The sequence below is a fragment of the Clostridium sp. 'deep sea' genome (assembly GCF_014931565.1).
Lineage (GTDB): Bacteria > Bacillota > UBA994 > PWPR01 > PWPR01.
Genome location: NZ_CP063353.1, coordinates 3,402,616 through 3,460,286, shown reverse-complemented (window position 1 = coordinate 3,460,286; position 57,671 = coordinate 3,402,616). Strand labels below are relative to the sequence as shown.

The 57,671-nt window shown below is 28.9% G+C and carries 59 protein-coding genes (1 of these 59 running past the window's edge); 8 read left to right on the top strand and 51 right to left on the bottom strand.

The window, feature by feature from the left end; all coding sequences use genetic code 11:
- Positions 1-14: 14 nt before the first annotated feature.
- Complete coding sequence (locus IMX26_RS15970; protein WP_195159351.1) at positions 15-806, bottom strand: hypothetical protein; 792 nt, start codon at positions 804-806, stop codon at positions 15-17.
- Between the two features lies 1 nt (position 807).
- Positions 808-1,704: an ABC transporter ATP-binding protein gene (locus tag IMX26_RS15965; RefSeq protein ID WP_195159350.1), complete on the bottom strand. Its 897-nt coding sequence runs from the start codon at positions 1,702-1,704 to the stop codon at positions 808-810.
- A 154-nt stretch (positions 1,705-1,858) separates the two neighbouring features.
- On the opposite strand from IMX26_RS15965, the gene IMX26_RS15960 reads away from it, so the two are divergent.
- Together IMX26_RS15960 and IMX26_RS15955 are read left to right on the top strand one after the other, a co-directional pair.
- Entirely contained in the window at positions 1,859-2,596 is a 738-nt protein-coding gene (locus tag IMX26_RS15960) for a LytTR family DNA-binding domain-containing protein (RefSeq protein ID WP_195159349.1), read from the top strand.
- Complete coding sequence (locus tag IMX26_RS15955) at positions 2,589-3,878, top strand: ATP-binding protein (protein WP_195159348.1); 1,290 nt, start codon at positions 2,589-2,591, stop codon at positions 3,876-3,878. The genes IMX26_RS15960 and IMX26_RS15955 overlap by 8 nt, the downstream gene beginning before the upstream one ends.
- A gap of 36 nt (positions 3,879-3,914) precedes the next feature.
- Here the strand turns inward: IMX26_RS15955 and IMX26_RS15950 are convergent, their stop codons facing one another.
- The 14 genes from IMX26_RS15950 to IMX26_RS15885 all read right to left on the bottom strand — a co-directional run bounded on the left by IMX26_RS15950 (position 3,915) and on the right by IMX26_RS15885 (position 21,752).
- Positions 3,915-4,535, bottom strand: coding sequence for a hypothetical protein (locus IMX26_RS15950; RefSeq protein WP_195159347.1), 621 nt, complete (start codon positions 4,533-4,535; stop codon positions 3,915-3,917).
- Between the two features lie 54 nt (positions 4,536-4,589).
- Complete coding sequence (locus tag IMX26_RS15945) at positions 4,590-5,963, bottom strand: DUF6179 domain-containing protein (protein WP_195159346.1); 1,374 nt, start codon at positions 5,961-5,963, stop codon at positions 4,590-4,592.
- Complete coding sequence (locus IMX26_RS15940; protein WP_195159345.1) at positions 5,956-6,435, bottom strand: DUF6323 family protein; 480 nt, start codon at positions 6,433-6,435, stop codon at positions 5,956-5,958. The genes IMX26_RS15945 and IMX26_RS15940 overlap by 8 nt, the downstream gene beginning before the upstream one ends.
- Positions 6,436-6,716: 281 nt before the next feature.
- Complete coding sequence (locus IMX26_RS15935; RefSeq protein WP_195159344.1) at positions 6,717-8,282, bottom strand: HAMP domain-containing sensor histidine kinase; 1,566 nt, start codon at positions 8,280-8,282, stop codon at positions 6,717-6,719.
- Between the two features lies 1 nt (position 8,283).
- Complete coding sequence (locus IMX26_RS15930; RefSeq protein ID WP_195159343.1) at positions 8,284-8,982, bottom strand: response regulator transcription factor; 699 nt, start codon at positions 8,980-8,982, stop codon at positions 8,284-8,286.
- A 153-nt stretch (positions 8,983-9,135) separates the two neighbouring features.
- Complete coding sequence (locus tag IMX26_RS15925) at positions 9,136-9,729, bottom strand: hypothetical protein (protein WP_195159342.1); 594 nt, start codon at positions 9,727-9,729, stop codon at positions 9,136-9,138.
- 119 nt (positions 9,730-9,848) lie between these two features.
- Positions 9,849-11,216, bottom strand: coding sequence for a DUF2254 domain-containing protein (locus IMX26_RS15920; RefSeq protein ID WP_195159341.1), 1,368 nt, complete (start codon positions 11,214-11,216; stop codon positions 9,849-9,851).
- Positions 11,217-11,306: 90 nt separating this feature from the next.
- Positions 11,307-12,920, bottom strand: coding sequence for an ABC transporter permease subunit (locus tag IMX26_RS15915; RefSeq protein ID WP_195159340.1), 1,614 nt, complete (start codon positions 12,918-12,920; stop codon positions 11,307-11,309).
- Between the two features lie 13 nt (positions 12,921-12,933).
- The gene (locus IMX26_RS15910) at positions 12,934-14,319 is read right to left on the bottom strand and encodes an extracellular solute-binding protein (RefSeq protein WP_195159339.1); all 1,386 of its coding nucleotides are present in this window, start codon (positions 14,317-14,319) and stop codon (positions 12,934-12,936) included.
- 85 nt (positions 14,320-14,404) lie between these two features.
- Positions 14,405-15,745 carry a HAMP domain-containing sensor histidine kinase gene (locus IMX26_RS15905; protein ID WP_195159338.1) on the bottom strand — a complete coding sequence of 447 codons (1,341 nt, stop codon included), beginning with the start codon at positions 15,743-15,745 and terminating at the stop codon, positions 14,405-14,407.
- On the bottom strand, positions 15,745-16,401 hold the full coding sequence (locus tag IMX26_RS15900; protein ID WP_195159337.1) for a response regulator transcription factor: 657 nt from the start codon (positions 16,399-16,401) through the stop codon (positions 15,745-15,747). Before IMX26_RS15900 ends, IMX26_RS15905 begins: the two co-directional genes overlap by 1 nt.
- A gap of 770 nt (positions 16,402-17,171) precedes the next feature.
- Complete coding sequence (locus tag IMX26_RS15895) at positions 17,172-19,070, bottom strand: ABC transporter ATP-binding protein (RefSeq protein WP_195159336.1); 1,899 nt, start codon at positions 19,068-19,070, stop codon at positions 17,172-17,174.
- A complete protein-coding gene (locus IMX26_RS15890; RefSeq protein WP_195159335.1) occupies positions 19,067-21,292 on the bottom strand; it encodes an ABC transporter ATP-binding protein in 2,226 nt (741 codons plus the stop codon). The genes IMX26_RS15895 and IMX26_RS15890 overlap by 4 nt, the downstream gene beginning before the upstream one ends.
- Before the next feature lie 4 nt (positions 21,293-21,296).
- Positions 21,297-21,752, bottom strand: a complete 456-nt coding sequence (locus tag IMX26_RS15885) for a MarR family transcriptional regulator (protein ID WP_207729296.1) — start codon at positions 21,750-21,752, stop codon at positions 21,297-21,299.
- Positions 21,753-22,215: 463 nt separating this feature from the next.
- Here IMX26_RS15885 and IMX26_RS15880 point away from each other — a divergent pair, with 463 nt between their 5' ends.
- A complete protein-coding gene (locus tag IMX26_RS15880; protein WP_195159334.1) occupies positions 22,216-23,100 on the top strand; it encodes a serine hydrolase in 885 nt (294 codons plus the stop codon).
- A gap of 121 nt (positions 23,101-23,221) precedes the next feature.
- Here IMX26_RS15880 and IMX26_RS15875 read toward each other — a convergent pair whose 3' ends face one another.
- The 4 genes from IMX26_RS15875 to IMX26_RS15860 all read right to left on the bottom strand — a co-directional run bounded on the left by IMX26_RS15875 (position 23,222) and on the right by IMX26_RS15860 (position 27,605).
- Entirely contained in the window at positions 23,222-23,728 is a 507-nt protein-coding gene (locus IMX26_RS15875) for a SprT family zinc-dependent metalloprotease (RefSeq protein WP_195159333.1), read from the bottom strand.
- A gap of 24 nt (positions 23,729-23,752) precedes the next feature.
- Complete coding sequence (locus IMX26_RS15870) at positions 23,753-25,000, bottom strand: hypothetical protein (RefSeq protein ID WP_195159332.1); 1,248 nt, start codon at positions 24,998-25,000, stop codon at positions 23,753-23,755.
- A gap of 205 nt (positions 25,001-25,205) precedes the next feature.
- Entirely contained in the window at positions 25,206-27,221 is a 2,016-nt protein-coding gene (locus tag IMX26_RS15865) for a M56 family metallopeptidase (RefSeq protein WP_195159331.1), read from the bottom strand.
- Between the two features lie 3 nt (positions 27,222-27,224).
- Positions 27,225-27,605 (bottom strand): BlaI/MecI/CopY family transcriptional regulator, encoded by a 381-nt coding sequence (locus IMX26_RS15860; RefSeq protein WP_243259197.1) that lies wholly within the window; start codon positions 27,603-27,605, stop codon positions 27,225-27,227.
- Positions 27,606-27,764: 159 nt separating this feature from the next.
- Between IMX26_RS15860 and IMX26_RS15855 the strand changes: the two genes are divergently transcribed.
- Complete coding sequence (locus IMX26_RS15855; protein WP_347707914.1) at positions 27,765-28,628, top strand: effector binding domain-containing protein; 864 nt, start codon at positions 27,765-27,767, stop codon at positions 28,626-28,628.
- 90 nt (positions 28,629-28,718) lie between these two features.
- Here IMX26_RS15855 and IMX26_RS15850 read toward each other — a convergent pair whose 3' ends face one another.
- The 3 genes from IMX26_RS15850 to IMX26_RS15840 form a co-directional block, all read right to left on the bottom strand.
- Entirely contained in the window at positions 28,719-29,333 is a 615-nt protein-coding gene (locus IMX26_RS15850) for a hypothetical protein (RefSeq protein ID WP_195159330.1), read from the bottom strand.
- A 102-nt stretch (positions 29,334-29,435) separates the two neighbouring features.
- Positions 29,436-29,849, bottom strand: a complete 414-nt coding sequence (locus tag IMX26_RS15845) for a hypothetical protein (RefSeq protein WP_195159329.1) — start codon at positions 29,847-29,849, stop codon at positions 29,436-29,438.
- A 109-nt stretch (positions 29,850-29,958) separates the two neighbouring features.
- Complete coding sequence (locus IMX26_RS15840; protein WP_195159328.1) at positions 29,959-31,524, bottom strand: glycosyl hydrolase; 1,566 nt, start codon at positions 31,522-31,524, stop codon at positions 29,959-29,961.
- Positions 31,525-31,754: 230 nt separating this feature from the next.
- On the opposite strand from IMX26_RS15840, the gene IMX26_RS15835 reads away from it, so the two are divergent.
- Positions 31,755-33,005: a hypothetical protein gene (locus IMX26_RS15835; protein ID WP_195159327.1), complete on the top strand. Its 1,251-nt coding sequence runs from the start codon at positions 31,755-31,757 to the stop codon at positions 33,003-33,005.
- 49 nt (positions 33,006-33,054) lie between these two features.
- On the opposite strand, the gene IMX26_RS15830 is transcribed toward IMX26_RS15835, so the two are convergent.
- From IMX26_RS15830 to IMX26_RS15800, 7 genes are all read right to left on the bottom strand, one after another.
- Positions 33,055-34,782 (bottom strand): ABC transporter ATP-binding protein, encoded by a 1,728-nt coding sequence (locus IMX26_RS15830; protein ID WP_195159326.1) that lies wholly within the window; start codon positions 34,780-34,782, stop codon positions 33,055-33,057.
- Positions 34,783-36,516, bottom strand: a complete 1,734-nt coding sequence (locus IMX26_RS15825) for an ABC transporter ATP-binding protein (RefSeq protein WP_195159325.1) — start codon at positions 36,514-36,516, stop codon at positions 34,783-34,785. It lies immediately after the preceding gene.
- 76 nt (positions 36,517-36,592) lie between these two features.
- Complete coding sequence (locus tag IMX26_RS15820; protein WP_195159324.1) at positions 36,593-37,039, bottom strand: MarR family transcriptional regulator; 447 nt, start codon at positions 37,037-37,039, stop codon at positions 36,593-36,595.
- 397 nt (positions 37,040-37,436) lie between these two features.
- Complete coding sequence (locus tag IMX26_RS15815; protein WP_195159323.1) at positions 37,437-38,150, bottom strand: hypothetical protein; 714 nt, start codon at positions 38,148-38,150, stop codon at positions 37,437-37,439.
- 67 nt (positions 38,151-38,217) lie between these two features.
- On the bottom strand, positions 38,218-38,751 hold the full coding sequence (locus IMX26_RS15810; protein WP_195159322.1) for a hypothetical protein: 534 nt from the start codon (positions 38,749-38,751) through the stop codon (positions 38,218-38,220).
- A complete protein-coding gene (locus IMX26_RS15805; protein WP_195159321.1) occupies positions 38,744-39,457 on the bottom strand; it encodes a permease prefix domain 1-containing protein in 714 nt (237 codons plus the stop codon). Before IMX26_RS15805 ends, IMX26_RS15810 begins: the two co-directional genes overlap by 8 nt.
- Positions 39,444-39,788 (bottom strand): helix-turn-helix transcriptional regulator, encoded by a 345-nt coding sequence (locus tag IMX26_RS15800; protein ID WP_195159320.1) that lies wholly within the window; start codon positions 39,786-39,788, stop codon positions 39,444-39,446. The genes IMX26_RS15805 and IMX26_RS15800 overlap by 14 nt, the downstream gene beginning before the upstream one ends.
- A 326-nt stretch (positions 39,789-40,114) precedes the next feature.
- On the opposite strand from IMX26_RS15800, the gene IMX26_RS15795 reads away from it, so the two are divergent.
- Complete coding sequence (locus IMX26_RS15795) at positions 40,115-40,765, top strand: TVP38/TMEM64 family protein (protein WP_195159319.1); 651 nt, start codon at positions 40,115-40,117, stop codon at positions 40,763-40,765.
- Between the two features lie 111 nt (positions 40,766-40,876).
- On the opposite strand, the gene IMX26_RS15790 is transcribed toward IMX26_RS15795, so the two are convergent.
- From IMX26_RS15790 to IMX26_RS15720, 15 genes are all read right to left on the bottom strand, one after another.
- Positions 40,877-41,716, bottom strand: coding sequence for a DegV family protein (locus IMX26_RS15790; RefSeq protein WP_195159318.1), 840 nt, complete (start codon positions 41,714-41,716; stop codon positions 40,877-40,879).
- 336 nt (positions 41,717-42,052) lie between these two features.
- A complete protein-coding gene (locus tag IMX26_RS15785) occupies positions 42,053-42,496 on the bottom strand; it encodes a Fur family transcriptional regulator (protein ID WP_195159317.1) in 444 nt (147 codons plus the stop codon).
- Between the two features lie 5 nt (positions 42,497-42,501).
- On the bottom strand, positions 42,502-43,197 hold the full coding sequence (locus IMX26_RS15780; RefSeq protein WP_195159316.1) for a response regulator transcription factor: 696 nt from the start codon (positions 43,195-43,197) through the stop codon (positions 42,502-42,504).
- Positions 43,190-44,353, bottom strand: a complete 1,164-nt coding sequence (locus IMX26_RS15775) for a HAMP domain-containing sensor histidine kinase (protein WP_195159315.1) — start codon at positions 44,351-44,353, stop codon at positions 43,190-43,192. The genes IMX26_RS15780 and IMX26_RS15775 overlap by 8 nt, the downstream gene beginning before the upstream one ends.
- A 16-nt stretch (positions 44,354-44,369) precedes the next feature.
- Positions 44,370-45,038 (bottom strand): hypothetical protein, encoded by a 669-nt coding sequence (locus IMX26_RS15770; protein WP_195159314.1) that lies wholly within the window; start codon positions 45,036-45,038, stop codon positions 44,370-44,372.
- Between the two features lie 290 nt (positions 45,039-45,328).
- Positions 45,329-45,535 carry a hypothetical protein gene (locus IMX26_RS15765; protein ID WP_195159313.1) on the bottom strand — a complete coding sequence of 69 codons (207 nt, stop codon included), beginning with the start codon at positions 45,533-45,535 and terminating at the stop codon, positions 45,329-45,331.
- The gene (locus IMX26_RS15760; RefSeq protein WP_195159312.1) at positions 45,511-46,122 is read right to left on the bottom strand and encodes a hypothetical protein; all 612 of its coding nucleotides are present in this window, start codon (positions 46,120-46,122) and stop codon (positions 45,511-45,513) included. The genes IMX26_RS15765 and IMX26_RS15760 overlap by 25 nt, the downstream gene beginning before the upstream one ends.
- A gap of 36 nt (positions 46,123-46,158) precedes the next feature.
- Positions 46,159-46,494, bottom strand: a complete 336-nt coding sequence (locus IMX26_RS15755) for a hypothetical protein (protein WP_195159311.1) — start codon at positions 46,492-46,494, stop codon at positions 46,159-46,161.
- A gap of 166 nt (positions 46,495-46,660) precedes the next feature.
- Positions 46,661-47,761 carry a metallophosphoesterase gene (locus IMX26_RS15750; protein ID WP_195159310.1) on the bottom strand — a complete coding sequence of 367 codons (1,101 nt, stop codon included), beginning with the start codon at positions 47,759-47,761 and terminating at the stop codon, positions 46,661-46,663.
- 312 nt (positions 47,762-48,073) lie between these two features.
- On the bottom strand, positions 48,074-49,327 hold the full coding sequence (locus IMX26_RS15745; RefSeq protein WP_279324908.1) for an IS4 family transposase: 1,254 nt from the start codon (positions 49,325-49,327) through the stop codon (positions 48,074-48,076).
- Between the two features lie 297 nt (positions 49,328-49,624).
- Positions 49,625-49,942 (bottom strand): transposase, encoded by a 318-nt coding sequence (locus IMX26_RS15740; RefSeq protein WP_347707913.1) that lies wholly within the window; start codon positions 49,940-49,942, stop codon positions 49,625-49,627.
- Between the two features lie 220 nt (positions 49,943-50,162).
- Positions 50,163-50,693 carry a hypothetical protein gene (locus IMX26_RS15735; protein ID WP_195159307.1) on the bottom strand — a complete coding sequence of 177 codons (531 nt, stop codon included), beginning with the start codon at positions 50,691-50,693 and terminating at the stop codon, positions 50,163-50,165.
- Between the two features lie 170 nt (positions 50,694-50,863).
- Complete coding sequence (locus tag IMX26_RS15730; RefSeq protein WP_195159306.1) at positions 50,864-51,277, bottom strand: VOC family protein; 414 nt, start codon at positions 51,275-51,277, stop codon at positions 50,864-50,866.
- A gap of 57 nt (positions 51,278-51,334) precedes the next feature.
- Entirely contained in the window at positions 51,335-52,246 is a 912-nt protein-coding gene (locus tag IMX26_RS15725) for a YafY family protein (RefSeq protein WP_347707872.1), read from the bottom strand.
- The gene (locus tag IMX26_RS15720; protein ID WP_195159305.1) at positions 52,233-52,643 is read right to left on the bottom strand and encodes an SdpI family protein; all 411 of its coding nucleotides are present in this window, start codon (positions 52,641-52,643) and stop codon (positions 52,233-52,235) included. Before IMX26_RS15720 ends, IMX26_RS15725 begins: the two co-directional genes overlap by 14 nt.
- 130 nt (positions 52,644-52,773) lie before the next feature.
- Here IMX26_RS15720 and IMX26_RS15715 point away from each other — a divergent pair, with 130 nt between their 5' ends.
- Entirely contained in the window at positions 52,774-53,211 is a 438-nt protein-coding gene (locus IMX26_RS15715) for a hypothetical protein (RefSeq protein WP_195159304.1), read from the top strand.
- A 40-nt stretch (positions 53,212-53,251) separates the two neighbouring features.
- On the opposite strand, the gene IMX26_RS15710 is transcribed toward IMX26_RS15715, so the two are convergent.
- From IMX26_RS15710 to IMX26_RS15685, 6 genes are all read right to left on the bottom strand, one after another.
- Positions 53,252-53,461: a hypothetical protein gene (locus IMX26_RS15710; RefSeq protein ID WP_195159303.1), complete on the bottom strand. Its 210-nt coding sequence runs from the start codon at positions 53,459-53,461 to the stop codon at positions 53,252-53,254.
- A gap of 45 nt (positions 53,462-53,506) precedes the next feature.
- A complete protein-coding gene (locus IMX26_RS15705) occupies positions 53,507-53,857 on the bottom strand; it encodes a RidA family protein (protein ID WP_195159302.1) in 351 nt (116 codons plus the stop codon).
- Between the two features lie 128 nt (positions 53,858-53,985).
- Positions 53,986-54,693, bottom strand: coding sequence for a putative ABC transporter permease (locus IMX26_RS15700; protein ID WP_195159301.1), 708 nt, complete (start codon positions 54,691-54,693; stop codon positions 53,986-53,988).
- 59 nt (positions 54,694-54,752) lie between these two features.
- Positions 54,753-55,724: a phosphotransferase gene (locus IMX26_RS15695; RefSeq protein WP_195159300.1), complete on the bottom strand. Its 972-nt coding sequence runs from the start codon at positions 55,722-55,724 to the stop codon at positions 54,753-54,755.
- A complete protein-coding gene (locus IMX26_RS15690) occupies positions 55,725-56,258 on the bottom strand; it encodes a GNAT family N-acetyltransferase (RefSeq protein ID WP_195159299.1) in 534 nt (177 codons plus the stop codon).
- A gap of 94 nt (positions 56,259-56,352) precedes the next feature.
- Entirely contained in the window at positions 56,353-57,027 is a 675-nt protein-coding gene (locus IMX26_RS15685; RefSeq protein WP_195159298.1) for a class I SAM-dependent methyltransferase, read from the bottom strand.
- Positions 57,028-57,273: 246 nt separating this feature from the next.
- On the opposite strand from IMX26_RS15685, the gene IMX26_RS15680 reads away from it, so the two are divergent.
- Positions 57,274-57,671: the 5' portion of a pyridoxamine 5'-phosphate oxidase family protein gene (locus tag IMX26_RS15680; RefSeq protein ID WP_195159297.1), read on the top strand. It continues 76 nt past the right edge of the window; the window shows 398 of its 474 coding nt (coding positions 1-398); it begins with the start codon at positions 57,274-57,276; its stop codon lies beyond the right edge, outside the window.

Genomic DNA, 57,671 nt, shown 5'->3' with positions numbered 1-57,671 from the left:
ATTTTTTACCCCTTTTAGATGTCCTGTTTATTAAAACTATTTAAACCTATTATTAAACAAATAATAATAATGGCTATAGGTATTGCAAATGTTTTTAAATAGTCACTTACATTATTCAACAAAATAAGTTGAGAGTTTTTTACATACAGACCGTTAAACTTAAGTATTTGGGTCATTAAACAGTTATTTGATATTGTTTGTAAAAAAGGAGAAACAGCATCTTTTAAATAACCACAAATAAGAAAATCTCCAAATACTAAGCAAAAAGTAGTAACAACACTTGGGGCAGTTTTACGAATAAACATAACTAAGGTTAGAACAATTGAACTATAGGCTACTAAATATATAAAATTATAAATCACTGCCAATAATGACCTAATTAATTGATTGTATAATCCGATATTAGCTATGGGAGTTTTTTTAAGAAAACAGGCTGTGTAAAATACTATTAAGAAGACTAGGTAAAACTGTAGCAAGCTAAAAAATATTACTTTTACTTCTGTTATTAATTTACCAATATAATAGTTTGTTCTACTTATGCCCGCAGCTATAACATTTTTTATGGTACCAAATTCAAAACCCTCGCAGGCATAAAAACAGGTGTGCAAAGGTATTATAAAGTATAAAAACATTGACATTGAAACAATTAATTTTATTGGCTCAGCAAGATTTTTCATAGTATAATTACTTCCTGAAACGCTCCATAATGCTAGTAATACACTTGATATTAGCAAGATGAGTTTTATTATTACCATTGAACTATCATTCTTAATGTAGAATGTTTGAGATTGTAAAAAATGCTTCATATTATTGCTCCTGTATTAGATTTAAGTAATAGTTTTCCAAACTTTTTGCTCTTGTGTTAATACTCAATATTTGTAAGTTATTGTTTAGTAGGGTTGTTATCACACTCTCTAGTTGAACCACATTTTCATAAAAACAAATACTGTTTCTAGATTTAAAAACATGCGGTAGGTTAAGTATTTGTAATGCTAAATCTATATTATTTACAGTTAAACATATTTGCTTTGGGCTATTTTTACTTATTTCATTTGTAGATATTTCTTTTAATAACTTTCCTTTATGTATAAAACCATAATGTGTTGCTAAAAGCTCAAGCTCTCCTAAAATATGACTCGAAACTAAAATAGTCACTCCTTGCTCAGCTAATTGTTTTAGCACCTGTCTTACTTCAACAATACCTTGTGGATCTAAGCCATTAATAGGCTCGTCTAACACTAAAAAACAAGGATCATTAATTAAAGCCACAGCTAATGCTAAACGTTGTTTCATTCCTAACGAATAATTCTCAACTTTTTTATTACCAACATTACTCAAATTGACTTTTAGTAGTACTTTATTTATGACCTCTGTATTACTTATATTGTGTAATTTACAATGAAACATTAGGTTTTTATAGGCACTAAACTCTGGATATAATGCAGGTATTTCTATTAAATAGCCAATTTTTTTACGCACCTTATTTAGCTCTGCTTTGTTAGATTTACCAAATATCTCAAAGCTTCCACTTGTTGCATTAACTAAGTTAGCAATTATTTTCATTAACGTAGATTTTCCTGCCCCATTTTCACCTATTAATCCATATATCTGGGCTGGCTTTATAGCCATGTTAATGTTATTTAAGACAAGTTCATTATTGTATTGTTTGCAAAGATTAGTGGTCTTAAAAATATAATTAATCATTAATCTCCCCCCTTTCATAATTTTATATTATTAGTAGCTATGTAAAATTAGTATTGTTAAAATTAAGCACTTTATTGCTTTTTTTAAAGGATAGTAAGAAGTTAAGTAATGATATAATAGATATGATTAATGTAGATATTGAGAGGAATTTTTTATGATACATATAGCTATATGTGACGATAGTATCGCGGATATAGAAATAATAGAAAAATACTTAAAAAAACTAGAATTGAGCTTTAAAGTAAGCTTTAAAATCAGTGTTTTTTACTCTGGAATTAAGTTTTGTGATGCACTTAATAATAACTGTTATTTTGATATAGTTTTAATGGATATTGAAATGGATAATATTGACGGAATTAGGGCGGGTTACTGCTTGAGGTCTTTTGAAGATAATGATTTTGTACATTTATTATATATCTCTAACCATGAAACTTTTTTTCGAGAGTTGCTCGAGCTACAACCTACTGGCTTTATAAATAAACCACTAAATGAACAGGTTTTTAATAAAAAGCTTTGTAGTGTTATTAGTAGAGTAATAAAACGAAAAAATAGTGGTAAATCTAAGATGTTATCAATTAGTTTAAAAGCAAGAGAGCTATTAATACCCTTTAATGAGATAATTTATTTTGAAAGTAAAGTACGAACAATTAATTTAGTAACTACTACAAACAAAATTAGTTATTATGGAAAGTTAAAAGACCAGCTAAGTAAACTACCAACTACTGATTTTATAAGAACTCATCAATCATATATTATTAATTTTAGTTATGTGAGGGCAATTGAGAAGAACCAAATAACCCTCACAAATAATAATCTAATACCTATAAGTAATAAATATAGCAATGATGTGAAAAAAAAATATTTTGAGTTTAGGAGGAACTACTTTGTATAATATATTTGTTGAAGATATTTTTTATGTTTCAACTTATCCTATTATTGCTAGTCTTATTCATTACTTTTTTACTAATTGTTTAGGCTGTAGACTTAAAAGTAAGTTTAGGATTTTTATGGTTTATAGTATTTATTGCCTAATAAACTCAGTAATTTATTTTAGTGACTACCTTAGTAACTATTACTCTTTTGTAAACTTATTATTAGTAGTAGCTTTATTACATTTTTACAAAGGTAGTTATAAAAATAAACTTAGTGCCACAGTTTTTATAATAGCTATTGCATTATTGAGTGATGTTTTAGTAAAATCACTTTTAGTAGCTATATGGAATAATTTAGATTCTACTAATTATATAATAAGCTTGTTTGTTTCTAAATTTGTAATGCTAATTTTAACCCATGTAGCTGTACAATTATGTACGTCCTACAAAGCAAATGTAGACAACTTAACAAAGTGGTATTGGTTATTTTTAGTTTTATGGCCTATTTTAAGTTTCATTAGCATTCTTACTTTTCACAAACTCTACCCTATAGGCAATTTTCCTTGGCTATATCCCCTACTTACTTTACTGTTATTGTTTACAAACTTTTTCATTTTCATTTTATGTGATAAAGTCTTAAGGATAAAATTAGTTGAAAACCAAAAATTTTTACTTGAAAAACAAATTAACTACTATAAAAACCAATATCATCTAGCTCTTAGTAGTCAAAGAGAAAGTCAAAGATTTCGTCATGATTTTAAAAATATTCTAGTAGGTTTATATGCTAAAATTACCACCGGAGAGCTAAATAGTAGTAAAGAAATGTTAAATAATATGTTAAGTGAGTTTAACTCTAGTAAAATAAACTGTAATAGTGGTAACATTGTAATTGACTCAATTATTAATTATAAACAATCAATAGCTAATAATATTAAAATGAATATAGATGTGCGTGTACCAACCTCTATAAATTTTAATGCATTAGACATAAGTGTTATATTAGGTAATATCTTAGATAATGCTATTGAAGCATGTAAGTACAATGACCTAAAAAATAAATTCATAAACATTAAAATTCACTATTTAAATGAAAGTTTGTTTATCTATATTAAAAACCCCTATAGTTCTAAAATTAAAACTAATTTTAGAGGAGAAATTTTATCTAGTAAACTGGGTTACAATGCCACAGGCTTAGGACTAAAGAGTGTTAAAGATACGATAAATAAGCTTAATGGAATTTTTAACATTGACTATAAGAATAAGTATTTTAGCATAGAAGTTATTCTGTTTAATACTGAATAAATCAGTCAGCAACTAATATTATAGGTAAGTAGCTAACTACGGTTTTTGCAAATTATACTTAATAGCTATATGGTCAGCTGATTCTTTTAATTCACAATAACTTTTATTTGATCCTAAGTTCATAATATCTTCGTTATTTTCTGCTGAGCTATAATAATCTTTAATTGCTACTGCAACAAAACAAAAATACATATGCCTTATTTCAAACTGTTGACTTTCTTGGCACATTCCTTTAAACCAGTCTTCTTGTTTGTCTTCTTCTTCAAAAATGCTAGGCCTCCATAGGGCTAAATCTATTGCTGGAAATACATATGAATAACCTAAATTTATATCATTACTGTTATATTCATAATACTTAGTTATTTGGGGTATTAAATCTTTTGCTTTTGTGTTAAAAATATCAATGCCTTTAAACAGAGTTGGATATAAATCCTTGTTACTATCATCTCGAGCAAGCTCTATATAAATTGCTTCACCTTGTTCGTTATACTCAACTTCAAAAAACGGAGCACTGACTATATCATTATTAACTTTTTTGTTTGAATAGTGAGTTTTTATGATGTTCTTAATTTGCAATTCAGTTAATCCTAGTTTTATTCTACCAATACCTTCATAAGGTATTACTTGTATATTTTCAATTGATTTTAGTTTGCTCATGCTGTACTCCTTATAATAGTAATAATTCAATTATAACAAATCATAAGTAATAACCTAAATATCATAGCTTGTATCTTTAAGTGTTTTTGTTAGTTTAGTAATAGTTCGTTGTGTCTCTATAGATAGCTCTCTTATATAATTAATTAAAGCTTGTTGCAGAATTTGTTCCGCCTCATTAAGTTCTCTCATTCCGTTTACTTTGTTTAAATTGTTTCTTTTTATTAATATAGCTAATTCTGTCTCAGATAAAATTGATAATACCTGTTTTACTTCATTTAGTTTAAAATATGCGTTAAGTAAAATATCTTGCAGGTCTTTTAAAGACTTAACGTTATCTTTTATTAACTGCACTTTATCGTTTATTAACTGGCATCGCAAAATTTCCTTTAACAGATCTTGAAATTTAGTTGTACTCAGTGTTATGTTATCTTCAAATACCATAACACTGTGGTTTTCTTGATACATTTGTACAAAGACCTCATTAAGGGTTTTAGTTAATAAAGAGTTTTTTACATAAACAGTTATGTTTTTAAGGCTTTTAAAAAGATAGTTTATTAAATCTTGATTTTTAATGTTTAGACTTACTATAAGCTTTTCACATGCTTGCTTAAGATAAAATTCAATTTTTAGATAGTTCTGCTTACTTAGCATTTGCTCAATAAAAATAACCTCATCTTTAAGTAGTTTTAAACTTAAAATATTTTTGTTTAGTAAACTACATGCTAAGGCATTTGTTAACACTTGTTCATAAATGTTTAGTAATAAATCTTGATAGTCTTCTCTATAGCCCTTTAGTAAATTATGAATTACTTGGGCTTCAAAGTAGCTACAAAACTCATTTTCAATTATGATGTTTTGCAGGTACTTAATTATAAACTCTACTCCTACATACTCAAAAACATGGTTACTTAATTGATAATCAATTGAGGCAGGTATGTGGTGAGCAGCAAACTCATAATCGTATTGTTTAAAAAAAAGGCCAATGCCGTTATTACTTAGAGTAGCATTATAGGTGTAGTTAGGTGTTGTTATACGGTTTTTCATGGCTAGCTTATAAAACTGCTTTGCAACAGCAAACTTATTATATGTTTGTTGTTTTCCCTTTTCATGTAACTTCTCTAATGCCTTATTACGTAAAGCCTGTAAAGCTAATTCAGTACTTGCTAATGATTTTAAATATACTCCAATAACATACATGTTTGATTGCATAATTTCTGAGGCGTTGTCTACACTAATTGAGGTGCTTTGCAAACCAGTATATTTATTACACTGTTTTGCTAAAATGATATAACTTTGTTGTTTAAGACTTTGCAACTCTGTTTGTGATAACAAATTATTTGTAGCTGCCTGATATATAAGTGACAAAAAATAGTTGTTTTCTTTAAGCAGTTCTTCGTTTACATACTGTAAAGTAATACTTTTACTCATAATACTCTAGCTCCTCATTATCACAGACATAATATAAATCTCTACCATGTTTAAGATTGTCTAACATTAATGCTAACGCTTTTGACTTTAATAACTCTAAGCTACCATGACATTTTCCATTAAAGCTAAATTTCATAAACTCCATAAGTTCTTCATCACTCAGTTCATCATTACACTCATTTTTATAGTAATAAAATATTTGAGTTAGCTCTAAAATTACATCTACATAATTGAGTTTATTAATAAAAACTGAATCACAAAAACTGTAAATTAAAGACTCTGTAATCCCACCTTTAAATTCTAACCTGCCATTTATTTTGAGTGCATCTACCCTGTTTTGAGCTAATATTAAAGCATCTTGTTTAGTTAATTGCAGACCATATTGTTGTGTTATAGTATTACATTTGAGTAGCTTGTTAACATCTTGTTTTGTTATAATTATTATAGGTATATTGCTAAAATTAAATGACATAAAAACACCTCTTTAAAAAATAATTCCGTAAAACCTCTTGACAAATGTATTATTTTATGTTATTATGAAAGTTGACATAATATATTGAATAAGCATTATAGCACTAAAATATAATAAGTGTCAACAAGGGTATTCTGTGCTCTTGTTTTTTTGTGTATATATAAGCAAAAGGTAGATTATAGCTAGGGCTATATTCTACCTTTTTATATTAGTTTCAGATCAATATAAAACTATGCTTAATGCTTATACTCTTATTAAAATAGGGATCAGTCGTTGATATCCTATTTTTTAAATCTTGGCATGTTAATAACAAACTGAGTTTTATATTTATTTTTATTATTCACAACTAAATCAATAGTACCATTATGTGCTTCTATTATCTTTTTAGAAATTGCTAATCCTAATCCAGAGCCATGTTTTGCACCTCTACTATCATCGCCAACCACAAAGGGCTCAAAAATATGATCTGCAATGTCTTCAGCTATTCCTACTCCATTGTCTGCTATTGTAATTTGGTAACTGTTTCTATGCCATGCTAGCTGTACCATTATAGTAGTACCACTAGGATTATATTCTAGGGCATTATTCAAAATATTTTCTATACTTCTGTTAAACTGAAAAACATCTACCTTGCTTTTGCTTTGTTGCTCTGGAATATTTACCTTTAATATAAAACCACACTCAACTATATGTTGGTAGTTCGTAGCTAATATATTACGAAGTACTATACTTAAGTCATTTGGCTTTAAATCCATTTTAAAGTCAGGGTGATCCATTTTACTATAATCGTGAAATAGGTTTATTAAGTTTGTTAGGTTTTGAGTTTTATCGTTAATAATATTAAAATATTTTTGATATTCACTTTCTTTAACTTTACCATCAGCTAACGCCTTAGTATAACCTTTTATTGAGGTAATTGGCGTTTTTAAATCATGCGAAATATCCACTAGTATTCTTTGTTTTTCTTTAGCTAATTGTTTATTTTTAAGCTCTGAATCACGTAACTTTAACACCATATCATTAAAGGTATTGCCAATATTCACAATTTCATTTGGTCCTTTATAGTTAATAGGGGTTTTTAGCTCGCCTTTTGAGTATGAAAGCATAGCATTATTAAGCTCAACTAATGGTCTTTTTACTTTTCTGCTAAGCAAAACCATAAATAGTACTACACAGATAAGATAACTAACAATAAAAATAATTGGGAACAGAGTGAGATGTTTTAAATCTGAATTACCCATTATGTCTATAGCACTGCCCATATTAATAATCATGGTGTATTCTTTATTGTCTTTAGTATTAAAGGTATACTTATATACTTTACTTTCACCCAAATTATCTAGTTGCTCTTGAGTATAGGACTGTTTAAAATTTGTGTATTTACCACCTGAGTCTATTACTGTTAAGCTTTTATCTAGTAATAAAAACCACTTATCACTTTTGCTAGTTTGGGAGTCATTAACTATTAGTATTTTTTTTTGATTATTATCATCATAAAATTCTTCAATTGTAGTTATAGCATTAAAATAATTTAGATGACTAATACTCTCTATATCAGCTACTGTATAAACACTATTACTATCTTTAGGATAAACAACTTGTAAATTTTCATCTAGTATTTCTAAACTTCCATCTCTACCTGCTATCTCTTCAATATTTATTTTATTAAACTGTTTTTGAAAAAGTATGTTCTCATGTTTTTCAATGCCCACGTGTGGTAGGTTTATAGCCTTTACAGCCATGTAAATGGCCAAGATGGTCAGTAATAAAAAAATAGCTAATACTACTACTGTTCGGATAATATACTCTAAAACAAGGTGAAAAAAGAAACTGCCCGTTTTTTTCATTTTAGTTCTTTTCAACTTTGTAACCTAACCCTCTTATGGTTTTAATATACTTAGGATTTTTAGAGCTATCACCCAACTTATTCCTTAAGTTTGAGATATGAGCCATTAAAGTATTATTATCTGTCTCAAAATACTCACCAATAACATGCTCATATATTTGAGATTTAGTATAAACTCTACCTGCATTTTTTATTAGTAATTGTAAAATTCTAAACTCTATAGGTGTTAAGATAATATCTTTTTCACTTCTAGTGACTGTAAATGAATCAGAGTTAATCACTAAATCACCATAATGGGTTATACTTGATTTATTACTATCAGATCTTGTACCAAGGTTATAAAACCTACGTAAAACTGCATTAACTCTAGCCACTACCTCTAAAGGGTTAAAAGGTTTAGTTATATAATCATCTGCACCTAAATTCAGACCTAATACTTTATCTTCATCAAGATTTTTAGCGGACAAGATAATTATAGGAACATTGTTTTGCTGTCGAATTTTTTTGGTTAACTCTAAGCCATTAAGCTTAGGCATCATTATATCTAAAATTGCTAAGTTCACCTTATTTAAAATAACATAATTATAAGCATCTAAGCCATTTGTAACTGATACCACTTCTGTATTTTCATTTTCAAGATATAACTTAAGTATTTTTACAATATCTAAGTCATCTTCAGCTAATAAAATCTTATATTTCATAGTTATACTCCTTAATAAGCATATTACTTTATAACTACCTACTATAGATATTATCACACAAAACATTATATTAAATAATAAAAAACTTAAGATTTCTTAAGCTTTTTAAACAAGATTAATTTAGTTAACTTTATAAAAATATGCAATAATATGCTAAATGTTAGTTTTAGGAAATTGAAGGCTCATGTTGGCAATAGCAAAGTTAATCATATCTTCTTCGGCAAAGCTATTATTGCCATAAAAAAAGGCAGGATTGCCCTCTAGTCTATTTATTATAAATAGAATAAAAAAGTTTAAATCACTAATATTTATGGTGTAGGTATATAGAGGTAAAATTGCATTGCCATTAGAAACAACTAATGATATAGATGGGATAAAGTTAAAATCAAATTGGGGGGCTTTTTTTAAGGCCTGATGAATAAAGGTATTGGTAATATTATCATTGTGAATAACACAATTTTTGTCGTATTTTATTACCTTGCTTTCGATTTGCTCAATAAATAAACCTATAATATAAGTACCTAACCCAATTTGTAAGTTCGCAAAAGCAGAGTGTAAATGTAAAACAGACTGATTACGGGTTTCACTGGTTTGCTCTTTAGGTGTTGTACTTATAAAGTAGAAAAGCCTATTTTCATTACGATAAATAAGCTCACCATCTTTAATTAAAGGATTGGAGTTATTTAAAAATTTGCTACAAGGTGGTACATTTGCCCCTTCGAATTGTGTACAATCAATTTTTTTCATACAAACACCCCAAGTATGTATCTCTTATATCTTATGAAAAATATCAGTTTTCTGTTCTTGGTAAGCTTGATAAAAATAAAAAAGATTACACTTAATATAATAAATCATTAAGTTTTCAACTAACTTAATATTATTTGTTTTTTCTTTGTCTCCATTAATAAACCACTAGGATTTCGATTAGTTTCTAAAGCTAATTGATATATTTTATCGTTTAAATGATCTATATCTAAATCCATTAATTTAGTGCTATCTAGGCTCTGGATTACGTAAGTTCCAAACTCCCATATTTGATTTTTTATTGCCTTACTATTGCCTTTAGCTATTGTGGTTAAGGCCTCTATTATTGCTATATTTACAAATAAATCTGAGGCACCATAAAGTCTTATTTGGTAAAAGCTTTGATAAAGCAATTTTACAAATGGGGTGTTCTCTACTATTAATATGGCTTGTTCTTCTTCATTTAAATAAAATTTATTATCTAATCGCTCCCCTATTCTACCCAATAAATAGCCTAGATTCTTTATACAATAAATTGCGGTGCTTGGGTCATTTACCCCAGGAGATAATGCTCTAACCCCAATCTCAACCATTTTTTTAAGACCCAATTCTACATCATCGTATTTATTGGTTTCATCACCAATAAGAATAGACTTTAATAAATACTCAACATTAGCATCAAGATTAGCAGTAAAGTTGGCATCAGCATTATATATGCTTATTAAAACCGTTCCTTCTAATACATGCTCCCCTATTTTTTTCTCACAATTTATAATTACATTTTTTTCTTTGGCAAACTCAAAAAGTCTTTGTTCATAATAGAGTTGAATAAAACCAGAGGCTGGACTCTCTATGGCTATGGGGTCGGTTTTAATGGTTTCTTCAAAACCTGCTGGCTGAACACTTGTTATACCATTGTCTGCCTCATTAATCTCAAATTTACGCTCTATTAAAGCTAAATTTTCATCAACTAAAGCCTGTATAAATAGATTAACCTGAATAGACTTAGATACATCATTAATAAAGTATATAAAAACAAAAATACAAAAAACTGCAGCAACTACTCCAATAGCAGGAGATAAAACCAAAGCCCCTACCTGTGAGCTTTTCATAAAGAATAATGAGACAATAGAAAAGATAAATACCCCACTAAAGTAGCCTAAAGTTTGCAAAGTAGACTTTTTTTCTAAAAAGTCTTGCATTGCTCTTGGAGAAAGCTGAGAGCCATACAGTGTTAGTACTACTAACATGGTTGAGAAGGTTATGGTTATCATTGTTAACAGGGCACCAATAAGTGTGGAAAATATCGTTCTACCTAACTCAATCCCAGTTACAAAAAAAACTGGAAATTCAATAGTGACTTGCTGTATAAATACATAATCTATATACGATATTATAAAGGAGAACAGTAAAGAAAAAATACTATACATAACAGGTATGTAGTATATTTTTTTCTTTATATTAAATACATTAAAGAATTTTTTAAACATAGTTAATCCTTTCGTAAAGTCACTATTTTAATGTTTGTTTAATAATACCATATGGGTGAAATTATTTTAAGCATTTTAAGCTAGATATTGTTAGATAATTATTAGTAATACAAAGATAAGTATAATTGGAGCCATATATAGAGTTGAGGTAGCAAAAAAGGCGGTATTATTACTATTTGCCATTGTACTCAAGTAAACGGATAATGGTAATGACTGTTGGTTCTTGATAAAAATTATGGCCTCATCAACAGTATTCCAATATTCTGCAAACACTATAAATATTAATAATAAAATATACTTTTTTATATTGGGCAAAACTACTTTAAATAGTACTTGATATTCATTTGCACCACAGCTTAAAGCTGCCTCAATTAACTGCTCGTTAATTGATTTAAGAGCATAACTAATAATAAAGATTGATAAGGGATTAAAGATAGCTGGTAGTATTATAGCAAGATAATTATTACTAAGCCCCATTTTATTTGTTATTAAAAAAGTAGGTAAGATTAATACCATTTTTGGTAATAACATAATTATGATATAGACAGTAAAGATATTATTGATAAATTTATGTTTAAACCTCATAAAAGCATATGCCGTAAATATGGCCAATAACGCTGTAAATATTACGATAGGTAGGCTAATAATAATTGAGTTAAAATACATTTTTAATAATAGTCTGTTACTAAAAAACTCTTGATACTGTTTTAAAGAAAAAACAATTGTTTTACTTATTGGTTTAAAGGAATTAACTATAGTATATATAATTGGTAGTAGCAAAACTGAAATAACTACAATAACTACAAATATAACCCACAGCCTTTTACGGGCTGTTTTATAGTTTTTACCTTGGTTTTTGTAATATAACTTGCTACTTACTTGTTTTTGTTTATACAATAAAACAACTAATAAACTAAAAACTACTATAAACAATACAATAGCTGAACTAGTTAGTTTTGCTATATTTAAGTTAAGATACTGGTTATATATAAAGTGTTGTAACATGTATATATGTTTAACAGGATAAGAACCATATAATAAATATATTTCCTTAAATATATTTATTGAATTTACAACTGAAACTATTAAAGCAATAATAATTGAAGGCAAAGCATAAACCAACTGCACATGTTTAAAACACTGCCATTTATTGGCGCCTTGGCTTTGGGCCACTTCAAAATATACTTGAGGTATTTTTTTTAAACCAGAATACAGTATTAAGGTAATTAGTCCTGTATTTTTCCACAGGTATATTACTACCACTACCACAAAAGCCCACTTACTATTTATCCAGTCTAGTGAATGTAAACCACAATAATTCAATATTATGTTTATAACACCATTTGCTTTAAAGAGATTTTGCCAAAATAAAATTAGGGCTCCAGATGGTAAAAAATAAGGAACCACTAGTAATAAGCAAATAACTTTGCTTTTACTAAAGTATTTGTTAAAAAAAATAGCCAATAAAAATGCTAAAGACATTACTAATAGTACTGCTATTATGATAAACACTACTGTATTTTTTAGAGCTAATAAAAAAAAGGGGTTTTTAATTATTGTTATAAAGTTAGCTAAAGCAACAAAATCTTTTTTACTATTAGTTAAAGCATAATAAATGTTAAAAATAAAAGGCACTATGTAAAAACTTATTACTCCAAAAATACTCAGCTTTAAAATACCAGTTAGAATCTTAGGTTTTTTCATTCTATCACCCAAATTATTCGTTTAAATAAATGAGTACTTTATTCTGAATAAGCTCAGCTAATTTTTCAGGGCTTAATATTTGGTTTTTATAATACAAATCTAAATCTTGTTTAACTAAAGCCCATAACTCAAAATCTGCTGATATTTTATTTCGCTGTTCGTTCCACTTATTTATTATTTTTAGGGTCTGTTCAAGTGCAGTTTCGGTATTAGGTACTATTTTAACTGAGTGTTGCTTTAAATCCTTTAAATCCATTTTAATAAAAGTCTTAAAAAAATTATAAAAGTTGGCTTTATTAATAGGCATAAAGCCATTATAATCGTAAAACCGATCCATTAAATTTTGCTCATTAATATTTTTTTGCTCAATGCAAAATTTTAAAAAATGCCAAGCTAGCTCTTTGTTTTGAGAGCTTTTAGGAATAGCATATACTGCCTGAGCAGAATTAAAACAGGCATCTCCTTTACTTGAATAAAACGGAACTGGCTGTGTTACATATTGATACTCTATTAATAAGTTGTGCGCATCTACAACATTTAAATCTGTTTTAGAAAATAAAAATCTATTTTTAATATATGAGTCATCACCAGCACTTACCCGGTTCATTTTCCAGCTATCTTCTACTTTAAGTGAGCTAGTACGTTTTAAATAGTTAATAAAATCTGAATCTGTGAAATTTGCTGTACCATTTTCAAAACTAAAAAAGTCAGCTATTTCGTATTTAAAAAATATATTTTTGGCTAACCCTGGCATTAGTACGATAGGACTATTAGGGTTTTGATTTTGGTAAAGATCATATATATCTAACATATTTTTAAGGCAAATATTAGGGTAGTTATTTATTTTTAAATCTAAGGTATTAAATACTACTTTATTGATAAACACCATGTCATAATAAAATGCTAAAGGTAAGGTATAAAGTCCTTTTTTGTATTCCATAGCTTTAAATATATTGGTGTAATAATCTTGTTTACTAAATGCTTTATCATTATCCATAAACTGATATAGATTGCACAGCAAATTGCTTTTAGCATATTTATAATAAGATAAATCTGCTACATCTACTAAATCTCCAGCCATACCACTCATTAACTCAGTTGAAATTCTTTTGGCATACATCTCTAGGGTCTCGTAGTTTTCTTCAGTTAGGTTTTCGATATTATCAAACCCTGGAATTCTAATTTTTACATTTGGGTGAAGCTCCATAAACGCTAACGCCCGTTGTAACATATAACCATCAAAATAGGTGTTAATAGTTAACTCACCGCTTAGCTCTTCATTATTATTGAGGTTTAAATTAAGCTGTGAATCTGCTAAATCTATCTGTTCTTTTTGGCAGGCACTTAGTAACATAATTAATATTAATCCTACTGCATATACTCTGTTTAGTTTTTTCATTTTATTTATCCTTTTTTTAAACTAAAACAACCCTTTGCTAAGTGAATTTTAGCAAAGAGTTGTTTCTAAGTTGTATCATTAATATTTAATTATTTGCCAATGGTAAGGTAAAGCTTACTGTAGTTTGTTGGCCGATTTTGCTCTTAATTATTAGTTTACTGCCATGTAACTTAAGGATTCTATTGCATAGGCTTAAACCTAAACCAGAACCACCCTTGTTATGAGAGCGAGATTTATCTACCATGTAAAATGGCTCAGTAAGGTGTTTGATATGCTTCTGTTTTATGCCACAACCGTTATCATTTATTGTTATTTTATAACTATTTTTTTGCACTTTACCTGTAAGCTCTATACAACTAGCACCTGCGTTTAATGCATTAACATACAGATTATTAATTACACATTCAATTAGTATTTTATCAGCAATAATCAAAGCTTCAGCTAACTTATGATTTTTAATAGTAAGGTTTAGTTTATTAGTACTTATTGAATTAATGTTTAAGTTTTCGTTTTGAAGACTCATTAAATCTAAAAGCTTCATAGCCAAGGTGTTTAAACGGTTACTCTCGTTATAAATATAGTTTGCAGCTTTTATATATACTTGGGGTTCTGTTTGCTGGATTCGTAATAAATCAGCATAACCCATAATCGAAGTCATTGGTGTTTTTAGCTCATGAGTAAAGTTTTGTACAAACTCATCTTTAGCTTTATTTACTTGTTTTAAATCAGCAATCTTTTGCTCTATTTTAGTAGCCATTTTATTAAAGCTATTTGCCAATTTTCCAATTTCATCTTTGTTATAAATTTTAACTCTATCTTCATAATGACCATTGGCTATTTTTTCACTTGTTTTAGTTAATTGTTTTAGTGGCTTTGTAATTATGCTAGAAAATATTTTAGTAACTATTGCAGACATTACAATGACTAATATACTTAGTTTAATAAAAAATAGATAGGCTTTTTTTCTTTGTACATAAACATCCGAAACATCATAAATATTGCTTATAAATATATCTGTATTATTTACAACTAAAGGGCTAGTTACAAGCAATAGATTTTTATTTTGGTGTTTGAAAAAAAGCTGTTTAGAACCGCTTTGAATTTGCTTTTTGATTAAGGTGGGGTTATTAAACTGTAGTGATGAAAACAGTTGCTCTTTTTCATTAAATAATGATATTGCTCTAATACTACCTACCTCAACCACAATACTCATTAGCTGTTGTTCAGTAAGTGGTTTTTTTAAACTAGCGTTTGCTATTTTATTTTGCATTAATTGACGTTGATCTATATGAGCCTGCATATATTGCTGACTAACTTTATTTATACTGTAATTAAACTGAAAATTGATTAAAACTAAACCACCAATAGTAAAAACAATAATAATAAGCAGTGTTATGCTTATTGTTAATTTTGTTGAGAATTTCATTATTTTGACTCTAGCATATAACCCAGTTTATATACTGTTTTAATTTGCTTATTCCAGTTTAATTTTTTTCGCAGTCTTTGAATATGTAAATCTATAGTTCGAGTATTGTCACACCACTCTTTTTCCCATATTTTTTCATAGAGTTTTTCACGATATAACAAGATATTTTTATTTTCAGCTAATGTTAGCAACAAATCAAACTCTTTTACAGTGAGGTTTATTTGCTTATTATTTTGCATAACCGTGCGGCCAGCTAGATTGATAGTAATATTATCAATCTCTAACAGATTACAGGCTTTACCTGTTCTACGTAAAACCGATTGTACTCTGGCTATAAGTTCTTCTATTGCAAAGGGTTTAGTTAAATAGTCATCTGCTCCTAAATTAAAACCTTTTAATTTATCTGCTAAACTTGCTTTGGCTGTAATAAAAATTACAGCTATCTTTAGAGGTTTAATAAACTGCATTAGCTCATAGCCATTAATCTCTGGAAGCATGATATCTAACAATATTAAATCATAATTATACTGCTCTATTAAGTCGGCGGCTTTATCGCCACTAAGAGCTTTGGTACATTTATAGCCTAAGTTTGATAAGCTTATTTCTATTAAATCTGCAATAGCAATATTATCTTCAACAATTAGTACTTTAATCATAATAAAATCCTTAAGTATACTTACTTTAATATTAATTGTATCAGTTAATTTATATTTTAGCTATTAAGGAATTTTAAAACAGCTTATTTGAATTTACCTTACATAAAAAAGGGGCTGTCTAATTAGTGAGAACAAAAATACTAATGTGATAGTATATTTACCACAAAGATTTCTATATTTTCTAGCAAAACAAATTAATTTATAGACATAAATTTTGAAAAACCAAAAGTACAACTTGAAATTTAGTAAGAATGGTATAGTAAATCACTAATTTTAATTTCTTTTATTGCTAATGAAGAAGTCTAAAAAACAGTTTTAAAAATCAAAATTAAGGATAAATAAGTAATATTATTTTAAAACCACCAAGTACACGAAGGGAAAAGAAGATGGTATTGCAAGCCGGTAATTTTCACGCCTCAGCACCTTAATCTATAGTCAATCCATGTTCAAGAGATTAATAATAAGTATCATTTTCTAAACCAAAATAATATCTCCGTTTTTGCTGTTATGTCAACATCTAATAAATTTGTCTTTATGTAGGGAATCACCTCTGTTTGATTCCGTGGATACTTAGGTAACATGTAATAATATTAATAAATGAGACTATACTATATAACAGCAAAGGGGCGGGGAATTTAAAAAAACATTTCCTTACCCCTTTTAGTATCCGCAATCCTGTTTAGGTTTACTTTTACTTAAGTCTTCACTTTATATAGTTTGTACACCAGCTCCTTAATTTTATATATTAACTGGAACTTATAGGAACTGGTTTAAGCAGATTGTTCTTCGTGCTCAAATTGACTGTTATATAGATTAGCATAGAATCCGTTTTTGGCAAGCAATTCTTTATGGTTGCCTTGCTCAATTATATCTCCATGATCCATTACTAAAATTAAGTCAGCATCTCTTATTGTAGATAAACGATGAGCAATAATAAAGCTGGTTTTATTTTGCATTAAATTACTCATAGCCTTTTGGATTTGCACCTCTGTTTTGGTATCTACGGAGCTAGTAGCTTCATCAAGTATTAACAACTTGGGGTCTGCTAATATTGCTCGGGCAATAGTTAATAACTGTTTTTGTCCCTGCGATACATTGGAGGCCTCTTCGTTTAATACCATATTATAACCACCAGGCAACATATGCACAAAGCTATCAACATGGGCAGCTTTAGCGGCTGCAATAACCTCTTGGTCTGTGGCATTAAGCCTGCCATAACGGATATTCTCCATTATAGTGTTGTTATATAACCAGGTATCTTGTAGTACCATACCAAACTGTTCTCTTAAATCAAAACGGGTAAGGTCATTAATATTTACCCCATCGACTTTAATTGAACCTGAGTTTATATCGTAAAAACGCATTAGTAGTTTTACTATCGTTGTTTTACCAGCACCCGTTGGACCTACTATCGCAACTTTTTGACCTGCTTGAACTTCTGCAGAGAAGTTATTAATAATTATATTGTCTTCGTTGTAGCCAAATTTCACATTTTTAAACTCTACCTGCCCTTTTACTTGTTTCATTTTCACAGGCTTTGTAGACTCTGCAATTTCATTTGGTTCATTTAAAAACTCAAATACTCGCTCAGCTGAGGCAGCAGTTTGTTGAAGTACATTAGATACATTTGCTAGTTGTGTTATAGGCTGAGAAAAGTTTCTTACGTATTGTATAAACGCCAATATATCTCCAACAGCAATTGTACCATTGGCTGCTAAAGCTCCACCTAAAACACTAACAGCTACATAACCAATATTACCAACGATCTTCATTATTGGCATCATTATACTAGACAAAAATTGAGCTTTCCAAGCAGTGCCGTAAAGCCGATTATTGAGTTTGTCAAACTGCTTTGTGCTTTTTTCTTCACCGTTAAATGCCTTTACAATAAGGTGACCACCGTAAATCTCCTCAATATGTCCATTAACATTTCCTAAAAACTTTTGCTGTTGTTTAAAGTATTTTTGAGACCTCTTAACTATTGCTATAACAAATAGTGTAGATACAGGAATCATACATAACGCTACAACCGTCATTAAACCACTTATTCTTATCATCATTATTAGTACGCCTACTACAGTGGTAGCTGACCTAATAATTTGACTTAGAGACTGATTAAGAGTTCTACTTACGGTATCTACATCATTAGTAACCCTAGATAATACCTCTCCGTGATTTGTTTTATCAAAATAGCTTAAAGGCAATTTATTTATTTTTTCACTAATGTCTTTTCGTAACTTATAGCTTACTTTCATTGAGATGCCCGACATTATAAAGCCTTGCAAATATGAGAATACTGCGCTTAAAGTATACAGAGCAATAAGAATATATACAATATTTCCAATTGCTGAGAAATCTATGCCACTAGATGTTCCTGCAAATTTGCCCATAATTCCGTCAAAAATAAGGGTTGTTGCGTCACCTAATAAGGTTGGACCAAAGATACCAAAGGTTGCACTAGCCATAGCTAAAACAATTACCACAATGAATCTTACCCAATATTTTTTTAAATAAGATAAGAGCTTTTTCATTGTGCCTTTAAAATCTTTAGCTTTTCCACCACCCAGCATCATTCCACCCGGACCATGTCTCATGCCACCACCAGGTTTTTTAGGAGAACTGCTTTGAGGACGATCAGCATTATTATTTACTTTATTTTGTTGGCTCATGCTAATTCCTCCTTTGAAAGCTGTGAATAGGCAATTTCACGGTACTCCTCACAGTTTTGCATTAGTTGATCATGTGTACCTATACCAACCATATTTCCGTCCTCGAGTACTATAATTTGATCTGCTTTTTTAATAGTAGATATTCTTTGAGCAACTATAATAATAGTTTTGCTGTTGGTTTTTTCATTTAAAGCTTTTCTTAGGGCTGCGTCTGTCTTAAAGTCTAGTGCTGAAAAACTATCATCAAATATATATATTTTAGAATCTTTTACTAAAGCACGGGCAATTGATAAACGTTGTTTTTGACCACCCGATACATTAGATCCACCTTGGGATATTGCAGAGTTAAAAGCCTCTGGCTTATCTTTAATAAATTCTGTTGCCTGAGCTATCTCTGCCGACTCTTTAACAAATTTATCACTAGCATTTTCATCACCATATTTTAAGTTTGACTCTATTGTTCCACTAAAAAGAGTTGCCTTTTGAGGAACATAACCAACTACTTCACGTACATCGTGTTGAGTTACATCTTTTATGTTTATATCGTCGATTAAAATCTCTCCACTATCAACATCATAAAAGCGAGGTATTAAGTTAACTAAGGTTGTTTTACCCGAACCCGTTGCTCCAATTATAGCTGTTACTTTACCCGGCTCAGCCTTAAAGCTAATGTTTTTGAGCATAGCTTGCTCTGCTCCAGGGTATTTAAATGTAACATTTTTAAACTCTAAAACTCCATTACTGTTTTTACCAAGCTTTTTAGGTTGCTTTGGATCAACTATGGATGGTTCTGTTTCAAGGACTTCGGCAATACGCTGAGCGGATACGGCAGCTCTTGGTATCATAATAAACATCATTGAAAGCATTAAGAAGGCAAAGATAATTTGCATAGCATACTGCATATAGGCCATCATATCGCCAACTAACATTGTTGACTCAGCAATTTGATGAGCACCTACCCATATAATTAGTAACATGGTTGCATTCATTATAAAGGTCATGGCAGGAAACATTAATACCATTACTCTATTAACAAATAAATTAACATTGGTTAAATCTTTGTTGGCTTTATCAAAACGATTTTCCTCAAACTTTTGAGTATTAAAAGCCCTTATAACCATAGTGCCAGTTAAATTCTCTCGGGTTACCCTGTTTAATTTATCAATTAGCTTTTGAACCAGTTTGAATTTAGGTAAAGCAATAACAAATATAATACCAATTAAACCTAGTAGTATAATTACAGCTAAGGCTATAATCCAAGACATTGAGGTGCTTTTACTTATTGCTCGTAATACACCACCAATACCCAAAATGGGGGCATAAAACACCATACGTATCACCATTACCATAAGTGATTGTATTTGAGTAACATCATTAGTGCTACGAGTTATTAAAGATGCTGTAGAAAACTTATCAATTCCTATATTGGAAAAACTAGATACCTTTTCAAATATTCTTTTACGTAGGTTACGTCCTAGCCCTGCGGCTATTTTTGCAGCAATAAATCCAACTGCAATAGAACAAGCTGCCCCTATTAAAGATATTAATAACATTAAAGCACCAATTCTTAAAATATAGTTTCTTTGTAGCTTGCTAACATCAACCCCTAAGCCCTCATAGTAACTTTTAACTACATTGGCTCCAGCTTGAACTACCATTTTATCTCCCATTTGAGTAAATCTTTCGCTAGACTTATTCAATAACACCTCACGTTGTGCTTTGGGCATATTAGCTAAAAGTGCAAATAAATCTGTATTGGCAGGTATTTTTGTTCCATTGAACTCAATAAACCCATCCTTTGCACTTGCTTTCATTTGCTCTACGCCAGCAACAGCTAACATCGCTTTAGCCATCGGCAAGCTTAATTCATTCACTTCATCTTTACTTAATTTTTTAACCACATAGATAGGCTGCTGATTTAATTTTGGATATTTCTCTAAATAATTGTTATACTGCTCATCACTTGATGTTATTAAATCGTACTTGCTTAGTATTAGTTGTTTTGTATCCTCATTGTAAAATAGATTTAATCTATTTATATCTGTTTCAGTTACTATCTGTGGTATGGAACTGTCTATTCCACCCTGCTGTATACCTTTATTAACTATATCAGACATATAGTCTGGCAAAGCTAAGTCTGTCATTGCTTGCACAAACAACAAAGCTATTGCAATTAACAAAGAAATAATGAAGGGCTTTAAGAACTTTGTTAGTTTTAGCATAACATTACTCCTGATCTAAATTTTGTTCTGCTTTATTTATAAGCTTTTCTACTATCATAAACCCTTCTAAAATCTTATCTAACTCCTCTGGAGTTGCTAAGTTTATAACACCATTAAAATGATTTTCTACGGCTTCGTGTCTTTCTTTAGCCTCTTTTTTAAACTCTTCTTTTAAAGAAACCATTACAACTCTGCGGTCCTCTTTACTTCTGATTCTCTCTACAATATTATTTTTTTCTAATCGATCAATAATACCCGAAACTGTACTATTAGATAATTGCATTTTTTTACTTAAATCACTAATTTTCATATTACCTTTATGCACTAAAATACCTACAATCATACCTTGCGTACCGGTAATATTCATATTTGCAAAATGCTTATGATACCTCTTAGTAACTGATTTCTTTAGTTTTTTTATTACACCAATTATTAAACTACTTTTAGCTGTATTATCCACTATTTATATCACCAACTTTCGAATACAATTTTCTTAATATTTAGTAGTGAGCTTTTTATGTTGTATTTATTTTCTATGCAATTATTTCGTGTACGAAATATATTATAGTATTAGTTTTTTAGTAAGTCAATAAGGTGATCTTCATTAACTAATTATTGCCATATTAATCACATAATCAACTTAACAACTATAAAAAAACTGTGTATTTATAATCTATAAAATTATAGATACCAATATTGAATTTACACAAAACTCATTTAATATGATGAAAAAAAGCATTAATGCTTTTTATACTAAGGATATAGCTATATCAATACACCAACAGTCAATAAGCAGGTATATTTAATGTTTTTGTATAATTTAAATCATAAAAAAGTGGAATATATTATAGCTAATAATAATTTATTAAAAACCAGAATAAGTTATAGTTAATACATAAAATAATAGTGAGAGGATTTTTTACATGAAATACTCAAAAAAGCATAAAAATAAAAAATATAGAAAAAAAAGATTAATAAATAAACTAATCTTATACATTTTAACTATTTTAATTGTGATTGCCTTTTCTAATTTTTATGACAAAGTAGATCTTGTAGCTAAGAGTGCTCTTTTAATTGACTCTGAGACAAATAATATTATTTATAGCAAAAAAAGCACTAGTAGAATGTATCCAGCGAGTACTACCAAGATTTTGACCGCTATCACAGCCTTGGATTATTTAGATTTAAACGAAATTGTGTATGTTGATAATGAAATATACTTAACTCCATTAGGATCAAGTACAGCAGGCTTATGTAAAGGAGAAAGATTAACAGTAAGAGATTTAATTTATGGCTTAATGCTTCCCTCGGGCAATGATGCAGCTCAAGTACTGGCTGTTCATACTGGCAAAAAATTATCTAACAAAGAAATAAGCTTTAGGGTCGCTAGGGATAAATTTATTGAGCTAATGAATAAAAAAGCCCAAGAAATAGGTGCTGTTAATTCAAATTTCACAACAGTTGATGGTTTTCATGATAACAACCACTATAGCACCGCAAAAGATCTTGCCTTAATCACGCAAGAGTCACTAAAAAATGATTTTTTATGTAAGGTTGCAAATACAATTACTTATCAAGTAGGTAAACATAATGATTGGATAAATTCAAATAAGTTGTTACAGCAAAATAGTGAGTGGTTTACAAAATCAGTTACAGGATTTAAAACAGGCTTTACTTCTCATGCCGGTTATTGCCTCGTTGCAACTGCAATACATAATAATAAATCATATATTCTTGTATTATTAAACGGCCCCAAAGATGATATCTATGCTGATGCTCAAAAATTGCTTAACAAACATTTATCTTAACCCCAAAAGTCTGCCAATGGGGACAGTCCCCATTGGCGAAAAAGTTTACCCAATCAACCAGAGGGGACTGTCCCCTCTGGTTAGAATAAAAAACCCAACAAACTTTATTGTTAGGTTTTTACTATAAACTTTTCTTTTTATCTGTTCCTAGTATTTTCATAATATCTTTATAATTAGGGTAGTATCTTCCCACTAATCTCCAAAAAGATCTATCGTGGTTCAGGTGTTTTAAATGACATAGCTCATGTACTACTACATAATCAATTACCTCTATTGGCAACATAATTAACTTCCAATTAAAAACCAGGTGTTTATCTATATTGCAACTTCCCCATATAGCACTACTCTCTTTTATTGTTACTGATCGGTACTTTAACCTAATTTGAGCTTGGTATATTTTTAGTCTTTCATTAATAATGTTTCGACATTCTTTTTTATAAAATTTCTGTAAACATTTGATTATATTATGGTTTTTAGTAGAGTTAAAATAATAACTAAAGCTATTTAAGTTAAATTCCACATAGTCTTTTTCTAGAGTTGTATCTTCTATTAGTATTATGGGATATTCAATTCCTAAATATCTACAAAACTTATTTGTTTTTTTGTCATGGTGTTCTCTCACTAGCATTATAATACATCCTATAAAATAATATTAAGTATTCCACCAATGTTCATTAGGATGATTAGATTTTAAACCTTCAACTACCCATCCTTTATTGGTTTTTAGTAAGTAAAGCCATAAGGTATTTTTACCTACTTTTAATTGAGTTTGACCTGCATAATCCAAATTAATTTCTAGCTGATAAAATGCTTTATATTCACGGATATCTTCTTTTGTGATGTTAATATCTGTTATTTTAATTACTGACCAAACTTTTAGCCCCTCGGAGTTAAATCTTTCGCCTACAGAATCCATTACTAATTGTAGGTAATCTCCAGCTAACATTGCCTTAGTATAACTTTGCATGGCAAGCTTTGCAGAATCATAATGTTTTCTATTAATCAAGCCATTTTTTGCTCTATCATAAAGCTTATTATAGGCCCTGCGGTCATTTTCTTTTAAATACAGAGGGTATTCTCTGTTTATATAAGCATCGAAATAAATTTGTTTTTCTTGTTGTTCATCTTTCTCATTCTTTCGAAGCCAGGTAGCATGAGGACTATATTGAGTTGCAATAACTAATTTGTTATTCTCAGTTTTAAATGTTACCCTTTCTTTTCTGAAAAACTTAGTTGGTATTGAGTCAATTAAACAGTAGGTAATTATGTATGAGTTTTCATAAACCTCTATTTCATAATCTACTATAGATACTCCTAAACAAGAATTACCTAAAAACCATTCATACATACCAAGCTGATTTTTATCTTCAACCTGCGCACTATGTAAATTCAACAAATAAGTATTTTCTTGTTTAAGTTTCTGTGATAATATTTGATAATATGATTTATAGTCACGTGATTTCAAAGTTTCAGCTAACAGTTCAGTTAAAAATAAACTTTTATCTTTAGGATTACTATATTTATACTTTTTTACACACCAAATTTGCTGATTGGTATTATTAATTTTTATGCTTTGTAATTTAAGTTTAACCTCTAAATATTGTCTTCTGCTATAGCTCTTTGTTTTAATTAGTTTTTCATGTTCATTTACATCTTTTATTTCATAACTCTGTATTATACTTTTATCTCCTATAGTTTCCAAAAAGTTGTTATAAACTATCATAATATTATTAAGCTGACTTAGTTTGTCTTCACTTAAATTGTTGAACACAGGGTTATCAACTTTTGTCCACAATGAGTCTTGATATACCACATGTATTAAAAACAATGCCACACTTATGATTAATATAATTTTTATTACAGGAAGTTCATTGGCAGTGGTTTCAGTTTTTGCTGACATGTTACACCTCTATTTCATATATACTTTATAGAAAAAAATAGCTATTAATTTATTATATGATTTTTTTTGATATATTTAATAATAGCATATTTACTTCATTAAATATACGTGTTTAACTTAGCTTTTGTTCTGTATTTTATATAAATAAAAACAGCCAAATAGCTGATAATATCAACTATTTGGCTTTTAATATAAAGGGTATTAATTATTTATTCCACCACTTTTGACTTGGTGCACCATCCAAAAGACCTGCTAATTGCCAATTTGCATCGGCTTGATCGTTACTGTCACTATTTTTCATATACAGCCAACGTGTATAAGTTTCTGTATCAACAGATTTATCTGCATTGTCTATATCAATTTCTAGTTTATAACATGCTTTATTTTCTTTTACTTCTTTATTAATAACCTCAACCCTACTAACCTTAATTGTGTTACGTGCAAGTTCTTCTGCATCAAAGTTTACATCATTGGTTAACAAAAGCATTGTCGTATATGCATCATTCAATAATCCTTGGCGATACTTTTTTAACAGTGTTTCAGGGTCTTTTGATTGCATGAATATAACATTAATATCTGATGAAAAAACATGACTTTTTGAATTATCAGTAGGATTATTAATTTGTTTCTCATCATTTATAGACTCTATAACAAGTTTATTATTCTCTCTGCCAAAAGTCAGTGTCTCTTGGTAATCATAATAACTTGAATCTATGTCTTTTAGAAAATAATTGATTAAACAACCATAATCATTAAATGTTGCTTCATATTTTTCTACCGCTAAATCATCCCAAGACACTTTGCCTTCTGAACTTAAATATTGCTTTTTTAATTCATCAGAAAGTAAATTGCCCAAAGCTTTATTATCATGATATTTTTGAGCCTCTATCCAGGCTTCAGTAAGATACATACTTTCATACTCTTGTTTAAGATATTTATGTTTTTTTACAGTCCAAACAAGCTCGTTTGCAGTATTTTCAACTTGCTCAAGATACACTTTCAGTATCTCTCTTTTATTGAGAGATTTTATAGTATATATCATGCAATTGCCTTCTTCTATAGAATGGTAGTTAATAGCTAAACTATTGTCTTTTAGCTCAGCGATATAGTTAAGAAAAACTTGATCCTGCTTAGATAATTCAATCTGTTGTTTACTTTCTTGATCTGCACCATATACCAAAAGACTTCCAGTTAAACATACGCATACCAATAACATAATAAAAATTAAGCTACCTTTTTTCTTCTTGTTATGATTCATTATATTTTTAATCCTTTCTTTTGTAGTAATACTGCTATTATAAAAATAGCTTGGAAAAACACTATTATTTTGCTGCTGTTCTATTATTGAATTTAATATTGTATAACTATACTGCTTTTTACAATCAATGGTTAGGCCTTTTACAACTTCTTCATCACAAGACAGTTCTATAGTTTTGAATGCTTGATTTTGCATTATATAAATTAGTGGGTTGTACCAGTGAACTGCTTTTACTATCTGTAATAGCAATTTAAACCAAATATCATGTCTTTTTAAATGTATTAATTCGTGTTTAATGATATTTTGCAAGTCAAGCTCACTATATTTTAGTTCAGGTAATACTAACTTAGGTTTTACAAAACCAATTAACATTGGACTAGAAACCATCTTACTATGTAAAATTGTGATTTTATTGTTCATGTTAAGATTCAACATCACTTTATTAACACAATTACTAATAACTAAATTGCTATTGCATCTACTCCATCGATTTACTAGACTATAAAATACTATATAGGCAATTAGCTGATGAGTAACAAGTACCACTATACCTAACATCCATATTAAAGGAAGATAATATAGTATATTTTGCTTCATCTTGTACATGTTTTGTTTCGATACATATTGGACACCTGCTGTATCTTCATAATCATCACTTTCTGTTACAGCTATAGCAGGTGTTTCAGGTTCTACAATAACTTTGTTACTAAGTGTTACTATTTCACCATTTTGGCTCACTTCAGCTTGTACTATTGATTTAGGAACTGGGTAGATGGTCAAGCTATTTGGTAAAGAGAAACTAAATGGTATTACTAATCTAATAGCCAAAGCCAACCATATATAATATCTTAGCTTTGCAGAGTATTTTCTTTTTAATAAAGGCGTTAAAACTAATACTAAAAGAATTACTATACTAGCTTCTAAAGATATTTGAAGCATTTTTAAAGCTACTTCACTAATCATGTTTTACTCCTTAATATCTTCAATTATACTTTTTAATTCTGCGATATCTTTTTCACTAATGGCTTTACTATTATATAAAGCTACAGCTAAATTTTTAAATGAATTACCATATAATCTCTCTAAAATTGACTTACCTTCGGCTTGTTTGTACTCGTCTTCATCAACAATAAAGTAATACAAGTTATTTCTACCTTGTTTTTCACACCTTAAAAAACCTTTTTTAATTAATCGTGATAGTGCAGTCATTAAAGCAGATAAGGCCCATTCTCTTTTACCTTTTAACTCTGCTAATATTGTTGATGCACTTACAGGTTGATCACTGCTCCATACTGCAAGCATAATATCTAGCTCTGCATCAGATAAACGTTTATTCATTATGAACATTTTAAATCCTCCCGGGCAATTATACATTTGTATAACCAGTTTTATTATACAAGTGTATAACTAAGCTGTCAAACTTTTTTTAAACATGTCCGAAAGTAGCAAAATAAGACCAGTTTTTGTTAAAATAATTATATAAAATAATTTTGAAAAGGCGGTGGTATTATTAACTGGCTAAAAGCATTAAATAATGCCCTAAACTATTTAGAAGATAATATACTCGAAAAGCTTAATTATGATGAACTAGCCAAAATAGCACTATGCTCTAAGTATCATTTTTTGCGCACCTTTACGGTTTTAGCTGGCTATCCTTTAGGTGAATATATAAGGAACAGAAGATTATCTTTAGCAGCAAAAGATTTAATAACTACTAATATTAAGATTATTGAGTTAGCTTATAAGTATGGTTATGAAACCCCAGAGGCTTTTAGTAAAGTGTTTAAAAGATTTCATGGCATATCACCATCTATAGCTCGCAAAAAGCAGGGTATGCTAAAAACAGTTTTGCCACTTTCTTTTCAATTAACTATAAAAGGAGAAGAAAGAATGGATTACAAAATAGTACGTAAAGATAGCTTTAAAGTTGTTGGTTTAAGTAAGCGAGTATCAATGAAAAATAATAAAAGTTATAATACTATTCCTTTATTTTTACAAGAGTTAGTACAGTCAGGTAATATGGACTTAATAACTAATAATAAAATAAAATCATATGGTGTAGGTTATGACTATGATTTTGAACACGAGCTTTTTAGTTACTTAATTGCAGTTGATGGTGAAAATATTGAAGGATTAGAAAATGCGATTGTATTAAATATACCCTCTTGTACTTGGGCGGTTTTTAAGTGTGTTGGTGCTATGCCCCAGGGCATTCAAGAAGTATGGAAAAGAATTTATGCAGAGTGGTTACCAGCAACCAAATACGAACATGCTCTTACTCCTGAGTTAGAGGTTTATTATGCTGGAAACCACTACGCAGAAGATTATGTAAGTGAAATATGGATACCAGTAATTGAAAGAAAACATTAGCCATTCAAAAAAGGATACAAATTTTAGGCGTTAACTTTCAAATTGTATCCTTTTATTTATTTTATTAATTATGCTTACATACTTATATTATTACATTGTCATCATTAAAAAGCCGCTAAATGCTGCATTATTTGGCGATAATGATTCATGTACATGATTCTTCATTTCGTTAATGGTATCTCTATATAAAACAAAAAAATCGTAAGTTGGTCTTGGTTTATATGCTAAATTATCTAACTCATAAGTCTTTATAATATTTTTTACAGTGGTTGGTTTATAAAGCAGGTCAGTATTAGGATAATAATAACATCTAAACACAGTTAATAAAGTCCATTTTGCTAGTTTATATTTTAATAACAAATCTACAAGCTGATTAAAGCCTGTTTCTTCGTCTCCATGTAATAGGTTAAAAACACCTTCTGCTAACAGGCTTTTTTCATCATTGTTCATCATTCTAACAGCATCTCTAAATTTAGGTTTTTCAAATAATGAAATCATTGATGACCTTGTTACAAGTTTAATAATACTTTCACTTGCCTCTTGTACATTTACAAGGGCTTCTGGACTAAGAGTTTTATGAGCAAGTTTTACCATTTGTTTAACTTTGTGTTTTTTAGATATTTCTTTCATTTCAGGTGACTCAAATCCATCTGGATATTTTTCGAAAAAATCTGTTTCTGCTTGTTTTAGCTTTATAATGTTCATAGTAACACTCCTTAAAAATAGACCAGTCGTCTACCAATTTACATTTACAAATCTATTTTGTCAAGCATTTATCATTTTAAGCCTTATATAGGTAAATTCATTTTATAGCTCATTATATATTTTTGCACAATCTATTAAAAAATTAGGTGCGTAGATACCTTCGTAAAATGATTGTTCACACTTTGAGGTATCTACTAAAGGTGTAATATACTTTTGGCTTTTTTGTATTAATACTTCATATACAAGTTCAACAAAACTATTTTTTTGCTTTATTAATATAGAATAATTTTTAATAAACCTCAGGTTTCTTTGAGCTAAATTACATATACTTTGTTTTACCACAGGGTTAGTTAAGTAATTTATCTCTCTTTTATAATTGTTCACATTTCCTAATGAATAAAAAATATACATTACAAATTGACCCAACACAAAATAATACTCACTACTATCTGAAATACTTAGATATGTAAGACTTTCACATAAAGTATCTATATTATTTTGACTCTTGGCTATCATTTAAACTACCCCTTTTAGCTTTCTAAGTCTACTATAATACTACTTTATGTGATTATAATATTATTATTTAAGTTTTATTATGTAAATTATCCATTTACTTTTCAGTTACTTATTTATATTGAGCAAATCCTTTTTTAAATGTTCTTATTACCTCTGCTGTTTCATCTAATCTATAAATTCTACCTGGGTTTTTGTCACTATCCCAATCAATTCCATTCCACCAAATAGCAACTTTAATATTACTAAACTGCTTAATGTTATTAAACATCTCATTTATCCAGTTCACTTTGTCTCCCCCAACAGAGTTAGATCCAAACTCTGTTATTATAAATGGTTGTTCAAACAGTTCATGATATTCTTTATACAGTGCTACGTAAACCTGCTTAAAGTCTCTCCAAACTTCACCTTCAAAATAAGTGCCAGTATTGTATCCTGTTATTCCAACTAAATCTACAAACTCATCTCCAGGATAATAGTTTAAATAATGATTCCAAGTAAAACCAGGAAAAGATAAATCATGTGGATTCCATACCCAAAGAGCATTATCTACTTTATTCTGTTTAAAGATATTATAAATGTATCTCCATACTTCTTTGTATAACTCAGTATCTTTTGAGCTATAATAGCTAGAATACACACACCAATCACCATTCATTTCATTATTCAGTCTAAAAAGTATCGGATGATTAAAAGCCTTAACTTGTTTTGCATAAGAATTTAAAAATTCATCATAATCTCCTTGCAGAATTTCATAAGTTATATAGTTATTATCTTGTCCATCTAAGTGACTAGTTTGCAGAGTTAATTCAACATATCTATTATGATTATAGGCATTCAACATTTCAGCCATTGGAAATCCACCACTTGATAAACACTGATATTTTAATAAAAATTCAAACTTAAAATCTAGTTTTTTCTCCAAACTATTTAAAAAATCAAAGCTTTTTGGAGCCGTATTTTCAAAAATTCCCCAAATTAAGCTGTTACTTCTCAAAAAATATTCTTCATAAAACTGTTCTGTCTCTTTATTAAACTTTTTGTTAGTATTTTTAAATTTTACATTTAATTGCTTAACATCTGTTTTATCAATGGCTTTAAATGTGTTAATTAACTGAAGGTATTTATTATTTGTGAATGGTTTTGATGACTTTATAAATATTGTATATACTTCATTAATATTTTTTATAATCTCAGCACTTATATAATAATTTTTGTCATTTTTTACTCTTGCTAGTTTAGCTCTATGCCAAGCTAAAAGATGAGTTTTCATACCATTAATAAATATATTTTTTTCATAATCTTTTATATGTACTTCTTTATTGTTAATAAAATTATTACTATAATTCACATAGGCAGTAGGAGAATGGATCGTGTTTTTAAAGTTATCATAGTAAATTTCTATTTGACTATAGTTATCGCTAATAATTGTTTTAATAGGATTTAAGGTCTCATTGAGCTCCATGTAACTAGGATAACTTAATTGATAACCTAAGTTATCATTACGATATTCAATATATTTATTAAATACTTTATGGACTTTATGATAATCACAAATACTATATTGATTCTCAACTATATTTAAATAATGCTTTGCAGTTACTTTACTAAAGTTAAACACTATAACACATATAGCTAAAATTCCAATAAACAACATCATTTTTTTTATTCTATTCAAGGTGTTCCTCCTACTACTAGTATCAACTAATTATAGTTAATGCATTGTTGCCTTGTAAACCATTTTACTAGTAATATTCAAAAAACTTATGAATTAGTAGCAAAAGTAATTATATTTTCGTCATAGGTCTTCTATCATAATATATCATTTTAATATCTGCATATTTTTGATTTGACTTGTTCAGTTTAGGGTATATATATACAGACACTAGATTTTTAAGGAGTTATATTATGAAAAAGTCTTTTAACAAAACAATATCTATAATTCTTATACTACTAATATTTTTTAGTATTTTAAGTGCTTGTAGTTTCAAGTTTCACTCCCAAAAAGAACAAGAGTTACATGAGGGTTATTTAAAAGATAATCACACAGCTATTAATCTTGATGATGATAGTTTATCTTCTCTAGCTATATTAACTGAGGATGCCAAAGATAATGATGTCATTTTAGCTGGCGAAATGCATGCCATTGCTAATAATTTTGAAATTAGGCTTGCCTTGTTAAAGTACTTACATAAAAATACTGGGGTACGGTATTTACTTTGTGAATCTGGCTATGCTTCTGCTCAATTATTAAATGAATATATTCAAACTGGCGACATTAAAATACTAAATTTTGTATATGAAGACTTAGAAAAAACCGCGGCTTATAATAAAGAGGGATATATGTTTTGGCAACAGTTATATGAATATAACAAAGGACTATCGCAAAATCAAAAAATAATTGCAGTAGGCATCGATATCGAACACCAAAAGAATACAGCTATTGCTTATTTAGAGAGAATTATTGAAACTAGCTCTCTTAAACATAAACTTCCCCCTAACATTAAAAATAGTTTTGAAGAAATCAAACTAATAAATGAAAAAGATAAAAAAGGTCAATTAGCTGTTATAGATGGTGCTATAAATGATATTATAGACAACAAAGATAAGTATAAAGTGTTTTTTGGTGACTTACTGTTTAATTATCAGTTCACAGTTAATAATATCCGTAATGCTTTAGTAAGCTATAATGGAGACTTTAATTCTACTAGAGAAAAAAGTATTTATACTAACTTTGAGCAAATATATGAGCATTATCCTAAAGGTAAGTATTTTGGACAATGGGGTGCAGAACACATTTATCAACATGACTGTGATACCTATTTAAAAGATATTAGTCGGTTTGCAATGCAACTTAAACAAGAAAGCTCACCTATTAAAGGCAGAGTTCTTTCTTTAAACTATGCTTATAATAACAGTAAGAGCTCTTTATACAGAAAAAATTACGAGCAAAAAAAGACTGCACATAATATTAGTGATTATGATCTTTTATCTAAGTACGTTACAACAGATTACACAATTTTTAAACTAAATGGAGAAAACACCCCCTATAATAGTAATACTACCTATATCACCAAACCTTTGGGAGGTAATACCTTAAATTATTATCAGTATATTGTCGTAATTAGTAATTCTAAGGGAACAACAAAGTTTAAATAAAAAAATAAAAACACGCTCATAAAACTTTATATATGAGCGTGTTTTTTTATTAACTATTAATTACCCAGTCACTAGCAGACTGCTGGCTATCCCACAGAGTTCTGAATAACCCATTTTTTATCATTAGGCTATTATAGTCACCACTTTCAACTATAACACCATTATTAAATACCAAAATGTTATCTGCATTTTTTATGGTTTTTAGGTGGTGAGCTATTACAATTATAGTTCTGCCTACAGCTAAATTAGAAATTGCTTTTTGAATCATACGTTCATTAATAGGATCAACATTACTAGTAGCTTCATCTAAAATAACTAAAGGAGAATCTTTCAATAAAGCTCTGGCTATAGAAATTCTTTGTTTTTGGCCACCAGATAAACCTGCTCCATTTTCACCAACCATAGTGTCATAAGCCTTGGGCAGAGTCACTATAAAGTCATGAATCATAGCTTTTTTAGCTGCTAAAATTACCTGCTTTTTAGTGGCATTTTTATTTCCAATTTTAATGTTTTCATAAATGCTATCTGAGAATAATATTACATTTTGCATAACTATACTGGTGTTTTGTAAAAGATGATTATAGTCTATATTTTTTATATCCACCCCACCAACTTTAATGCTTCCGTCTCTAAGGTCATAAAAACGAAGTAATAAATTAGTTACAGTGGTTTTACCAGATCCAGATGGTCCTACTAAGGCAACTAACGAACCTTGAGGTACCTTAAAGTTTATAGATTTCATTTCGAACTCATCTTTTTCATAATAAAAACTGGCATTTTCAAACTGAACATCATACTTTTGAGGCTCAATAGCTGTTGCTGGAAAAGGAATAACTTGGGCATTAAGAATTCTTTCAATTCTACTATAGCTATCTTTAGCAACAATATAATTCATCCAGTGTTTATCTAAATTAAAAAATGGCTTATAAAACTCTCTAGAGAAAATAATGAATATTAAAAACTGATCAAGAGAGACTGCTTTCATATACAACATCAGCATACCAACTATTGCCAACACAGCATAACTCAATTCCATTAGCACTGAGAATATAGTAATACAAGAAGAAACAGAATTAGCTGTTTTCTTACTACTTTTACCAAACGTAACACAACTATCTTTTAAAGAGGTTTCAAAAGTGGTATTGTTCTTAAATGCTTTTAACAAAGGAATACCCTTTAAATACTCTACAAACAAACTTACCATACTAGCTAAATCGTTTTGAGACTTTTTTTGCAATTTAGAATTCTTTTTTTCACCTAACACTAAAGCTAGTATTGCAAAAGGAACTAATGAAACCATAGCTAATCCCAGCTTTACATTAACTATAAAAAGACCAACTCCTATAATAACTGCTACCAAAAAATCAGAAATCATGCTAGGCCATAAATGACCCACAACTCTTTCAATATTCTCTACATCTTTGTGTATTATAGTGCTGATTTCACCAAGCCTTTCCTTGCTATAAAAACCTAATGAAAACTTTTTTAATCTTAGGGTTATTTTTTGCCTTACTCGATTTGTTATTTCAAATCCTACAGAATGTTCAAATATATCTTCACTACAATTAAATACTGCCTGTAAGCCTAAAATAACTACTAAGCTATAATAATAAGATGTAATATTACTGAAAATACCACTATCTTTAGTTATGAAAGTTATCATATTTAAGATGATGAAGACCATAGAAACACTTAGTAATGCACTAACAACAGTACATATAATAGCTACACAAAGAAGTGCTTTTTCTTTTAAATTCATTTCTTTTATTATATTCATTTAAACACACTCCCTAATCTGCCACATATGGGCTTGCTCTTCTTGGTTTATTAATTCAGAATATAAACTACAACTCTTTAATAACTCTTGATGTGTTCCAGTTGCAATTGCTTCACCCTCATGCATAACAATTATTTGGTCAGCTTTTACAATTGTATTTAAATGATGAGCAATCATTATTATGGTTTTGTCACCTACCAATGCCTCAATTGACTGCTGAATTAAGTGTTCATTATGAGGATCAATAGCTGAAGTAGCTTCATCTAAAATAATAATTGGAGAATTCTTAAGAATTATTCGAGCTATTGATATTCTTTGTTTTTCACCGCCAGATAGTTTTGCTCCACTCTCACCTACAATAGTGTCATATCCATTTTTAAAACTCATAATTGTATCGTGTATTTGAGCTTTCTTAGCTGCTTCAATAATTTCTTGCCTAGTTGCATCTTTTTTACCTATTTTAATGTTATTTTCAATACTTAAATTAAATAAAAATACTTCTTGTTGCACAATTGATACCAACTCATTTAATTCTACTTCGCTCATATTTGCTATATTTTTATTTCCTATACTTATTTCACCTTTATTAGTCTTGTAAAAACCCATTACGAGGTTCGCTATGGTAGTTTTTCCTGAGCCAGATAAGCCAACTATCGCATTAACTGTATTGGGCTTAAACGATACGTTTAAGTCTTTAATGGCATCTCTTTTATCATCATAACTAAAAGTAACTTTATTAATAACTATTTGATTTGAGTTTACTACATCACTTGTTTGTTTACACTCTGGAATATCTTCACCTAAAATACTATTTATACTGTTTAGAGTATTATTGTATACAATATTTTGATGTTGAAACGAAGATAGCTTTGCAAATGAACTAACAAATATTCCACTTAAAATTATTGAAATAACAAACTCATTTGTACTAATTAATCCGTTTTCAAGTAGCAATGATCCCGCTATTGCTACCATAACTAACCCTCCAGTAACAAACATACCTATAAAACTCATTGGAACAGCCATACCCGATGCTACCTTTTTAACCCATTTAATATATTTATTCATGGTTTTTAGCACTTTATTTGTTCTGGTTTCGTTATCACCAAAGGCTTTAATTACAGGCATAGTAGCGATATACTCAAGCAAATCTTCTGACATTTCTTTTGTTGTTTGGTGGTACTGTGCAAACTGATTACTCCATAGTTTATTAAATGCAGCTAATAGAAATAACATAATTGGAATAGTAGAAACCAGCGACAAGGCAATTCTCCAGTCTATGTAAATAAGACTTAGAAATATAACCAGTGGTATTAAAGTAGCCACCATGATTTCGGGGTAGCCATGTGCTAAATATACCTCCACCTGTTCAACATCATGATTTATAATTTTAGTTAAATCTCCTGTTTTCCTCTTACGAAAGAAAGAGATTGGCAGTTTCTTTAAATGATTAATAATGTCTGTACGAATAGCAATCAAAGAATTATACGCTAATTGATGTGCCTTTTTTATTGAGAATCCATAAAACATTGCTTTACATAATTGGCATACTATAACTAAAGAACCATATAACAATATATGGTTAATAGTAAGTTCATTAACCGAGTATAAGCTGATAGTTTTCATTATTAAAAATATTGGCATAATACCCATTACTACACTCATTGTTAATAAAATACTTGCTTTTGTGGTTTTGCCATATTTACTTTTTAAATGTTTATTATTATCTTTCATTTTTACCTCCCCAAACTTATAAATTTGACAGTAACGTTTACTAGGTATACGTTTCTGTCAAAAAAAATAGCGATAGCTATATATGTCTATCTGCCATTTTATTTGCCTTTTTTAAAAACGACTGTAAAACAAATAACTCCTGATCTTTTAAGTTATTCAAAAAAGAAAACATTATTTTATCATATTTATTGTGATAATTATCGTGCCCTTTATCTGCTATTTTGCCCTTTGCTGTAAGCTCCACTAAAGTACGAGTATTGTTCTCTTGATCAATAGATTTTTTTACTAATCCTTTCTTTTCTAGTTTTTTAATTGCCTTAGATATGGCACCTTTTGTAACTCCAAACTTTCTAGCTATTTCTGAGATATGAATATTTTTATATAGTCCAATAATACTAATAATATGTATCTCACTACGAAAAATATCTATGTCTGTATCATATTTATTAGGTTTGTTTGAGTTACTAGCAATTTTTTCGGTTAACAAAATATACTCTTCAATAACTTGTTGTACTTTTTCCATATGTATATCGTATACCATGATAACTCTACAAGCAAGTAGTTACACTATTGATAATAATTATCAATAGTGTAACTACCACTAGTGTATACCAGGTATACTTATTTGTCAAGCTGTTATTTTCACTACTAAAAAAAGTTATCTTTAGCTATCATAGTTTATGTGTATCTAAGATTTTAGTTAAATCCATTTTAGTATTATACCTATATCATTATACAACTTACTTTTTAAAATTAAATAAATTAATGTAGTTTTCTATATATATTTCCTCTTTATTTATAGACTTATTTTTGACTTTTGCTATTAAAAACATCGCTATAAATTTCTATATTTATGGAAGCTGTCTCATTCAAATAAATAAAATGACTCCTATTTAGTATAGAAGTCATTTTAATAATAACTAAATATTTTTATTAATTTGCTCAGATTCTTCTTGCTGTTGATCTTTCTTGTTGTTTGTTAATTTTTCAGATATATTTTTCATATTTGATTTTAAAGAATTATTCAAGTACGAAATACTATCTTTAATATCATTTAACTCTTTTTGCAAGCTTTTTGAGTTAACGCCACGCCGTTCATTTTGCTTTTGATGAGATAATAATACTCTTTGTTTGCCTGTGTACTTTCTTTTTAGCACCATTAAATCTTTATTTTTGACAAAGCTTGTCTGTAAATCAACAACATTATTCAAATCAATATTTTTGCCTTTTTTTAATTTAGTTGCCTTATCTGTTTTGGTATTTGTCACAGCTTTTTTATTCTTTTTAAAATTCATATGTTTAATCTGCTTTTTTTGAAATCTAAGTTCAGTAATTTGCTCTTTTAGCTCTTTTAGCTGTTCATCATAAAGCTTAACTTGCTCTTTAATACTTTCAATGTCTTTGCCTTCTTCTAAGGTATTGCTTATTAAGTTATTCTTGCTATCTGTTATTTTTTGTTTCTGCTCTATAAGCGACTCAATCATATCATTTAATCTGCCAACCTGACTTTTAGTAAAGGAGGTCCGCTTGTTTAAATAAGGTTTATTAGTTTTTTGTTTAGTTTGAGTATTTTTGTTAACACTAGTGTTATTAAAAATTGCATTGTTTGCTTTTAGATTAGGATTAATTCTCATTTTTTTCACCAACTTATGACATATTATTCATAATATATATCGGCTTTATATTACTTTTCTTAACCTTTTACTTACTTTTAGCTGTGTATATTACCTCATGATTTGCATTATAGCCTACTACTTTTTTACAAATAATAGAGTCATCTTTGATATTTTCTAATGATAATAAAAATAATCCCTCATAAAAATCATTTATATAGTATTTATCGCCGTTACTAAAAACAATTTCAATTCGTTGAATACTTTTATCATTTATAGCTCCATATAATCTTAAATCCATTCCACTTATACCCCATGTAAAACTGACTGGCTCATTTATATTATTCTCAAAACCAAAAACTCCACTACCAAATCTCCAGAAAAGTCCTTTACGCAAAACGGTATTACATGAGACCCATTTATCGTATTTACAAAGTAAATATTTACCTTTACTAAAATCCACAATTTTAATTATCGTAGATGGACCATAGTGAATACTGCGCTCTGAGCTTTTATGAGCAGCTATAGGACTTAAATATAAGCCACTTCTAAAAAATAAAAACGTTACACAAATGCTAATTAAAATAATATTTCTAATAAGTTTTTTTACTCTACTATTCATTGCTGATACCCCGTTGCAGTGGAATTTCAATTTTGTATTTTCTGTTGAAGTTATTGTAATCAATAATGAGTGACTTAGCGTTGTTAGGAAAATTTCTTACAGTTCGTTTACATCGAGATCTTATGCTACCACCTTTATAACTTGTTCCCGAGTAATAACTATTACCTTTATCGTCTTTAATGGCACCTATATTTTCTGTGCTCCACCCTGTACCCCACAGCCTTGTATCATAACAATCATAAAAGATACTTAAGCTTGCATCTTTTTCATATATAATTTGCGTAAACTTAATAACAGTGTCATCTATTTTCACTTTTTCATTTAGCTTTATGTTATAAACAATATTGTCTTTGTTTATAGAATTAGCAGGATTATCATTGGTTATTAATGCACATATAAGTGTATCACCTATTTCTATTACTGAAAAAAATAAAAACAAAACTAAAACAACACTAGAAATCTTCCAGGCCCACCCAAGTAGGGGATTATGTTGTTTATTAAGCTCTTTTCCAATAAATGTAGCATCTCCCATCTCGTTTAGGGCTAATTTTTCAGCTTCTAAACGTTTATGCCCTAATTCAAGATAAAAATCAATTTTATCTTCAATATGACAGCTAATCTCCTGCTCAATTGCAGGTTTATCAAATGGGAATTTTATTTGTTTTAATACCTGCTGTAGGTATTTATTTTTGTTAGAGTAAAGCATAAGCTTCACCACATATTACTTTATTAACAGACTTGGAGAATAAACCCCACTTTGCTTTTTCAATTGCAAGTTGTTTTTTGCCTGACGATGTAATTTTATAATACTTACGTTTTCTACCGGTTTCACCAGCTTGAAAATAAGACTTCACATAACCCTTATTTTCAAGTTTATGTAATACTGGATATAACGTACCTTCTTTAAACTGAAAAGTGCTCTCTGTACGTATTTCTAACTCTTTTATTATCTCATAACCATATCTATCACTTTCACTGATTAGCGATAATAGTAATAATAAGGTGCTTCCTCCAACTAAACCTTTATCTATTTTCATATTCTCCTCCTTATCTTTATACCTAGATAATCTAGGTAACATTATACATAGATATTCTAGGTATGGCAAGGATTTTTTTATGCTTTATTTTTTAAAGAACTATTTCAATAAATTAAGATATTTACAAAGGAATAGTAATTATATAAAGTAAAATATAACAAAAGGTAAAAAGCTATATGCTATAACAATAGTTTATAGCATTTGTAATAAAAAAAATAACTAATCTTCATAATTTTTTAAGATTTATATTTTATAATTAAGATGAATAACAAAGATTAATAATGCAATACTAAAATTAATATCATTATCCAAAAAGGGGTGAATAAATGCTAGAATTTTTTAATAACTTGGCATCTTTAGAGTTTTGGACTCAAATACTTGAAGCTGTTAAATCATTAGGTATTTTTGCTGGTGCAGGATTAGCGATGATAGAAGCATTTTTTCCACCACTACCTTTAATTGTGTTTGTAACAGTTAATGTTATGGCATTTGGATTTTGGAAAGGCTACTTTTACTCTTGGATTGGCTCATGCTTAGGCTCTATTTTAGTTTTTTTAATTATTAAAAGATTTGGACGCAAAAAATTTCAAAGCAATATCTCCAAAAACAAACGTCTTTATAATATTTTTTCATGGATAAAAGAGAGAGGTTTTGTACTAATATTTATGTTATTAACATTTCCTTTTACTCCCTCAATAGTAGTATGCGGATTGGCTGCTTTAGCTGGAACAAGCACTAAAGAGTATTTGGGAGCTTTATTATTAGGAAAACTAATTATGATATTTTCATTAAGTTTTATTGGTGCGAATATTAAATCATTTTTTACACAGCCTTTAAAATCAGCACTTTTAATAGCTTTAACATTATCAATCTCTTTTATAGGTAAATATATATTACAAAAAATTGAAAAAGAACGCAGCAAAAAGAGGCTAAAAAAGATCGATTGCCAGAGATATCTTAGATGTTGTTTACAATAACCACTATAAAATTTACCCATTATATTATTAATTTGGCTAGTTTAATCCTTACTAAGCTAAAACAAGTTAAACCACAAAGGGTGATACAGCAAATGCTGTATCACCCTTTTTTTACACTTCATAAGCCGCAAAACCAATTAATCCTGGGCCAGTATGAACTCCTAATGCTGGACTTATTTGAGATATGTATGATTCAACTACATTACCAATATCCTTTAGTTTACTGTGCATTTCTTGAGCTTCTTCTAAAGCTCCTCCATGGATTATAGCTATAATATAATTTTTATTGTAAAATTCATCTTTAATCATTTTAGTTAGTTTTTTCTTTGCTCTTGCCCATCCTCTAGTTTTACCAATAGTATGATATACACCGTCATCATTGATGCCTATTATGGGTTTAATACTTAATAGCTCCCCTACAGTTCCTTCTACTTTTCCAATTCTGCCGCCTTTACGAAGGTAACTTAAGGTTCTAACAATGTAGCCACCTTTTAACTTAGCCCTTAAAGCTGTAGCTTGTTTAATAATTTCATCTATACTATGCGTTTCAGCTAATTCAGCAGCTTTTATAACTAAAAAGCCTAAAAACATTCCTAATGTTTTAGAATCCAATACCTTAATAGTTAGTTTATCATAATCTTTTGCCAACATATTAACCATTTTGTATGTTCCACTTAAATTAGATGATAAGGTGATTACTAAAGCTTCTTGATAGCCTTGTTCTGCAAGATTGTCAAAGACTGCTAAGATATCGCCTGCTGTAGGCAAGGAAGTAGTTGGTACTTCTTTTTCTATTACCTCATAAACCTCTTGTGGCTTAATTTCTAAACGATCTCTATATTCTCGATCTTTATATATAATTCTTAAAGGTAAAATACTAATATTATACTGATCTATAATATTATCTGGTAAATCACTTGCTGAGTCAGTAACAATTGCAATCTTTCTCAATTTGTAACCTCCTATAAAGGTCAATTATTTAAAACTAATAACTCATTTAAACACTACTGCACTGATTAACTAAGGTATTGAACTACACTTTTAATTATAGTGTTTAATCTATATTATGTAAATCTATTTTAATAATTATAAGTACAATAATAAATTTAGTTTAGATAAAATCTAATATAAATATTTCTGTGGTTTTATAGTAGAGATTTTTTAGTTAATGATTGTTTGAACAAAACAGTTTATACAATTTATAGCTTTTTTATCTTAATATAAAGTAACTGAGCTAAAAGCAACTTGCTTTTACTCAGTTAAGTCGGGAATATAAGTATTATATAATTATAAAGCTGCTAATTTAGCTCTGCACTGTTTGCAAATTCCATTGATTAAGTTAAACTCAGTTATGCCAAATCCCATTTCTGCTAGTATTTGATTTTTAAAAGCAATGCTAATTGACTGTTCTACTTCAATTATTTGATTACATACTCTACATTTTAAATGAAAATGATCATTGTTTTCTCTAACTACTTCATAACACGAACTATTGTCACCTAAATCAATTTTTTTAATAAAACCTATGTTTTCAAATATTCTAGCTGTTCTGTAAACAGTAGCTATTCCTATGCTATTACTAGAGAGTTTACAATAATGAAAAACATCTGCCAAAGTTAAATGCTTATTTTGATATTTACTAAAAACATTATAGATAATTAAACGTGAATTTGTTATTCTATATCCATATTGATCTAATAATGACTTAAAGTTATGTAAACTAATATCCATAAACTCTACCCCTTACTTTTCTTATTTAGTCTGTATCCTGATCCCCATATAGTTTCAATTATTTTAGGCTCCGAGGGGTTATTTTCTATTTTTTTTCTTACCTTTTGAATATGTACAGGAACTGTGGCAATATCTCCAAACTCATCTCCCCAAATACGGTCAAAAAGAGTCTCTTTATTAAAAACGATATTAGGGTTTGAGGCTAAAAAAACCAGTAAATCAAACTCCTTAGTTGTAAAAGAAATTTCCTTATTGTATAAAAAAACTTGTCTTGATTTTGTGTTAATAGATAATCCGTTTATTTCAATAACAGCTGAATTAGTAACCTCACCTTTAAGCCTTTTATATCTACTTAAATGACTCTTTACTCTCGCAACTAATTCATTAGGGCTAAACGGTTTTGTTAAATAGTCATCAGCGCCAATGCCTAATGCCCTTATTTTATCTATATCACTAGTTTTGGCTGATACAATAATTAAGGGTATTTCTTTTTTTTCGCGAATAGTGCGACAGATTTCAAAGCCATTTATTTCGGGCAACATAATATCAATAATAACCAAATCATAATCAGTATAAAGGGCTCTATTTAAGCCCTCTGTTCCTGTTCTAACAATATCAACCTTAAAGCCATTTAAGTTTAAGTAATCTCTTTCGAGCTCTGAGATATTTATATCATCTTCGATTATTAACACTTTATTCATTTAGGTCACACCCTATTGATTTATTAATTGCCTCACATATTGTAAAATAAATTGTTGTACCATTATTCGTATCACTTTCAGCCCATATTTCACCATTGTGAGCCTTAACTAGTTCCTTAGCTATTGCTAAACCTAAACCCAATCCACCAATATCTTTGCTTCTTGATTCATCAACTCGGTAAAACTGATTAAAAATGTCATTAATTTTTTGAGGATTTACACCAGGGCCATTGTCTTTAATGCCCAGCTTTACCCCTGTATCTATAGACTTTAAACTACAAGTTATTATTACCTGTTGTTTATCAGTATACTTAATAGCATTGTTTATTATATTTAAAATTACTTGCCTTATTCTTTTGCCATCGAGCTCAATTTGTTTATCTACCCCAATTTCATCGCTATAGTCTAAATCAATGTTTTGCTCTTTTAACTCAAGTTCTAACTCTGTAAATAAATCTTCCATAAAGGCTTTTATAGAAGTTTTAGTAAAATTAAAGTCAAGCTTTTGAATATCTAGGGTAGAGAACAAAAACAAATCATTAATTAGTTTATCTGTGTACTGGGCATTTTGATAAATGATATTAATGTACTTATTTAGTTTTTGAGAGCTGTGGGCTACCCCCTCTTGAATTCCTTGTACGTAACCTAGTATAGACGTAATAGGAGTTTTTAAATCATGAGATATAATGGTTATTAAATTTTTTCTGTTTAACTCATATTTTTTTTGTAACTCTTCACTCTCTTTTAGCTTAACACTCATTCTATTAAAGGAGTGTATTAACTGTGCAATTTCATTATCTGGAACTGAATCGTTAACTGTCACCCCATAATTACCAACAGACACTTCTTCTACTGCCTCTTTAAGCTTTTCAATTGGTTCAAGAATATAGGTAGTTAAACGCTTAAAATATAAAAATGAAAATACTTCTTTTAACAAGGAAATAACTAAAATAAATCCTATAACATATATACCTCTTTCAGTGGAAAAAAGCTTAATAATGCTATACAAGATGAGCAAGCTTATAATAATAGATATAGGACGCATTATTTTAATATGTTTTCTATATTTTTCAATATCATTATGACTATGACTATGCCTATAACAGTGGCTTCTATATTTATGTTTAAAGTCATGATTATGATAGTTATTTTTCATAAGCTTGCTCCTTTTTTTAGTTAACTGTTGCTAATGCATTAATGCTTAGTTGTTTATTATCTTTATTGCTCATTATTATAGTAATTTTTAACTCTTTTAAGCTATTCTCCTCACTAATTAATGCATTTATGTTAATAGATTTTAAGTCATTATAATCATTCATAAGATCATGAATTACTTTAAAATGTTTACCTTGTGACTGGTAGTGATTATTACTTTGCTCAGCACAGCTTTCATGACGTGTATACATTTGTGTTAATGTTTCTTTAATCTCTGGCATATTATTTTGATCAATTTCAATTAACAAGTTTTTGCTGTTATTATCATTATTTTCAATCTGCATTAAATCTAAAAGCTTTATAAAGCATAAGATTTTTTTAATACCATGTTTTTTACCAAATTTGTGATGTCTACCTTGGTAATGAAAACCTTCTCTATGTTTGTTAAAGCCCATTTTATAGTGCTGACTATGACTGGCTTTGGCTTGAAAACTAAATTGCATATCATCCTTGTTTACACTTACTTGATGTTCGGTAGTTAAACCCTCTTCATCTTTACTCATGTTGCCTTCAAAGTTTAAAATTGTGTTTTGATCTTCTATAACACTCACATTAAAGTTAGCAGTATTTAAATCGTTCTTTTTTAGTTTACTTACTACATTATATAGAATTGATAATTTACTCATTGTTATACCTCCTTGTTTTGTAATGGTTATTACCAACAAGATTAGTATATTGAAAGAGTTTAAATATTCTTTAAACAAGATTTAAAAATTCTATAAACTTTTTAAAAGTTTAATAATAAGTAGCAAACTCATCCGTTGTAGAGAAGGGGTACATCCTCAATAATTATATAAATTTTAATATATGTGTTGTAGGTATTATTCCTTTATAACTACTACCTATTTTAATTATACTACAGTTCACCTTTGCAGATATAAGCATATATAAAAATAGGCTCACTATATGAGCCTAACTAACAACTATATTTGTTTATAATGTTTACAGTAAACTCATAAAGCCTTTGCCTTACATTAGCTGTTATAAACTGTTTATTGTTATTAACATAAAAATTATAAAGGTCAGCAATAAAATTTAGTTCATTATTATTAAATAAGTTATTACTAAAATCAATAACATCCTGTTTATGAATACTAGTTAATCCTGGGCAATACACACACACCGAATAGCTTCCCAAGCATTTTTTATTTGGCTTATAGCTCCATACTGAGCCTCATAACTTGAAACATTACCTTTTACTCTCTCCGCAGAGTTTTTAATACGCTGTAAGCGAATTGGCACAAAATTCTTAGTGGGTAATTTACTATAATAAGTAGTTATATCCTGCCCATAAATTACTCTATGATGTTTAATACTATCAAAAGCATAGAGCCAAAGTTTGGGGTAACCGCTGGGTATGTTAGTTGAATTCCATTGATGTGGTAGCCTAGTACCAGTTTCTTTAACAGTGTTTAGGCTCTGCCACTGTAAGTCATAAACTAATGGTTTATTTGGAAAATGTCTTTTTGGTAGTGTGTTTTCAACACTCTTGATAGTTTGCTTTACTAATTGCTGAGTTTCTGTTTTTATTTTATTGCAAGAGGTAGTTATAGTAAGGTCGATGTCACTTGAATAATTAATAAAATCACCTCTTATTAAACTACCATCTAGAATAATACTTAATATCTCTTTATGTATTAATACATTTATTTTATCTAGCTCAGCTTTTAGCCTACTTACATTTTCATTTATCTCATTTACTGTAACCATTACATTAGTCCTTTTTTACTTATTAATAAGATATGCCTATAACACTTTTTCGGATTTAGCCTTTTTTAACTCATTGTTGTTAGCAACGAAAGCTATTAATGCTACTATAGCCCAAATAAGCTTGTTAGCTATTTCATCACTGTAATTAAAGAAATCACATATTCCTATTAAAATACTCAAAGCCATTGCAGACATTGCCAAATACTTAGCTACTTTACTATTCACAAAACAATAAATACCTGTAGTAATAAACAAAGCTGCCATAATTAAACTCTCTAAGGCCCAAACTAAATCTACACCCCTTGATGTAAATAAAGTAGCTAAAAACATAAATCCCCAAAATATCGTTAATATGCCCGCAAATTTTTTCATTCGTGTCTCTCCTGTGTTTCTTTTTAAAGTTAAGTATTTTATATATCGATACTTTTTTCCAATGTCATAAAAGCATACACAATAGTATTTAATGGTAGGTTAAGAATAGAATATTATTAAGATTGCCATGCAAACCGACCCCTACCTACAAGAAGTGACTTACCAGCTAATCTATTTGGCTACTCAAAACCCAGCCAAACTCACCATTATGCTTTACTAAAGCACAGTCATCATACACTTCACAAAGCTCTACATAATCACCTATTTTAAGGTTTAAAAAATTGTTAATGAAATTATAGGTATTTAGCTTATATGTATCATTATCCTTGGTGAGAAATGAGTTAAATATTGAAAACAGTTTATTACTATGTAAATGTTTACATAAACTCATAGATTCCCTGTGCTCAATAAGCTCAATCTCTAAATGAGGGTAGTCAACATAAATTGTATCTTCTTTAATAAACTGATGTTCTTGTATTATTTTTTTCTTAGTGAAATTATTAACTTGAACATTATCATAAACTATTACATTATCACGTTTTTCAATAATTAAGGCATTTAACTCTCCAGTGGCTTTGGTACCTAAACCCCCATCAATAAAAATAATATTCTTTTCATCATTAAAATAAGGTTTATTAGATATTTTTTTAGTTCGCATATTACAGGCTGGCCAATGTCCCACAATAATCTTTTTCTCATTCTTTTTACTTTTTTCATTATAAAAATCGTATTTTAAAAATTTGTGTTCATCTTGAGGTAAAGTAAATTCTTTACTGTATCCACCATGCACAAAAATAAAATCATTAAAAATAAGCATCACTGGTAAACTGCTTAAAAACTCTATCATTTCGGAATAATGCTCATTCATAAAATCATACAGCTCATCACTATTATTAAAAGAAAAAACATCTCTTTTATGTTCTTTTAACATAGTATCTACAATTGTTTCATATTGCTGGCTTTTAAGAAAATCATGAAGTTTATAAAATATATCCTTATCTTGTAAGTATCTATGAATCATAAATTCGTGATTACCTTTTAGTATAAAGGTGTTTTGACGATTAGCTATTTTCTTTATTAATTTATAAGATTTAACGCTATCCCCACCGCGGTTAATAAAGTCACCAATTATAATTAAATAATCATCTTCTTGTAACTGAATTTTTTCTAACATTTTTTCCATTAACTCATTATGCCCATGGATATCACTAATAGCAATAATTCTATAGTCTGTATCTTTTTTTATATTTAATAATTGTTGTTTCATTATATCTCCTCTCATATCATTTATAAATTAATTTTTATCTTATTATAGCTTATAATGAGTTATTTAGTGGTTTAAATATACTGTTGTGTATTATTTTTTTGTAATGTTATTTGTACATGTTAACTTACGATGGGGTTTAATCATTACTATTTCCACTTTTGGGAGGGATAACCCCCAATGTCATTAAGTTTGTAAAAAGGTTAGGTAAAGATGCGAAAAGAATAATGAATGATAGTGTCGATTAAATAATTAAAGGTATGCTAATGAGACAGATTTAAAATCTGTCTAAAATATTTTGACCATTTACAATAATTAAGCTATCCTATAAATGAAACTTATAAAAGATTTTTTCTTAACATTACGAGAAAACTTGCGGTCTAAACGTATTGGTTGAACATATCTTTTTATAAGTGTTTCAACATCAGGTGGATTCTCATCTTTCCAAGAGAAAAAGCGCTTGCAAATGTATATAGCTTGAGTAAAATTGATTTGATAATAGTGTTTATTGCTAAGCTTCTGTTTTATTATTGTGTGGAGAGTAATGATAGCACAGAAATTATACATAGTAAGTCTAGCAAAAATTTCTTGGAAGATGGAATCCATCTTTTTAGCATGGAAAGCAGTTAATCCAATAGAATATTTTAGTTCACGAAAAGAAGTTTCAATACCCCAACGCATATGATAAAGCATTTTAATCTTAGACTTGGGAAACTCATCGGTCGGAAGATTGGTAATGAAACTATGATACACATCTTTTTCAATTTGCACTCGAACAACCCTAAAGGAAAAAGGATAGAAGTGACATTTATCTTCATCAAAGTAGCTAAAGCTAGAGGTGTGATGTATATATTTATATAGCTTTGAATTGGCTCTAACTTTTGATAATTTTCTAGTTAGTATTAAATTAAACTCAACGTCAAATTCATCAGAAGATGGTAATTTTAAGCCCTTGAGTATGCCATTACTTGTAGGACCTTTGACTCTGGCAAGGTATTTCCACCCTTTTCTATCCATATGGGCGATATTATTATAACTTTCTAAGCCACGATCAACGATGCATAAGACCCTTTTTATTTGTGAGCGGTCAATCATGCTAATTAAAGCCTTATGCTCATCATATATACCAATAGGTTGTATAATTGCATCTAAATACATCTTATTTTTAAGATCATACATAGTATTAAGATGCAACAAATTATAGCCTCTAGAAGTTACTTTTGTCTGACAATATGTTAAAGGGTTTTTTGGGTTATGATGAATATGCAAATCTGAGCCATCGAAGGCCAATAAACGATATCCATCATAGGTTTTTAAGTTATTGAAAGATTGTGTAAATACATTAAAAATATGTTCCAAAGCTTTTGGTAATACCTTATTACGTTGTTGAACAAAGGCAGAAGAAGTGGGAGTATTAGTGTTAAAGGAATAGTAGTTTAATAACTCTGAATTTAAATTACTTCCCCCCATAGATATTAGCAGGTTTAATACTGTTTCAAAAGAAATCTTTCTTTTACGAGTAAAATCCGATTTAGGATTTCTGACATACTGGTCTTTATTTAGTGACATTCCATTAATAATTGATGTTAGTTTGCTCTTAATAAAACAAGGGTAGTTAGACATAGGGCGCCTCCTTAAAAATATTTCATCTAAAGGGCTGCGCCACATTTTTTGAACTATTTGTCAAGGATTCTTGCAAAAAAAAAGAAGTTTTTATTAAAACCTCTCTCATAATCTATTAGTATTTTAATTTATTTCTTAACTTAATGACATTGGGATAACCCCTCCCTTACTACCATTATGCTTAATTTATTTGATTAATTGGATGTTGTTGTAGTGGAGGGGTTCTCCCTCCTATTTTTATTTTTATTTATAGTATTTATCTAGTTGCCATTTAAGGGGGTTTGTTTTTATGTAACTTACTATTCTTAAAAAATCTTTTTCATTTCTTATAATATGGTCATAAAAACTTCTTTGCCATATTTTAATTATGTTATTATTTCCTTCATTAATAAGCTTGGTAGTTTGATATTTAAAATATCCCATAATATTTGTAATGTTAGTAGTAGGACAGGGGCTTTCCCTGCCATTTTTTTGCTGAATTATTAGGTGTAGATGATTAGGCATAATTACATAATTATGAATAGATATGTTAGAATATTTTTCAGGCAATTCTTTTATTATTTTATCTACAGCTAAGCCATATTTTGTAAGTTTTACTACTGCTGTATGTTTATCTCCATATTTGGAGGGAGTACCTCTCCCCTACTTCCATTGTGATTTTATTTATTTGCTTATTAGATTTTCTTATTTTATATAGTAAACTGATTTATTTTTACTGATTGTTGTAGTGGAGAGGTTCTCCCTCCTATTTTTTACTTTAATTATAATCTCAAGTATTTTTTTAAATTAATTGCTTATTTTTTCTGTACAAAAATACTACAATCCTATCAGCTTTACAGAATAAAACTAAAGCCAAAGCTAACTCTATTAATGTTTTAATTATTACTAATATAGCCTGTTTAATAACAAGTGGATTAAATAAACCTAATTTTCTTATCGTTAATGACATTTGGGAAATGACTTTAATCAATTCTGGTATAGCGTTAACAAATAAAAGTAAACCTGCTGTAGAAATAACAATTACGTGTAATTGTTGGGCAGTTATAATACCATTTTCAACTGTGGTTATATTGTTGCCAATAGCTAAATTACTAATTTTATCAGCATACTTCCATAAAACTATTGCTAAACCTACTATAGCAATAAAGTTAATTAGATAGGTGTTAGTGAGTGGATTGTCTACCACTCCTTGTAAATATTTACTTGCTGTTAATTGGATACTTATAATATTAGATAATATTATAAATGCTTTTACTAATAAGTATAAGCTAATAAATCTTACTGCAATAAAGGTTAAATCCTTATTGTTCATATTTGTTCTCCTCTTCACTATTTATTACTAATTTTACCATCAATACCATACTGTATTATACACTGATATCTTACATTTGAGAAGAATTAAAAAAGATCAGTTTAACATTATGTAAACCGACCTCTTAAATAATAATATTAATTTTTTACTACTGTATTAATTTATTAAAACTATAACTCTGTCATTAACTCCCATCTTACACCAAACTGATCTATTAAGGAGGTTAAACAGCTACTATAAGTTGTTGACCTAATAGGTTGCAATATTGCTGCATTTTCTTTTAATATTTCAAAAGCAGTTTTTACTTCTTCATCGCTATTAAATATTACTATAATTGAAATGTTTTGATTTACTTTTATGGGCTGTAACTCATCAGAAAACATAAATCTATAATCACCTATATACATTTCGGAATGGTATACATAGTTTTTTTGCGCATTAGTTAAAGTACTTGTATCAAAGTCACTTTTATGAGCATCTTTAAAATACAACAGAGTAGCTACTTTGCTATTAAAAGCTTTTTCATATAACTTTAGGGCTTGTTTACACTGTCCATTAAAGTGGATATTAACTGATATTTTCATAATAGTTCTCCTTTTTTTCTTATTTTAATAAACAGAACAAGTAAACAGTATGTCATGTTACTCATATTGCTTTAATATTTTTTTAGCCTCTGCTAGTATTTGCTCCCTTATTTCTAGGGGCTGTAATACCTCAACATTACTACCAAAACCCAATAACCAAGTTATTAAACTACTTTTACTGGTAAAGTACCGCTCAAATAGTAAGCAGTTATCTGGTGTTATAGTAAAGCAATTAATTCCATATTCTTCAACTAAGCGATACTTAACAGCAGAGTTAAACTTAGCTACCAGTTTAATTTCTTTGGTAAAATATTTATTAAAATTAGTATCTTGTTTATTTATCTGTCTTTCACTAAAGCTTATATTTAGTTTTTTTAAATGCCATAAACGATTTAACTTGAACATTCTAAAAGCCTGTTTTTCGGTACAATAGGCAAATACATACCACGCAGACCACTTAAATACTATAAGATATGGTTCTATAACCTTTTTAGTTTCACCCTTGCTGTAATAATAGGTAAATGATACTAGGTTTTTTTCAGCAATAGCTGTTTTTATTAACTCAATTTTAGGTGCCAAGGTAGCTTTATAGTAAGAAGAAAGGTCTATAAGTATGTTCTCATTAATTGAATATATTTTACTATTTGGTTGTATCTTTTCTATAAGACGTTCATATTGAGAGCTTACACTCACACTGTTTAAACCCTTTAAGGCAATAAAAATATCCTGAACATCTTGTTTGGTAAATATGGTTTTATCTATTTTATAACCCTCTGCTATTGAGATACCTCCATCATAGCCTTGACTTGTTGCTATTGGCAGGCCTGCTTTACACAAATCTAAAATATCTCTATTAATTGTTCTGCGCGAAACCTCAAATTTATTTGCTAAGTAAGGGGCAGTTACCTTGTTATTTTGTAAAAGTATTGTTAGTATTCCTAATAAACGATATATTTTAATGGTAATCACTGCTCCTTGGTTTTTCTTTTAAGGTAATTTCACAATATATAAAACAGCCTATCATTTGCATAAATAATAATGCCATAGTTTCTATTAAAATGGTATTAGCTGATAATAAATTTTGATTATATAGAATGAAACTAATTATAGTTATAGGTAACATTACAATTGCAGATTTAATAAGATAACTAGCAAATAACTGCTGAGCTATATCCCAATTTTTTTTATTTTTTGTGGAGCTTGCTGTTTTATATCCACCATAAGATTTATTTACTACCCCAATATTAGTATAATTATTGGCTGTATATTTGGGAGGTTTATACTTGAATAATAATCCAGTAGCAAGATAAAATAATGGAAAGATAAGATATAAAATATGTAAAAAATTATATTTAATGAAAGCCATAAAAAACACCTCAATTAATTTATTTTACCACATATATTTTTTTTCAAACATGTTGTGTTGCAAATTAAGCAAAGGTGAAGTATTCTTATATAACGCAAGGATAATAATATAAACACAGAGGTTGAGCAAAATGAAAGTAATAGCAACTAAATCTACTAAAGTTAAAAAAGATCTTAAAAAAATAGTTTTTCTTTCTATGATTCTTTCTTTAGTTTTGTTTTACATAGTTTTAACCACCAAGCTAAATATACTTATAGTACTAGCTACTATCATTTCTTTTTATTTTTTTATTACCAGAACTATAGCACTTAGTAAACAAATTAAAAGACCCGAAAATCTTATCACTAAAAAGGGTAATGTGTTAAATGTTAATGTAACACCTAAGTTCAATTTAGAGATTCTTATTTCGGATGTTAAAGGCATTAACGGCAAAAGTTATAGTAGAAGAAAACAATTTAGTGGCTTTGGTTATGTAATTATTGAAACTCAAAATGTTAATTATAAGATTGGAATAATTGATGATTACCAAGTGGTAGTTAAAAGGCTACAAGGATTTACTAATAAGTAAACAGAGGCTGTTATCAAATGATAACAGCCTCTATTAATACCTATAAACCATATTTAAATGTTAGTATGGTACAAATTACACCTAATATAAAAAATCCTATGCCAATTTGTCTTATATGCTTTAAATACAAACCATCAGCCACCTCTAACTTATTATCTGGTTTAAAACGCTTTGTAAATTCATAAAACTTTGGTGGCGATATAGCCATAAAAAGCCCTAATGGAACAAATAAAATATCTAATATAAACATAACAAACCCACACTAAAGTAAAGGTAATTCACTTACATACACCTTTTATTTTACAGCAGCTACTATTGAAATCTCAAACAAAATTACAGGTCTTGCCATTGCTGCCTCTACACAGGCTCTAGCTGGCTCGTGTCCATCTTCTACCCAGGCATCCCAAACTTCATTCATATCTTTAAACATTGCCATGTCTTTAATATATAAAGTAGCAGATAAAATGTGTTTTTTATCTGAGCCATATTTGATTAATAAGTCTTCAACCTTTTGTAGCGTACACTTTGTTTGCTCTTTAATATCTTTATCTGCATCACCACAGGTTTGTCCACATAAGTAAACAGTATTATTATAAACAACAGCTCTACTCATTCTGCCAGTGCCTTCATATCTTTTTATTTCCATTATTAACTCCTTATATAGCTTTATTCTTGTTATAGATTATATCATGTTATTATTACATTAGTAATTATAAACTTAAATCATTTTAATGTTAAATTTAAAATAAGTCATTTTGATAAACTTTTACAGTATTATTTGTGAAAATTATTTACCCTAATTCTAATCTTTTCGGCATGCTCTTTTACAGACTGTTTAAGATTAAACTCTCCACTAAAGGGAAATAAAAAACTACCTCGGTGTTTAAATCTCTCTCTTATCTCTAGCTTAAGTTTTTCATATTCTATTATTACCCTAAACTCATCTACTTGATCAGCTAAATAATGTAACTTTTTAAGAACATTAAATGCTTGAATAAAATCAAAAAAGATAATGCCTAATACAAAACCAACAAATAATGAAAACTCTAAGTTTTCATATAAAAATTGTATTTTCTCATAAAAATAAGGATACAACAGGTAGTAAAAAATGAGTGATAAAATTAGCCAAAACAAGGAATAGAGTGGAGATATTAAACCTTGAATATTAAATTTAAGTTTACGATAGTCCCATAGTCTTGTATGATAAACTCGTAAAAAAAACAAGCCAGTTAAATACTCTAATGATGTTGTTACTATAGCAAAAAGAATTACTTTAACATAAAAAAGAATATGCATGTCACTAATAATATACAGCACACAAAGAGCAGATCCATATAGCGGTAAATAAGGTCCAGATAAAAACCCTGGGTTTATCCATTTTTTAGCTAAGCCAAAATATCGTCGATAAACAACCTCAAGACACCAGCCTAATATTGAACCAGAAATAAAAACAAATAAATATTTTAATATAAATTTAATCATCTTTAAGCACCTCTATTAGTTATTAAACAAATGGGGTCAGGCTTTAAAATTTAATAACTTTACTGCCAAAATGGTTTTCCACTATATAAAAAGCTCTCATTATTAATAAAGCTTAATATTTCTCTATGAGTAAGCTTATTAATATAGTTTGCTAACCAATCTTTAGTATCATCAACCTCTAAAAAGAAATTTAAGGATTCTAATATAGCTGCAACAAAAAAGGCTTCAGTTAATTCTACATAGTTAGCTGTTAGCTTGCAAATATTATTATAAGCCTCAAATACATACTTTCGTAGTGATAATGGAGTATAACCAAATAACGAAGCAATATCTCTTAAGTAAAATCCATAACCACATGCTCCAAAGTCTATGAGACTAACATTATCTCCCTTAAAAATAATATTTGGGTAGCCTATGTCTGCATGTATTAGTCCCCACATTTTTTCACTTTTATCAATATTTTGATAGAGGTTTAGTATTTTTAAACCAGCTTTTTTTAGTGTTTCGATATGATATTTGCTTAGACCATACTCATAGGCCTTACTTAACTTTGCCAATGCTGATTCTATATAGCTAGCATCATAACTTGGTCTTTTAAAGCTCTTAGTAGTTTCAAATTGAGTAGATTTTTGATGTATTTTTGCTATCATATCACCCAGTAATAAAGCATCTTGTTTTGATTGAACATAGGGTTTATGCTCACCCTCAAGCCAGCTTAATAGAGTACAATTTACGTTATATATAGTAGTCACAAATTCATTATTTTTATTGGTATAAGGTTTTTGCACATTTGCTTGGGAGTGTTTGTTTAAATGGTTTAGCCATAACATTTCTGAATTAATAGCCTGCTTGTTAGTCCACTTTTCATCAAGGGCATTATTCTTTGATATGTTTAGTCTTAAACAGTATTCTTTATTGTTGTTATCTGTAACTTTATATATTACATTGCCACTTTGGGCAATAAACTGGTAGTTAGTTGCAGTTATAGTGTAAGACTTTATAGCTTCTTTTGCTATATTTAAATTTTTCATTTATATGTCCTTTACTTCTTCTTTAAGTATTGAATATATTATTTGATTGTACCATGTATGATTTAGGTATAGGGTTTTTCTAAATAACCCCTCTTTTTGCATACCAATCTTAAGCATAACTTTTTCTGAACCTTTATTACCTTCATGACACTTCGCAATTATTCTACGTGCATTTCTGTGTTTTACTGCAAAATGCAATAGTCTAAGAGCCGCTTCGGATGCATATCCATTACCCCAATATTCTGGATCAAAAGCCCAGCCCATTTCCCATTCGAGTATTGCTTCTCTACTAGTTTTTAAAGTCACTTTACCAATGTTTATATCATTTTTTTTAACAATAAAATAATATTTTCTATTGTTAAAATATTCTGCTGAATTAAGATAATTGGTATATTTAATTTTTATTTTATTTGCTGTTGGTATAATATCTTGCTCGTATTTTTGTACTAATGGGTTTTGTTCTAGTTTTTGTAGAAACTCAATGTCTTGTAACTGCAAGCTTTTTAAACCAAGTCTTTTACTAAGTAACTTCACTTTATCTCCTCAAAAACAGGACTATAGCCTGTTCTTTATTATTTTTAACTCAACCATACAAATTGTAAATCATATTTGCTTTTACTTTGCTGTTTTACTTATGAATAATTAAAAACAAACTAGACTCATCAACCTCTTTTAACTCGTATTTACAACCAGTGGCTTCTCCCATTTTCTGCAAATCAACTAGGTTATGGGTAGTAGCTTTAAAGCCATCTTTGCAAACTATTACACCATTTTTAGTTTTTTGCATATCAAGTTCTCCTAATAAACCTTTATCTGCCTGCTCTTTAAACCAAGCAACCCTGTGATTCCAAAATTTATCACTATAGGTACTAAAAAAAACTGATCCTCCATCTTCAACTAAAGTTAAAATGTTTTTAATTGACTGTGCACTAGTTATTTTCATAGCAGATAATCCATTTTGCAAACACAAAACAACATCAAACTTTTGCTGAAAAGTTAAATTATGTACATCCATTTGGAGCATTTTAGCATTCTCTATATCTGCTAGACTCTCGTTACCCAAAGCTACACTATCATAAGAAATATCAATTCCAATAATGTTTTTACAACTATCTGCTAATTGTTTTACTATACGACCATAACCTGCACCTAACTCTAACACTGAATGCTGTTTTGTTAGATGATTTTTCACGAACTCTATTTCTGCGTTTAAATACTGTTTAACTCGTGGTAAGTTGGTTTCGTAAGCCTTAAACAAACCCTGTGAGTTAAGTTTTTCGGCATAATAATTATCTTGTTTCATTTGGTAACCCCCTAGTCTTTATCATATGTTTATTAGTTTAAGTATATCATAAGGCATTATGATAGCTATGTCTTTACTACTAAAATTGCACTACTAAAAGTTAATAATTAAATTACCTAATACAAACACTTTTACAACTGTTAACTATATTAATATATTATCTTGATACTTTTAAACAAGTACTATAACATTAGATATAAGAAGTTAAAAATTAAATACTTCAAAAATAATAATGAGGTGACAATAATGAGAAGAACAGATAGACAGGTTAATAATATTGGTGAAATTTTAGATATTATAAATAATTGTAAGGTATGTAGAATTGCAATTAATGATGTAAAAGCCCCCTATATTGTTCCTTTAAACTTTGGTTATAGCTATGAAAACAATGAACTAACATTGTACTTTCATTGTGCAAAGCAGGGTAAAAAAATTGATTTAATTAAAGCCTGTAGCAATGTAAGCTTTGAAATGGATTGTAATCATCAGCTTATAAAAGCAGCAGAAGCCTGTAAATATGGTTATGCTTATGCCAGTGTTATTGGTTATGGTTCTATACAGTTTGTAGACAACTATGAGCAAAAAGTTGCTGGTTTAAACGCCATAATGAAACAACATACTGGTAAGAACTTTGAGTTTAATAT

Coding starts and splice junctions, on each gene's coding strand:
- IMX26_RS15970 (WP_195159351.1), bottom strand. CDS start 806: ATGAAGCATTTTTTACAATCTCAAACATTCTACATTAAGAATGATAGT.
- IMX26_RS15940 (WP_195159345.1), bottom strand. CDS start 6,435: ATGTCATTTAATTTTAGCAATATACCTATAATAATTATAACAAAACAA.
- IMX26_RS15810 (WP_195159322.1), bottom strand. CDS start 38,751: ATGAATAGTAGAGTAAAAAAACTTATTAGAAATATTATTTTAATTAGC.
- IMX26_RS15820 (WP_195159324.1), bottom strand. CDS start 37,039: ATGGAAAAAGTACAACAAGTTATTGAAGAGTATATTTTGTTAACCGAA.
- IMX26_RS15890 (WP_195159335.1), bottom strand. CDS start 21,292: ATGCTAAAACTAACAAAGTTCTTAAAGCCCTTCATTATTTCTTTGTTA.
- IMX26_RS15795 (WP_195159319.1), top strand. CDS start 40,115: ATGCTAGAATTTTTTAATAACTTGGCATCTTTAGAGTTTTGGACTCAA.
- IMX26_RS15780 (WP_195159316.1), bottom strand. CDS start 43,197: ATGAATAAAGTGTTAATAATCGAAGATGATATAAATATCTCAGAGCTC.
- IMX26_RS15755 (WP_195159311.1), bottom strand. CDS start 46,494: ATGAAAAAATTTGCGGGCATATTAACGATATTTTGGGGATTTATGTTT.
- IMX26_RS15800 (WP_195159320.1), bottom strand. CDS start 39,788: ATGAAAATAGATAAAGGTTTAGTTGGAGGAAGCACCTTATTATTACTA.
- IMX26_RS15950 (WP_195159347.1), bottom strand. CDS start 4,535: ATGAGCAAACTAAAATCAATTGAAAATATACAAGTAATACCTTATGAA.
- IMX26_RS15905 (WP_195159338.1), bottom strand. CDS start 15,745: ATGAAATTCTCAACAAAATTAACAATAAGCATAACACTGCTTATTATT.
- IMX26_RS15910 (WP_195159339.1), bottom strand. CDS start 14,319: ATGAAAAAACTAAACAGAGTATATGCAGTAGGATTAATATTAATTATG.
- IMX26_RS15750 (WP_195159310.1), bottom strand. CDS start 47,761: ATGAAACAACAATTATTAAATATAAAAAAAGATACAGACTATAGAATT.
- IMX26_RS15875 (WP_195159333.1), bottom strand. CDS start 23,728: ATGCTAGTGAGAGAACACCATGACAAAAAAACAAATAAGTTTTGTAGA.
- IMX26_RS15760 (WP_195159312.1), bottom strand. CDS start 46,122: ATGGTTACAGTAAATGAGATAAATGAAAATGTAAGTAGGCTAAAAGCT.
- IMX26_RS15715 (WP_195159304.1), top strand. CDS start 52,774: ATGAAAGTAATAGCAACTAAATCTACTAAAGTTAAAAAAGATCTTAAA.
- IMX26_RS15900 (WP_195159337.1), bottom strand. CDS start 16,401: ATGATTAAAGTACTAATTGTTGAAGATAATATTGCTATTGCAGATTTA.
- IMX26_RS15845 (WP_195159329.1), bottom strand. CDS start 29,849: ATGATAGCCAAGAGTCAAAATAATATAGATACTTTATGTGAAAGTCTT.
- IMX26_RS15870 (WP_195159332.1), bottom strand. CDS start 25,000: ATGTCAGCAAAAACTGAAACCACTGCCAATGAACTTCCTGTAATAAAA.
- IMX26_RS15960 (WP_195159349.1), top strand. CDS start 1,859: ATGATACATATAGCTATATGTGACGATAGTATCGCGGATATAGAAATA.
- IMX26_RS15695 (WP_195159300.1), bottom strand. CDS start 55,724: ATGAAAAATTTAAATATAGCAAAAGAAGCTATAAAGTCTTACACTATA.
- IMX26_RS15865 (WP_195159331.1), bottom strand. CDS start 27,221: ATGATTAGTGAAGTAGCTTTAAAAATGCTTCAAATATCTTTAGAAGCT.
- IMX26_RS15685 (WP_195159298.1), bottom strand. CDS start 57,027: ATGAAACAAGATAATTATTATGCCGAAAAACTTAACTCACAGGGTTTG.
- IMX26_RS15895 (WP_195159336.1), bottom strand. CDS start 19,070: ATGAGCCAACAAAATAAAGTAAATAATAATGCTGATCGTCCTCAAAGC.
- IMX26_RS15705 (WP_195159302.1), bottom strand. CDS start 53,857: ATGGAAATAAAAAGATATGAAGGCACTGGCAGAATGAGTAGAGCTGTT.
- IMX26_RS15775 (WP_195159315.1), bottom strand. CDS start 44,353: ATGAAAAATAACTATCATAATCATGACTTTAAACATAAATATAGAAGC.
- IMX26_RS15825 (WP_195159325.1), bottom strand. CDS start 36,516: ATGAAAGATAATAATAAACATTTAAAAAGTAAATATGGCAAAACCACA.
- IMX26_RS15915 (WP_195159340.1), bottom strand. CDS start 12,920: ATGAAAAAACCTAAGATTCTAACTGGTATTTTAAAGCTGAGTATTTTT.
- IMX26_RS15770 (WP_195159314.1), bottom strand. CDS start 45,038: ATGAGTAAATTATCAATTCTATATAATGTAGTAAGTAAACTAAAAAAG.
- IMX26_RS15700 (WP_195159301.1), bottom strand. CDS start 54,693: ATGATTAAATTTATATTAAAATATTTATTTGTTTTTATTTCTGGTTCA.
- IMX26_RS15720 (WP_195159305.1), bottom strand. CDS start 52,643: ATGGCTTTCATTAAATATAATTTTTTACATATTTTATATCTTATCTTT.
- IMX26_RS15785 (WP_195159317.1), bottom strand. CDS start 42,496: ATGGATATTAGTTTACATAACTTTAAGTCATTATTAGATCAATATGGA.
- IMX26_RS15815 (WP_195159323.1), bottom strand. CDS start 38,150: ATGAGAATTAATCCTAATCTAAAAGCAAACAATGCAATTTTTAATAAC.
- IMX26_RS15830 (WP_195159326.1), bottom strand. CDS start 34,782: ATGAATATAATAAAAGAAATGAATTTAAAAGAAAAAGCACTTCTTTGT.
- IMX26_RS15850 (WP_195159330.1), bottom strand. CDS start 29,333: ATGAACATTATAAAGCTAAAACAAGCAGAAACAGATTTTTTCGAAAAA.
- IMX26_RS15860 (WP_243259197.1), bottom strand. CDS start 27,605: ATGTTCATAATGAATAAACGTTTATCTGATGCAGAGCTAGATATTATG.
- IMX26_RS15930 (WP_195159343.1), bottom strand. CDS start 8,982: ATGAAATATAAGATTTTATTAGCTGAAGATGACTTAGATATTGTAAAA.
- IMX26_RS15945 (WP_195159346.1), bottom strand. CDS start 5,963: ATGAGTAAAAGTATTACTTTACAGTATGTAAACGAAGAACTGCTTAAA.
- IMX26_RS15965 (WP_195159350.1), bottom strand. CDS start 1,704: ATGATTAATTATATTTTTAAGACCACTAATCTTTGCAAACAATACAAT.
- IMX26_RS15880 (WP_195159334.1), top strand. CDS start 22,216: ATGAAATACTCAAAAAAGCATAAAAATAAAAAATATAGAAAAAAAAGA.
- IMX26_RS15745 (WP_279324908.1), bottom strand. CDS start 49,327: ATGTCACTAAATAAAGACCAGTATGTCAGAAATCCTAAATCGGATTTT.
- IMX26_RS15835 (WP_195159327.1), top strand. CDS start 31,755: ATGAAAAAGTCTTTTAACAAAACAATATCTATAATTCTTATACTACTA.
- IMX26_RS15730 (WP_195159306.1), bottom strand. CDS start 51,277: ATGAAAATATCAGTTAATATCCACTTTAATGGACAGTGTAAACAAGCC.
- IMX26_RS15805 (WP_195159321.1), bottom strand. CDS start 39,457: ATGCTTTACTCTAACAAAAATAAATACCTACAGCAGGTATTAAAACAA.
- IMX26_RS15935 (WP_195159344.1), bottom strand. CDS start 8,282: ATGAAAAAAACGGGCAGTTTCTTTTTTCACCTTGTTTTAGAGTATATT.
- IMX26_RS15710 (WP_195159303.1), bottom strand. CDS start 53,461: ATGTTTATATTAGATATTTTATTTGTTCCATTAGGGCTTTTTATGGCT.
- IMX26_RS15925 (WP_195159342.1), bottom strand. CDS start 9,729: ATGAAAAAAATTGATTGTACACAATTCGAAGGGGCAAATGTACCACCT.
- IMX26_RS15735 (WP_195159307.1), bottom strand. CDS start 50,693: ATGAACAATAAGGATTTAACCTTTATTGCAGTAAGATTTATTAGCTTA.
- IMX26_RS15920 (WP_195159341.1), bottom strand. CDS start 11,216: ATGTTTAAAAAATTCTTTAATGTATTTAATATAAAGAAAAAAATATAC.